The sequence below is a fragment of the bacterium SCSIO 12844 genome, assembly GCA_024397935.1.
GTDB lineage: Bacteria > Pseudomonadota > Gammaproteobacteria > Francisellales > Francisellaceae > M0027.
In genome coordinates, this window is record CP073743.1 from 173015 (window position 1) to 230685 (window position 57671).

Sequence of the window (57671 nt, forward strand, 5' to 3'; positions counted from 1 at the left end):
TAAAGGCTTAACAGTTGGTATTGAAGTGATTAATCAAATGCTTGAGATTTATTGGCCTAAACTCTATCCACCATTAAGGCGTATTAATGGCCGATGGTCAGCCTTTGTTTGGTTACAAGAACAGTTAACCGACTATTTGGAAAACCTAAAAACACAAAAAGCACAACAAGAAGTTCAACCACTATTAGATGGTTTCACTAAGTTTGATAAATTACTTGCCTCCATTAGTGATGATGCACCTAACTTTTTACCCTTTATTAAACAATTTGAGCAAATTATTGCACCTGAACAAGAGAAGGTAGAAGTTGTTGAAGCTACCAATGGTATCAATGGTAATGATACAGCTGATGCGGTGACCGAGTCATCATTAAGTATCATTAATACTCAAGCAATTACAAATTTAGAAGATGCAAAAGTACAGTTTAAAAATATGCTTGAAGCAATAGAAGGTGTTGCTGAATATTTCTATAGTCCAAATCAAGAAAATTCTAAGTATATTTATTATCGTTTATCGCGTTTAGCACTCTGGCAAGGTATTGAGCATTTGCCAGAGTATGATGAGCAATATAAAACGAAAGTACCGCCACCAGATAAAGAGCAATTAAAGCAATTACAGTTACTACAGGATGCATCTAACGATCAAGGTGTCATTCGTATTGCTGAAGAATGGGTGAAAGATAATCCGTATTGGTTTGATCTTCATTTTAGTATATATCAATCAATGATCAATTTAGGCAATCTTGAACTTGAAGCATCTGAGATTAAATCAGCTTGTATGATGATGATTAGTCGCTTTCCTAAGTTATTAGATTTAACATTCTCTAATGGTCTTTCAATGATTAGTGAAGATATGAAGCATAGCTTTAGCTTTGCGGTTGACGAAAGTAGTGATACACAAAAAGTTACTGATGGTGCGCAATTAAGTGAAGAAGAAGCTCAATTATTAGAAGCATTAGTTAATCTTAAAAAACAAAATAAAGCAAAGCGATTGGAGAGTTTAGCAAAGCTTATGCCTTATTTATCATCAGATATCAATCAGTCATTAAAAATTCAATTAATCATTACGATGGTTGATCAATTAATGAAGCTTAAAAAAACTACTATGTTAAAAAGTTATGTTAAATTATTAGAAGATAAATATAATTATTTTCATTTAGATCAATGGGATAAAAAACAAGCAGCTCAGGTGCTAATTGCAATCATTGATGCAAAAAAAATGTTAAAAGAAGATATGACAGAGGCATTAATGCAATTAGCGCAAATTGATTTGGATGCGGCGATTAGCATTAAGGAAGATTAGCTAAAAATGTATGATTTATAAGACTTCTAACCCCGCTTACCAAAAATTGCCTGACCAATACGTAGTATTGTGCTGCCTTCACTAACAGCACTTTCAAGATCATAACTTGTACCCATAGATAGTGTATCCATGGTGATATGATGTGTTTTATTTAGTTTATGTAGTAGTTGGTGCATTTGAGCAAAGTTATGTTGTTGTTCATTTATATCATCCGTGAGCTTTGGCATGCACATTAAACCTCTTAATATAAGAGATGATTGTGCTTTAATATACTCAATACAAGCATTGATTTCATCTATTTGACTTAAATAAAAGCCTGCTTTATTGGCTTCATTATTAATATTAATTTCAAAGCAAATATTTAAAGGAGGTAGATGATTAGGGCGTTGTTCACTTAAGCGTTTAAGAATTTTTATACGATCAACGGTGTGTACCCAGCTAAAATATTCTGCAATTAGTTTTGTTTTATTCGATTGAATATGACCAATATAATGCCAGCTGATATTTGGATCTAAGGCTTTGATTTTAGGTATCGCTTCTTGTAGGTAATTTTCACCAAAAGCAGTTAAACCTAGTTTATATGCTTGCTCAATTGTTGCAATGGATTGTGTTTTAGTAACGGCTAAGAGTGTGATATCACTTTTAGAACGTTTGGCATTCTCAGCTGCTTGTTGAATGGTTTGTTTAACCTTATTTAGGCGTGCTAATAGGTTAGTTTGTTGTACATCGTTCATGCTATAGTAGTTTATTTAACGGACTTGTTAATTGATATTATATGATGGATATTACCGAAATCCTAAAGTTATGTGTATCAAAAAATGCATCTGATTTACATATTGCAGCTAGAAAACCTGTGATGGTGCGTATAGATGGACTATTGCTGCCTTTAGAGGGAATAATGCCTTTTGATAGTCAGGCGATCTTTAAATTAATAACACCTTTATTATCGGATAAAGCGATAAGTACATTAAAGATGCAATTAGAATATGATGATTCAATCACACTTGAAAATATTGGGCGATTTAGGCTACACCTATATTATCAATTAGATGGTTTAAGTTGTGCATTTCGTATTATCCCGGAGAAAATACCAACACTAGATGAACTTCAAGTACCGAAAGTTATTCGTCAATTATTAGAGAAAACAAGTGGCTTAATATTAGTTACAGGTGCAACAGGTTCTGGAAAAAGTACCACTTTAGCTGCCATGATTAACTGGTTAAATCAAAATCACCAAGGACATATTATTACCATTGAAGACCCAATTGAATTTATTCACAAGCCAAATAATTGCTTAATTAATCAGCGCCAAGTTAAAGTGCATACAGAGAATTTTAGTTGTGCATTAAAAGCAAGTTTACGCCAAGATCCTGATTATATTTTAATTGGTGAGTTACGCGATTTAGAGAGCATTCGTTTAGCATTAACGGCAGCTGAGACAGGACATCTAGTATTAGCAACAATGCATACTCACTCGGCTGCAAAAACGATTGATCGTTTGATTCATGTATTTGATTCTAGTGAGCAGGCAATGATTCGTATGATGTTATCTGAATCATTAGAAGCAGTGATTGCACAGAAGTTAGTTAAGCAAGTGACATCAGGATTAGTCGCTGCCTTTGAAGTTTTAGTTGCAACACATGCAATTAAAAACTTAATTCGAGAAAATAAAATACCACAGATGTATTCAGCAATGCAAATGGGTAGACAAGATGGTATGCAGACAATGCAGCAAAGCTTAGATGCGTTATATAAGGCTGGTTCTATTAGTGAGATAAAATTCAACCGATCGTATATGTGAGGCAATTGTTAATTTTTAAAATATATTCTGCTTTAAACTTGCAAAAGTAGCTAATTTTTATGATAATGCTAAAAGCCTGGTCCCCCCGCAATGATAAGTTGTGAATCCCGTCAGGTCCGGAAGGAAGCAGCGGTAACGACTGATGCATGTGCCGGGGTGTGGCTGGGCGCTAATTTTTCTTGCCTTTTATTGATAACTTATAGGAAGTACGCAATATTGTGATGTCATATCAGGTACTTGCACGCAAATATAGGCCAACACAATTTGATGAAATAGTTGGTCAAGATACTGTGCTTAAAAGTCTTCTACATGCATTAAAATCAAATCGTCTGCATCATGCTTATTTATTTAGTGGTACTCGTGGTGTTGGTAAAACATCTCTAGCTCGTCTTTTGGCTAAATGCTTAAACTGTGAAAAAGGTGTTACCGATCAACCGTGTGGTCAATGTCATCAATGTTTGAGTATTGCTGGTGGCAATATGGTTGATTTAATTGAAATTGATGCTGCTAGTAGAACGAAAGTAGAAGATACGCGTGAACTATTAGATCAGGTGCAGTATATGCCGACACAGGCACGCTTTAAAGTTTATCTGATTGATGAAGTGCATATGCTATCAACTCATAGTTTTAATGCCTTATTAAAAACGCTAGAAGAGCCACCTGAGCATGTGAAGTTTTTATTAGCAACGACTGATCCACAAAAGCTACCGGTTACGATTTTATCACGTTGTTTGCAATATCACTTACAACCAATTAAAAAAAAGCAATTAGTTAATCAGTTGCAAACAATTTTAGATAAAGAAGCTGTGAGCTTTGAAAAAGAAGCGCTTGATTACTTAGCACAAGCTGCATCTGGTAGTTTACGTGATGCACTAAGCCTACTAGATCAAGCAATTAATTTTGGTCAAGGCTGTATTACAAGTGATGATGTTATAAACATGTTAGGTGTTGTTGATCATCGTATTGCTTTTGATTTAGCTAAAGCAGTGATTGCAAAAGATACTAATACTGCTTTGGCATTAACTCAACGTATTGTTGATCAAGGTAAACACGTTTCACGTATTTTAGATACTTTAGCTGAGCTTTGGTATGCAGTGAGTATTTATCAATTAACAGAAACGGTATTATTTGATGTTTTTAGCGCTGAGAAATTAAAAGAATTAGCACAAAAAATTACTCCAGAGTTATTGCAGCTTTATTACCAAACCACATTAAAAGCAAAACCAGAATTAGTCTTAGTGCCTGAAGCTAAAATGGCACTTGATATGGCATTGATGCGTATGATTTCATTTGATCTAAGTGTTAAGCAGTCATCGGTTGATACTCAACAATCGCAAGATACGGTTAGAGAAAATAGAGCGCTTCAAGTAGCGCCACTAAAGGTTTTACAAACGAGCAAACCAAATAAGCTATTGCAAAGAGATACTGATACGCAACAGCCAGAGAACGATAATAACTGGTATCAGTTAGCAACTGAGTTAAAGTTAAAAGGAATGGCAAAGCAAGTTGCTTTAAATAGTCAATGTATTAAAGTGAAAGGTAATACCTATTATTTAGATTCTAAGGTTTATTCAGTTACTGATAATCTAAAAACTAAGTTAAAAACACAGCTAAGTCAACTTTTAAAGCGTGAGGTTGATATTGTGTTTATAAAAGAAGATAGTTCAATGTCTTTGGATAATGCAAGTAGTAGTAAAAGTGAAACAGTTATTCATGATCAAGAAAAAACGCTTGCTGAAAAAAAAAATTTAACCCCTTTTGAAATTGACCAAGAAAAGCAACAAGCATTATTAACAAAGAGCTATCAACATTTAAAAGATGATGAACTAGTTCATGCCATTGAATCAGAGTTTAATGCATCTTTTGATCCTGCTTATATTAAAATTAATCATTCACATTAAGATTATATTGGATACCGATACCAAAATTAACACCATTTTGTAATGGTCCTAATGGATTAACTTTGGTTGATAGTTTCTCAATTGCAGGTAGCGATGAAATTGTTTTAAAAATAACTAAATCATTGAGTAAAATTAATTTAGCTTGAAAATCCCAGCCAGTGGTATAAGTAATCCGTTTAAAATTAAATACATCTAAAAAAGCATTACCAACACGTTTTGAATTTAGTTGTTCTATATCAATATAATAACCAACACAGTCATTTTCTTGTTTTAAACAATTTGCAACTTCAAGTGGTAGATTATTAAAAGTCATTAAAGGATCAAATTCTTTGTGTACATCAAGAAAATTGACAACTCTAATATTATTTGCTTTATAAGGTGAAAAACCAAGTGCTTCTAAATCTTTAGTGGTAGTCTTATAGGGTGTAATTTGATTATAAGCTGTTTGTAATTGATCAAAATTTTGCCATTTTGAAATCGTGACATCTTTGGTACGTGGTAATAAAGAACTACATGCGCTAGTTGTAATAATAACAATAAAACCCATTAAGCATGCTAGTAACTTGGTCACCATAAAATAAGTACCTCCTTATTTTAAGTATATCAAGCATTTGTGTTTTTGCTTTTAAATTTAAATTTAGAGTTTTTTATTTTCTTATATGAAATAGTAATTCAATATCAGGTTCATGTTTTAAACGTTCAAATATTTTTTCAGTAATTAACGCTTTTAAGTGTTCATAGTCGGTAGGAAAACAATAGTAATGTACCCATACTGAAATGCCAGAGTGCTTTTCTTCAAAAATTAGTTGAGCATCAACATAGACTTTTAAATCAATCGTTTGAGCAAGTAGTTTACTGCGCATCTTAATATAGTCTGAGGTATAGCGTGTATCGTTTTGATAATATTGATCTAAAATCTCTTGAGTTTCAGTTATTAAAAATTCTTTAATGCGATTAATATTATTATTGGGGTTAAATAACCATTGTTGAGTATATTCAATTACATTGCGTTTGCGAGAATAATTCAAGACAGGTAAAGTCATCACTAAGCCATTAGGAATTTTAATCACTTTACCACTGGCTCTCGTTGTTGAGCCTTTTGAGGCTTCATAGAGTTTAAAAAATAATGGACCTAATTCTGCGACAAATCCACGATATTCACCAATTTGAATATAATCACCTTCAATAAATAAGCTACGCCAATTAATGATTAATGAGCCAATTGCATTCATGATTAATTCTTTATTGGTAATGACAAGTGCTGCTGAGACTAAGCTTAAGATAGCTAAGAAAGATACAAAGCCATTAACCCAGATTTTGGCTAATAAAATAATTGCAATAATCACTAATGTATATAATACACGTACGCGTTTGCGTTTATGGCGTTTGGAATCAACAACTGGACGAATTAATAGCACATGAATCATAAAGTAAATCAAGACTAAAACAATAATGAGAATTACTGTTGCTAGAATATTACTGTAAAATTCATTCGCTAAAATTGTCTCTAACATGATAATTACATTTGAGTATATTTAAAGGTTGTTTTTATCTAAGCATAGAATATTTTTACTATCTGATCTATAGTTTAATCAGATTAATCACTGAAAATAAGTTGAATAAATGTTACAAAATAATCAAATAAACACAATAGATAAACATTTATCAAATCAAGTGCATACACGTGCGACTTTATGTCAATATGATAAAGAACAAATCGAGCGTGTTAATTTAGCATTAAATTTAGATGCAATCAAAATGCAACTCAATCAAAGAGAAAATAATTGGATTCATGTGACAGGCTTAAATAATACACAATTTATTAATGCCTTATGTTATGGTTTGGGTGTTCATTCATTAGTTGCAGAAGATATCATCAATACAAAGCAGCGTGTTAAAGCAGAAAGCTATGATGGTTATTTATTTGTTGTATTAAGAGCAATCAAACGCTCATCTAAACAAAGTCAAATACAATATAAGCAAATAAGCTTTATTTTAATGCCAAAATTACTCATTAGTTTTACTAGTGAACCCTTAATGTTATTTGACTCCATCAATGAGAGAATGAAAAAAATACATTCAAAAATAAGGGCTTTAAATGTTGATTACTTACTTTATGCTATGATGGATACTTTGGTTGATGACTATATGATAATGACTGAAAAAAAAGGTGACATACTCGATAGATTAGAATCGAAAATGATTAAAGACCCAACAAAAACATCGCTAGAAAGTATTTATAAATTTCGTCGAGAGTTACTTTATTTACGTCGTCATATGCAGGCATTTCGTGATTTGGTGGGCATGCTATATAATGAGCGTCCTCAATATGAGGTTGCTGATCCTTATGCTAGTGAGTCAGTAATTTCGCAAGCGTTAATTACCTATCTACAAGATTTATATGATCATACCTTTAGAACTTTAGAAGCAGTTGATATATATAGAGATATCACAAGGGAAATGCTTGAGCTTTATATGAATAGTATGAATCATAAAATGAATCAAAGAATTAATATTTTAACCATTTTCTCAACGATATTTATTCCATTGACCTTTATTACTGGCATCTTTGGCATGAACTTTAGAGTTATACCGGGACTCAATAGTTCATTTGGTTTTTTTGTTACTGTTGGTGTTATGTTTATGATAAGTATAGTGTTATTAGTGATTTTTAAATTAAGAAAGTGGTTTTAGCTTGCCTTTAGTAATGCGTTTTTGACTAATATCTTCAATTAATTGATAAGCTTCTTCAATTGACTTAACTGGGTAGGTAACCCGTTTTGCTGTCTTTCTGTGTTTACTACCATAGTAGCAAGTCACAACTAAATCACCAAAGATATCTCGTCCAATATGAGCTTCATAGTATTGATCATTATTTTCCCAACGATAGGTTTTTTCACTAATCATAGAGCTTATAAGTCATTTAAATTATTTTTGATAACAAAAAGTATAACAATAAAAATAAAATTTAGATTGATACAGGTAATTTATTTTTTATTTATTAATGATGATTTATTACAAACCAAAACTATTTTAAATAGGTATTATTTCAAATAATAAATAAAATTATTTTATTGAGAACAGTGATCAGTTTAGAGTAATAGTATAGTAGGGAGTTAAAATGGGTAGAGAAAAATATGATCAGATTCAACAGAGTATTCAGGTGAACTATCAATCAATATATAAGCAATATAGAACATCTGATGTTTTAGTTAAAAATATTGAAGGTTTAGATTTTGATGATGTGATCTGCCTTTTAGAAGAAGTTCGAGATACTCCGGAGTTAAAATCACAGTCATTAGCTTTATCCAGACGTAGTGATTTATTTGATAAACTAGTTATTATGCAAGGAGAGGGAATTAATGACCCTTGGGCGCTTAGACTGCATACTTATAATGTGATGAAAGCTTCTGAAAAAGAAGGTTATATGATTAGTAACTTAGGTCATGAAATCAGAGATGATGAAAATCACATTCATGAGCATTCTTGGCAGCTTGCTTCAAAATTTTTAAAAGGTGGTTTTAGAAATCATAATTATATTGCAGAAAAGAAAGGTACAGGTCAGTTGTATAGTAGGTATAATTTGGTACCAACAGCTGGTGATGGCGCAACTAAGAAAAAACCTATGCGATTGGCTCAAAAAGAAGGAGTGCGTATTATTCATGAAGTTTCAGATGAAGTTTATCAACAAGATGATTTAGTTCATTATCCAATTGAAGTACCACATAAAGTGGATGTTAGTATTGCACCTTTCGTTGGGATATCAATGACATTAGCACACACTTCAGAGCGTATTAATACAAACTCTATTTTCTATGAAAAAGCCTCTGAAGAAGCTGTTTTAGAAACAATTGCAGTCAGTGCTTATCAATATTCTGATGATGAGCATACAGAAGCTTTAAATGAAGCGATTACTCGATTGAAATTAATCAAATTATGTGACCAATTAGCAAGTGCTGGCTTTAGGCGATTTAATCGTTTTATAGATCCATTAACTAAAGAAGAAGCGCCTAATAATGTTTTAGAAACTGAGTTATTACCAACGATTGCTATGGTTGCAATACAGGGAGATTTATTTCAAGAGACTTCATTTTTCTGTGAAGAAGATAGTATTAATGGATCTAAGTGTGATAGTAAAGTACTAATTAAATTAATTGAACAAGGTATTAAAGAGATTGCACATGAACCGTTATTAACATCATTTGAGAAACCTTATCGTAAAATCACCTGTCCGTTGGCAAATCTTATTATTAAATCTCAGTTTGAACTTATTGATGGAATCTATGTAGATAGCTTAGACAAAATCAAACTAGATGCGCAAGCAGTGATTAAAAAAAGACAATATGAAAAACCCATTCATGTACTAAAAAGTGATCATTTCTTTCCATGGCAACAGATGGATCAAGAAGCTAGTAAAGAAAGTAATCATGGATGCTCATTTACGGGATGTTAATTTTAAAGTTGAATGGTTTGTATGATCGCTTTTTTTAATTGTGCAAATGAAAGTTCATTGACGCTAAAATTTTGAGTATCAAGAAAGAAAATATCTTCAACTTTTTGATCAAGTGTATTAATTTTGGCATGTGTAATATAGAGATTAAATTGATCGAATACGCTAACGATTTCTGCAAGTATACCTGGATAATCGATTGTATGAATTTCAACGCTTAATTGTGTATCATTCATTACTTGGATATTAATCTTAGGTGTACTTTTTAGAATATAACGTTTTGGTAGGCGTTTTCTAAATTTAATTGGCGTAGTGTTTTTATGATAGTCATCTAACATAGTTTTAAATTGATCAATAGTTTTAGATAGTGTAAATTCATCATCTAATGATGCCAAGTCACTTTGGTGGTTTATAACATACTGACTGAATGTTGCGCCGGTTGATGATGTATAAATACGCGCATCTAAAATACTTAAGCTTAAGCGTGTTGCAATCGAAGCAACGGGCCCAAAAACATAATACTCATTTTTAGCATAAGTGATAATTTCAGCTTGTTTAATTCTTGGATTAAATCGTCCAAAAAGATATAAACCATCTGTATTAAGATAGGGTAAAATACAATCTAAGTGCCATTGGATACTCGATGGTGCGAAATGAATTAGATAACGCTTGCCCCATAAATTTAGATAATTGTTTAAAGCTTCTAATGGGTATTTATTTTTTAGGCGATTGATTTTACCAATGGCAATTTTTTTCTTATTTGAATGGTCTGCTTGAATACTGATTAAGTCATCAAATGGCTGGCCAAGATAAAGGTTGGTTGTATGATATAATGTTGTTAATAAACTAAAGCGCCAATGATTCCATAATTTGATATTGGTGCTACGAATATCACAAATGGTTAATAGATAAAGATAATCTAAGGTTGTTTTATCTTTAATAGTGGTTGCAAATGACTTAATAACACTTAAATCACTGATATCTTTTTTTTGCGCAACATGTGACATAATCAGATGTGATTTAACTAAAAAACAAATTAACTGTATATCATCATTTGATAAATTTAGATACTGATTTTCTTCAGTTAAATAAGCATTAACCTTATCAGCTGCGATAACTTCATGCTTACCACCTAAACCTTTGCCTAAATCATGAAAAAAGGCACTAAGAAGTAAGATTTCAGGTCTAATATTGTCAGCTATTGTTTGTATATCTGGCATCATATTGTGATATTTTCCAGCGATTAAGTCTTTGGTTTGTGTGACAATTTTAATCGAGTGTACATCAACGCTAAAGCTATGGAAAAAGTCAAACTGTTGAAGTCCTATGGTATGTTTAAAAAGAGGCATATACTCAGCTAAGCGACCTGATTGGTGAAGAAATATTAAATGCTTTATAATGGTTTTAGGGTATTGGAATAACGATAAAAAAAGATTGCGTAATTTGGGTTTGTTGGGTTGGCCGACTGATTTTGCATTTAACGTTTCAGCAAGTGTATAAATTGACAGTGGTAAATCATCGGTTGAACCTGATATTGCGTGCTGTTGTAATAGTGTTAATAATACCTCATCTGTTTGATCGGTAGTTGGTATTTTTATTTTTGCTACTTTTATCGTCTGTTGGTTTGTTACTTTATCAAGCTTTAAAATAAATAACTTAAAATAAAATAAAATCGTTAATACAGCTTGATAATAAGGTTGCATTAATTGATAAATTGAATCATATTTAAATGCTTTATAAAGGGCTTCTTGATGATTGAAATATAATTTGTTTTCATTTTTTTGAGCAATTAGATGAAGCCCAAAGCGTAATTTAGCCAGTATTTGATGCGCATATGCCAGTCGATCTAACTGTGCTTTATTAAATAATTTTTGATCTAAATCAAAATAGTCACTCAGCCACTGAATTTTATGTAGTGTTCTTAAATTGCCGGCGTCAATTTTTAAATTGGGTTCTAAATTTTGTGTTGTTTTAGTTTGTTTATCAAGCTCATCTTGATAAAGGTGTTGCAGAAACTGTTTATGTTCAATGGGGTGTTGATTTAGCAATTTTTGAAGTAAGTTAAATAATTGTTTGTTGCCATAGAGTAGTCGACAATCAAGTAGGCTTGTAAAAAAGGTAGAATCTGTTTGTAAGTCATTTTTAATTTCATCTATATTACGATAACTAATATTAATTCTTATTGGCATTTGCCAAAGATATATTAAGCGTTTAGCAAGCGCGGCTTTATCTTGATCATTACAACAAATAACAAGTAAATCAAGGTCAGAAAATGGATAAAGTTCTGTTCTACCATAGCCACCTAACGCAATTAATGCAATATCTTTTTGTTGTATTGTATCTATGCTTTGGCTTAGTTTTTCTGTGATCATATGATCAATTTTTTGACAATAGTGCGCCATTAAATCAGTTAATTGATCTGGGGTTTGAAAGAATGTATCATTTAATGTTTCAATTAGACTGAGATATTTGTCTTTGATTAATTGTAAGGTCATATAAATCACATAATTGATGTAATCGAGATATTTAATAGTAGTGCACTATTATGCCAGAATAGTACGATAATGGAAGCAAAGGCTAAAAAAGGACCAAAAGCGATACGATCACTCGATTTAGTTTTAGGGCGATGATTTTTAGTTGTAATCATCAGGCTTAATCTTATGATACTAATTGTAATTAACGCACTAATGCTTGCAATTAATAATACCGGTAGAAGCGCATTAATGCCTAACCAAGCACCGATGGCACTTAAACATTTTAAATCGCCAAAACCAAGCCCATCGGTATGTCTTAGTAGTTTATATATAATATAGACAAACCATAAGATTAGATAACCAATTACAGCACCCCAAAGGGCTATTGTTAGAGAGGTGAAATAAGAGAAGCTATTAATGGTTAACCCAAGCCATAATAAAGGTAATGTAATGCTATCAGGTAATAATTGAGTACGTATATCGATAACGGCTAACGTAATTAATGAAAATACAAAGATTAAAGTAAAAAATGTCATTAATGTTAGGTTAAATTGCATTACAATAAGCACAAACATAATTGCACTAACTAACTCTGTGGCTGGGTATATCCATGAAATTTTATTATGGCAGTAACCACATTGACCCTTTAACCAAAGAAAGCTAATAATTGGGATATTATGATAAAAACGGATGGTTTGATGACAATAAGGGCAGTGAGAGCGTAATCCAAATAAGTTAAACGGTGTATTGGTATTTGCATTAGTATGTGTTTGTTCATCAACTCCTAAATAATTAAGACAGTTTTTTTGCCAATTGGCTTGTAGTTTTAACGGTAAGCGATAAGCAATTACATTGATAAAGCTGCCAAGGGATAAACCAATAATAAAGCTTAAAATCAATATGATTGTCATTTAACTATTGTTTTCCTATTAATACGACTTTTTTTAAATCATAACCTGTTGTTGGGCTAATTGCGTTAAATGTTATACAATTTTTCTATTAATTAAGCATAATTTATATCTATATTTTTGAGAAATTTAGTTAAAACTTCAGCAATTCCCGCTATTAATGACACGGGTTGCAAATAAAGACTTTTAGACCGATCATATATTTATTTTTCGTAACCTAGTTATTTTACAATGAACAATCAATTTAAAAAACATCTATCTATACCAGGTTTATTACACACATTAAGAAATAGCTTTGCAAAAGCTACTGATAGGAAGTCATCCAGCATTTACTCACTTGTTGATTGTTTGATGTGTGGCATGGCAGTATTTGGAATGAAGTATCCTTCATTACTTAAATTTGATAAAGATATGCGATCAGAGGGCAGTTTGGTTAAAAATAATATTAGCTCATTATATAAAGTTGAAAAAGTGCCATGTGATACATATTTACGTGAACGTTTAGATGAAATTGATTATCTTCAATTACGTCAGTCATTTAATGCATTACTAAGCAATCTACAAAGAGGTAAAGTTCTAGAGCAATATTGTTTTTATAATGATTATTATTTGATTTCCAGTGACGGCACAGGGATGTTTTCATCACATGAAGTGCATTGTGATAATTGCTGTGTAAAACATCACCGTAATGGAACAAAAACTTATTATCATCAAATGTTGTGTGCTTCGATTGTACATCCTGATATAAAGCAAGTGATTCCATTAGCGCCTGAGCCAATTATTAAAAGTGATGGAACAAAGAAAAATGATTGTGAGCGAAATGCAGCCAAACGTTTAATTAAACGTCTTCGCCAAGAACACCCGCACTTAGCAATGATTTTTGTTGAAGATGCCTTATATGCCAATGGCCCTCATATTGATGACCTAAACAAACATAATATTCATTATATTCTAGGAGTAAAACCAAGTGATCATACCTGGCTTTTTGACTGGGTTAAAGCAAGTAAATCCGAGTTTTTGTCGATGTCACTAGAGGGTGTTAAACATGAATTTGAGTGGGTTAATCAAGCTGAATTAAATGAAACTAGAAGTGATATTAAGGTTAACTTTTTGTCTTATAAACAGACAAATAAAAAAGGTAAAGTACAGCATTTTACTTGGGTGACAGACCTTGATCTTAATTCAAACAATGTATTTAAAATAATGACAGGAGCACGTGCACGCTGGAAAATTGAAAATGAGACATTTAATACATTAAAAAATCAAGGGTATAATTTTGAACACAATTTTGGTCATGGAGCAAACAACTTATGTACAGTATTTGGCTTTTTGATGCTATTGGCATTTTTGGTAGATCAAATTCAAGAACTATGCTGTCCATTATTTAAGTCGGCATTAAAAAAATTAGAGACAAGAAGTCGTTTATGGGACAGAATAAGAAGTGCTTTTTTTATAGCACAGATTAATAGTTGGGAAGCGCTATATTTACACCTATCAGGAAAAGTTAAAGCCCAATTGATCATCGACACTGGTTAATTATATTTTGCCATGAACATCGTGTTTTTAACTATACCCGGTTATTTATTAATGAGACATAAAAATCTAATATACGGTGCATATGCTGTAGCGGTAAGTATTGTCAATGAGAATGCTAATGGAATTAATAATTAAATGAAAAATTAAGCGGGAATAGCTGTTAAAACTTAAGTTATTGTTTGCATTATGAACTTCTGTGTTATACTTAGTGGTTGAAAGAGAAGTTAGTAATGGCCATGACTTTGACGAAGCATCTGACAAATCTAAGTTTAACTTCATTATCTCTAGTGTCTCTTTCAGTGAAATGTTACTTATTGTAGAGGAAAAAAACGTGCAAAATACGAAAGTCTATGTAGGAAATTTATCTTACAACCTATCGGAAGCGGATTTACATGAAGCCTTTGGCAACTGTGGTGAAATCCAAGAAGTTAAACTAATTACAGATCGTCAAACTGGTCGTTCAAAAGGATTTGCATTTATTACTTTTGAAAATGAAGAAGCAGTTCAAGATGCATTGGAACTTAATGGTACTGAGCTTGATAAACGTAGAGTCAATGTAAGTATCGCCAAGCCTCAAAATAGAACTGGTGGCGGTGGCGGTTCAACTCGTCGTAGTTTCGGTAATAATAACCGTGGCGGCTACCAGCAATATTAATATGATAGATCAAGCTATCTTTAATTTTAATGGTTAAAGATAGCTTTCTTCTAAGCTTATTTTTCTAATAATCATTAATTTTTTATCTCAAAGATTAAATTTTTAACTTTTTTTGATTAAATCAATGCTTGCGCATGATTTAAGCTTTAGTTTACAATTCATTTGCATTTATTTAAGTATTGAAATTGATTAAATAGGTAATCATTAAAAATGTTTAATACAACAGAAGAGTTAATCAGCGCTATTGCCAATGGTGAAATGGTAATTTTACTCGATGACGAAAACCGTGAGAATGAAGGTGATTTTGTCATGGCAGCTGAGAAAGTTACCCCAGAAGCAATTAATTTTATGGCGCGTTTTGGTCGAGGTTTAGTCTGTATGCCCATGACAGAAGCACAATGTAAAAAGTTGAATTTGCCGTTGATGGTACCTGGGAATAATCAGAGTCGCTTTGGCACAAATTTCACCTTATCAATTGAAGCTCGCCAAGGTGTAACAACCGGTATTTCAGCTTATGACCGTGCGCATACCATTTTAACAGCCATTGGTGATAATGTGGTTGCCGATGATTTGGTTAAGCCTGGGCATATTTTTCCAATTATGGCACAAACAGGTGGTGTATTAACGCGAGCAGGTCATACTGAAGCAAGTTGTGACTTGGCCCGTTTAGCTGGATTAAAGCCAGCTTCGGTATTAGTTGAAATACTAAATGATGACGGTACGATGGCAAGAGGCGATGACTTATTTAAAGTTGCAGCTAAACATCAGTTAAAAATTGGCACCATTGCTGATTTGATCCGTTATCGTATTGAGCATGAAAAAACAGTAGAGCCTGTTTCTATTATGCCTATTGAGACAGCTTATGGTGCATTTCAAATGCATAGTTATTTAGATAAAGTTGATAATCGTATTCATTTTGCATTAACAAAAGGTAATCTCTTACAAGCTGAAAAAGTTACAGTGAGAGTACATTATCAAGATATGTTTGCAGATTTAATTCGTGTTAATCATTTGCCACAAAGCTGGCGTTTTGACAAAGCATTAGAAAAAATTGCTCAATCAGATGCAGGTGTTATGGTCTTATTATCAGGAAATGAGCACTCAAGTGAAATATTTAATCGTCTCGAAACATTAGCAAATGACAAAACGATAAAAGATCATGAAGTTGAAACACATGATGAAGCTTTTAAGATGATTGGCACAGGCGCAAGGATCCTTAAAGATCTAGGTGTTAAGCAGATGCGTCTTTTAAGTTCACCTCGACGCTATAATGCATTAAGTGGTTTTGATCTAGAAGTTGTTGAGTATATTGATGAATTATCATAATGAAATAAAGAGTAAATTTAAGAAGGGTTTTAAAATGTCTTATCGAGTAGTTGAAGGTAACTATATATATAATGGTGAACGTATTGGTATCGTTGCATCAAGATTTAATAGCTTAGTTGTTGAAAGCCTAATTAAAGGTGCCATTGATGCATTAGTTCGCCATGGTGTTAGTGCTGAGAATATTGACGTTATTTATGTCCCTGGTGCTTATGAGCTGCCATTGGCTACACAAAGAATGGCAAATAAAAATCGCTATGGTGGTATTATCGCTTTAGGTGCAGTCATTCGAGGTGGCACGGTCCACTTTGATTATGTTGCTGGCGAGTGTGCTAAAGGGTTGGCACAAGTATCTTTAAACCATGATATAGCAGTTTCATTTGGTGTACTTACAACAGATACGATTGAGCAAGCTGTCGAGCGTGCTGGTACAAAAGCAGGCAATAAAGGTGCTGATGCAGCACTTGCATTATTAGAAAGTATGAATGTACTTGCTGAAATTGAGGCTTTATAAATCATGTCACTTAAAATAAAACTAAGAAAGCGTGCTCGATTTCATGCCATTCAAGCACTTTATCAACGTGAGATGGCGGGTACTGATTATATCGAATTACGTGTACAATTTTATGAAGATAATTTACAACGCCACCCAGTCGATTGGGAATTTTTTCATGATTTAATCAATGGTGTTGAACAACATCAATTAGCACTAGATGATATGATTCGCCCACTTGTGGCAAGGGAATTCGAGACAGTTAATCCAGTTGAATTAGCGATCTTACGTTTAGGTGCTTATGAATTATGCCATCGCTTGGAGATTCCATTTCAGGTAATCGTTAATGAATATGTAGAGCATGCAAAAGATTTAGGTGCAACCGATGGTCATCGCTTTGTCAATGGCCTTTTAGATCGCCTATCTCATCAAGTTAGAGCTGAAGCATCCTAAAAGATTTAGCTTTATATCATTAACTCGTTATTTATCATCTATACTTACATTACTTAAGTGACAGAATTAAATGATTGATTAAGCATATGTAATGATGAAAATGCGCTATATAAACTATTTTTTCATAGTCATTAGTATTTGTTTTATTTATCTTATGATGTTTAATATTACACTTGCCAATGATGTGAATGAAAAAACTAAAGCCTCTAACCCACAGCCTGTGATTATTGGTATTTATATTACTGATATTTTTGGCGGTGATATTTCAAATAAAAGCGTTGATATTGCTTTTTGGTTATGGGTTATATACAAAGATAAAACATTAAGCCCATTAGAGCATATCGATATTGTTAATGCTGAAAGTATTAAACGCTTAAGTTATGAGGTAACACGATTAGATGATGGTTATTATTGGGCTGGTGGTAAATATCATGCCAAATTACATCAAAACTGGGACTTTAGAAGCTATCCATTAGACAGTCAAGGCATTACATTTGTATTTGAAGATACTCGTTATAGTTCTGATGAGCTTATTTATGTTATTGATAATGCTGATAGTGATGTTGATTTACAAGTGTCATTAGATGGCTGGAAAGTATTAAATAGTTATTGGAAATTAAATAATTATCACTATAAATCCAATTTTGGTGTTATCAATGAAGATCGTACGCATGATACAACATATTCACGAGCTATTTATAAAATTGAATTAGAAAGAGAAGGCGTACGTAAACTAATACAAGTTTTTGGTGTTGCCTATTTGGCTTGTTTTTTAGCCTTTTGTATTTATTTTTTACCGTTAAATGAATTGCGTGGGCGCTTAGGCTTAATTACCGGTGCGATTTTTGCATTAGTTGGAAATAAATTACTAACAGACAGTTATCTACCGCAGGCAACAGGACTTACTTTAGTTGATCTTGTGCAATTGACTTCGATGGTTTTCTTATGTTTTACGATATTGATGACGGTCATTATTTACTATTTTCACAAGCATCAGCGTATTAGACTTGCAAGATGGGTTAATAGTATTTGTATTATTTTAGCAATTATTGCCGTACCTGGCTCGCAGGTATTTTTATTGCTATCGCACTATCATCATTGATCATTAAATAATCTTTTCTTATGTTTTATTATTAAATATTTAAGAATTATTGTTTCAATTAATCGTTATATTTCATTGCTATTCATTATGTATGATTTTTTTTTAAAAGTAAGATTTTAGTTGGTAATTAATCAGTTTATTATATGAAATAAGAAAATTAAATGGATGTTTTTTGATTAAATATGTTACAGATTATTCATTTAATGTAATTGACAGAGCCTTTAATCATCCTTAATTTTAGTCTTGCGATGGATTTGAAAAAACGATAAGGAATATCGATATGTTTGAGAATGTTGTTACTATAATATCTTCATTTGTTAAAGCCTCTCAGCAAAGAAAAGAAGCTGAGATTGCTTTTAAAATAAAAATTGATGAGTTGGCTAGAAATGCACTGGAAGAATATAAAAAAAATTCTAGCTCAGGTAGTTATGAAGCATGTAAAAAAAATGTTAATACTATTCTTAAAGATCTTTCAGATTCAAAAATAACGCCATTAGAAGCAATTAAGTTATTGTGTAAGCAGGGTCATTTTAATGATGGTACAACCTATATATCAAGTAAGGCTTCATTTAATACCAATTTTTATTATAATCTAGCATTATGGTGTGCAGAAAACTATCCTCATGACTCTGATACAAGTGTTCAGTTAGTAGATAATAAAAATGATTTTATTGCATTAAGCAAAGACCACTATATAGATTTTATGTTAAATACGTTAGAAAGTAGCGCTGTTCAAATTAATGCTAATCGCATTAGGGGAAAGCAAGTGCTTAGTCCCGAGATTATGGCAAATGCAATTGCTATACTCCATCATACGAATCCAGTTAAATTTTACAGCTTATTACAAGAAGCAAAAGCTGATGCACTTGCTGAATTTAAGGGTTCATATATTTCGGATACACTATTTTCTTATATATCACAGAATTATAATAATAGGTGTGAAAATGTAAAAAAAATTGCAGTTGAAGTACCAAAAGATGCAGAGGAAGCAAGTAGACTATCACAAAAAGCTTTATTTAGTTTATGTTATGAAGGTGGTTGGAGTTCTGGATCATATAATACTTCATTTCTTTTTCATCTGTGTAAAAAAGTATCTAAGGAAGTTGGATTGTCATGTGTTACAAAAATAGGTGATTCTAGTTTGAGAGATCTAGTCACAACGCATAATCAGACAATTTGTGGTCATGCTGAGGTTATGGTTGGCAGTCCAGATGTCGTAGAGTTAGAAAAGGGTGATAGTGTTGTATTAGGCCATGTATTTTTTGGTGAATTGGATCAGCAAAGTCAACATAAACAAAAACACCCACCAATTGTAATGCATACAAAAGAAGAGCTTTTAAAACAACGTGAATTAGATGCTTCTAACTCAAGCTTAAGTCGAAGCGGGACTTTTTAACTACCACTTAATCTTTTGATGTGATTTGCGATTAAAAATATCTCGATGCTTTTCAACTTCTTTTTTTTGAGAGCTAGAACGTCTTGGATGATCTTTATCAAACTTATGGATAAATTGATCAAGTTCGCTAACATAGTCCCTTTGTTTCTTATTATCACCAAAATTAATAAGTTTACTGATTAATCCCATTTTCTTAATCTCTTTTTATTTAAGTTGAAACTTTATATAAATGCTGTTTCAGATTATACTCCACAAAGAGAGTAAAATCACGACTCTAATAATAAAAGGATACGATATTAATGAAATTTAAAGCCACCGGCAAAGTGCTTGGTGTATTATTAATGTTTTATAGCTTGACTTTGCTATCACCGATTATGGTTGATTATATTTATAAAGAAAATAATGCCAGAGCCTTTATTTTAGGTTTTGCCATTACGTTTATTGTTGGCTTAGTTTTATGGCTTTTAACGTATAAATCAAAAAAAGAGTTAAGCCCAAAAGATGGTTTTATTGTCGTGTTTTTGATTTGGTTAGTATTAGGCTTATTTGGTGCAATTCCTTATATGTTATCAAAAGGCTTACATTTAACATTAAGCGATGCTGTGTTTGAGTCAATGTCGGGTATTACAACGACAGGTGCAACGTTAATTAATCACTTAGATGGCTTACCAAAAAGTATTTTGTATTATCGCCAACAAGCACAGTTTTTTGGTGGTATGGGTATTATCGTTTTAGCCGTTGCAATTTTGCCTTTAATTGGCGTTGGCGGTATGCAGCTTTATCGTGCTGAGATTAGCGGGCCATGGAAAGAGAATAAATTAACCCCAAGAATTATGGAGACAGCCAAAGCGTTGTGGGTTATTTATGTTGTATTAACAATCGCGTGTATTTTAAGTTATTATCTTGCTGGTATGAGCTTTTTTGATGCAATTTGTTATGCATTTTCAACCGTTGGTACAGGTGGTTTTGCCCCGCATGATAGTTCAATGGCTTATTTTAGTGATAAGCCACAAATTTATTTTATTGCGATGTTTTTTATGTTTGTTGGTGCTACAAGCTTTGCCTTACATTTTATTGTCGTTAGCCGTCGTAAAATTAAATACTATTGGCAAGATGTTGAATTTAGATTTTATGTTTATTATGTGCTATTTCTGGCTTTAATTGTCAGTCTAACATTAATTTTAAAACAATTTTATACGAGCTCACCAAAAGCTGTATTAGAGAGTTTTTTCCAAGTTGTTTCATTTGCTAGTAATACTGGCCTTACCTCAAATAGTGATTATGCATCATGGCCTGTATTTATACCAATTCTGTTAATGATTATTGGTTTAATTGGTGGTTGTGCAGGGTCAACCTCTGGTGGAATTAAGCTGATTAGAATGGTATTAATCAAGCAGCAGTTAATTCGTGAGATGAAGCGCTTGGTTCACCCTCAAGGTGTTTTTCCAATTAAGTTTGGTCAAAAGGCGATGTCTGAAGGAGCGATTAATAGTGTTTGGGCATTTATTGCCGGTTATTTTGCTATTATGACCGTTCTATGGCTTGTGCTTATGGCACTATCGATTGAGCCAATGGATGCACTAGCAGCCATTGCTGCCTGTATTTCAAATACAGGTGCCGGTATTGCAAGTATTAGCTCTAATTATGCTGATCTACCAGCAATGGCACACTGGGTATTGGCCATTGCCATGCTTGTTGGACGTTTGGAAGTTTTCACAGTATTAGTTTTATTAATGCCAACATTTTGGCGGCGTTAGTTTTTATTTAATATTGGAAATGTTTTAGGAACTCATCATTTTTACCAATTTTACTCATTGCTTCAATACCCAAATCAAGATGCAGATCAGTGTATTTATGATTGGCTTTATGATCAGAGCGACTTGTTTTAACACCTTCAGGTGTCATTGGTAAATCAGAAACAAGTAATAAAGCACCTCTTGGTATGCGATTGACATGGCCAACAACAAAAAGCGTTGCTGTTTCCATGTCAATACCAATAACAGATAATTTTTTGAGGTAATCTTTAAATTTATTATCCCATTCCCATACCCGCCGATTGGTTGTATAAATAACGCCTGTACGATATTCTAACTTTCGGTGATAAAGCTGTTCTGAAATAAACTTATGTAATTTAAATGAAGGCAGCGCTGGTACTTCTGGTAGCATATAATCATTACTCGTACCATCACCACGCACAGCAGCAATTGGTAGGATAAAGTGGCCAATTTCAGTTGATTTCTTAATGCCGCCACACTTACCTAATAAAAGGACAGCTTTTGGGTGAACAGCAGTTAATAAATCTAAAATAGTTGCTGTATTTGGTGAACCCATACCAAAGTTAATCATGGTAACACCATCTTTATTAGTCGTTGCCTGCATCGGTAAATTATCACCATAGATTTTAGAGTTAAAGCGTTCTGAAAATTGATTTAAATAAGATCTAAAATTGGTTAATAGGATGTAGTCACCAAACTGTTTTAGTGGCATGCCAGTATAGCGAGGTAGCCAGTCATTGGCAATTTGTAATTTGGTTTTCATTTGACAAATCCTTGTTTTAATAGTTGTGATTAATGAAAAGCCTTTAACTTTAAGTATACTATAAATTATCTTCTGGCAAGAAATCTTTGCTTATCTAAAGCGTTTTATGTGATAATTCCAAGCAGCTTAAAGATAGAATTTTATCTAAAAATAATGGAGAGTCATTTTGATTAGTATCAAGCGAATCATTTGTATTTGTATCACGCTTAGTTTTATTATCTTACCGTTGAAAAATGCCAGTGCGTTAATTTTTGGTGGTGGCCCTTATATAGATGTTAACGGTGGCTATGCTTTCTCTGATAGTTTAACGGTTCAAGATGCAGTTAATCAAAAAGATAATGGCTATGGTTTTAACATTAATGCTGGCTGGATGATTATTCCATTAGTTGGTATTGAAGCAGGCTTTACCCATTATCCAGATGTAAAATATCGTTATAACGGTAATGACCAAAGTGCATCACTTTATGGCTATGATTTAGCAGTTAAAGGTCAAGCACCATTAGCATTTGGGTTTTCTTTGATTGGTAAAGTAGGGATTGGACGCTTGAATCAGTCTAGCTTTGACTTTACAGGTAATAGCATTGCAAGCCAAAAGGGAAATAATTTATTTTGGGCTGTTGGTTTAAAATATGAGTTAGTTTATGGTTTTTATTCACAATTGATGTACCAAGTTAATCAAGGTAGTAGTAATATCCCAACCAGCTCCATGTTAACTTTAGGAATTGGCTATCAACTATAAAGCATCATTTCAATATTTATTTTAAGAATACGGATTAAAATAAGGCAAAATTTATATGAATATATTAGTAACCGGCTGTTGTGGATTTATTGGTTTTCACTTGACTAAAAAGCGACTTCAACAGGGTGACCATGTTGTGGGACTAGATAATTTAAATGATTATTATGATGTGTCATTAAAGCAAGCACGCTTTGATATTTTGCAACAATATGAAAATTTTAGTTTTGAAAAGATTAATGTAGAAGATCGTGATGCAATGGCTGATTTGTTTAATCGTTATGATTTTAATCGAGTTTGTCATTTAGCAGCACAGGCAGGTGTTCGTTATTCAATTGAAAATCCAATGAGCTATATCGATTCAAACGTTAATGGCTTTATTACGATTTTAGAAGGTTGTCGTCATAAGAAAATTGAACACTTGGTTTATGCTTCAACCAGTTCAGTTTATGGTGCAAATACTAATCAACCATTTACTGAGAAAAAAGGTGTTGACCATCCACTTGCTTTATATGCAGCAACTAAGCGTGCTAATGAATTAATGGCACATAGCTATGCAAGTTTATATCAATTACCATCAACTGGGTTACGCTTTTTTACGGTCTATGGGCCATGGGGGCGTCCTGATATGGCATTATTTTTATTTACTAAAAATATTTTAGAAGATAAACCCATTGATGTGTTTAATTATGGTAAAATGGTCAGAGATTTTACGTATGTTGATGATATAGTTGAGGGTGTCTCTCGTGCGATTGATCAAGTAGCGACAGCTGATACAAGTTGGGATAGTGATCATCCAAATCCTGCCACAAGCTATGCTCCTTATCGCATTTATAATATTGGCAATAATAAGCCAACTAAGCTTATGGATTATATTAATGCAGTTGAAGTGGCATTAGATAAAAAAGCCCAATTAAACTTAATGCCAATGCAAGATGGTGATGTGCCGTCAACTTGTGCAGATGTAAGTCTATTAGAAGCAAATTTAGCTTATCGACCTCAGATGGGTGTTCAAGAAGGTGTTAGGCGATTTGTTAACTGGTATCGTGAATTTTATCAAGTATAAGCATATGATGCTGAAGCAGTAACGACAGTAGGACAAAATATGACAGAGACAATAGATAAGTTATCCATTTATTCTGTAAAGCAATTATTAAATGATAAAGATTTAGTTGGTCATACAGTGACAGTTAGAGGTTGGGTAAGAACAAGACGCGACTCAAAAGCAGGTATTTCATTTGTTAGTGTCCATGATGGTTCATGCTTTGACCCAATTCAAGCGGTTGTATCGAACACATTAGAAAATTATACGACAGATGTTTTAAAATTAACTAAAGACTGTGCAGTTGAGGTTACGGGTGAATTAATTCAGTCACAAGGTGGTGGTCAAGCTGTCGAGATTCAAGCTGATAGAGTGAAAGTATATGGTTGGATCGATAATCCTGAGACTTATCCAGTTTCACCCAAACGTCATACGGTTGAACATTTGCGTCAAAATGCGCATTTACGTGTACGTACAAATTTAATTGGCGCTGTTGCCAGAATGCGTCATACCTTAGCGCAAGCTGTACACCGATTCTTAGCAGAAGAAGGTTTTTATTGGGTGAATACACCGATTATTACAACCAATGACTGTGAAGGCGCAGGTGAGATGTTTCGCATCTCAACATTAGATTTAGAAAATTTACCACATAATGACCAACAAAAAATTGATTATAGTGAAGATTTTTTTGGTCGTGAAGTAAGTTTAACTGTCTCTGGACAGCTAAATGTAGAAAGTTATTGCCTTGGTTTATCTAAAGTCTATACCTTTGGGCCAACATTTAGAGCAGAAAATTCAAATACCTCACGTCACTTGGCTGAGTTTTGGATGATTGAGCCTGAAGTTGCTTTTGCCAATTTAGATGATATAGCGAACTTATCTGAAAAAATGCTTAAATATGTCATTCGTTGTGCATTAGAAGAGCGTTCAGATGATCTGAAATTTTTTAATCAATGGGTAGATAAAGGATTAATTGAGCGTTTAGAATCAGTCGTTAACCAAGACTTCGTTAAAATGGAATATACACAAGCGATAGAGATATTAAAAGAGTCATCTGAGGCATTTGAATACCCTGTTAGTTGGGGTTTGGATTTACAATCTGAGCATGAACGTTATTTATGTGAAAAATATGCAAAGTCACCGGTTATTTTAATGAATTATCCAAAAGATATTAAAGCATTTTACATGCGGGTGAATGAAGATAATAAAACGGTTGCTGCAATGGATGTATTAGTGCCTGGTATAGGTGAACTCATTGGTGGCAGTCAGCGTGAAGAGCGATTAATAGAACTTGATCAGCGTTTAGATGAGATGCAAATTGAAAAGGATGCACTTTGGTGGTACCGTGATTTAAGACGCTATGGTACTGTACCACACAGTGGATTTGGCCTTGGTTTTGAGCGTTTATTAAGTTATATCACATCGGTTAATAATATCCGTGATGTTATACCATTTCCTAGAACGCCAGGTAATGCAGAATTTTAATGATTAAATGTTAAAACAAAATCAAATTATCAAATTATCAAATGGGAGAAATAGAATGAATCGAGTCAAAGTCGTTGTTACTGGAGCTGCTGGTAATATTGGTTATGCCTTATTATTTAGAATTGCATCAGGTCAAATGTTTGGTAGTGATACTGAAGTAGATTTAAGTTTATTAGAGATAGAGCCAGCTATGGGTGCATTAAAAGGTGTTACCATGGAGCTTGAAGACTGTGCTTTTCCGTTATTAAAAAGTATCCAGTGTTCATTTGATGCAAAAGAAGCCGTTAAAGATGCCAATTGGGTATTATTAGTTGGTGCAGTTCCTCGTAAAGCTGGGATGGAACGATCTGATCTTCTACAGGTTAATGGTGGTATCTTCAAACCAATGGGGCAAGCAATTAATGAGTATGCAGCAAGTGATGTTCGTATCTTAGCCGTTGGTAATCCATGTAATACCAATGCATTAATTACAATGGCGAATGCGCCGGATGTGCCAAGAAATCGTTTCTTTGCTATGACAGCATTAGATGAAAATCGTGCCAAAGCACAGTTAGCACAAAAAGCCAATGTTGATGTAACAAGCGTTACTGAAATGGTTATTTGGGGTAATCACTCAGCTACTCAATATCCAGATTTTTATAATGCAAAAATCAATGGTCAAAGTGCAGATAGCGTCATTAATGATGAAGCTTGGCTTAAAGATGTCTTTATTGAGACTGTTCAAAAGCGAGGCGCAGCCATTATTCAAGCACGTGGTGCATCTTCAGCCGCATCGGCAGCATCAGCTGTGGTTAATACAGTTTATAACTTGATTTTTGATACTAAAGCGAATGATACTTTTTCAGTTGCACTTTGTTCAGACGGGCAATATGGTGTAGATAAAGGGTTAATTTTCTCAATGCCATGTCGTACTGTTAATGGTGTTTTAGAAGTTGCTAGTGGCTTTAATCAAAATGCCTTTGGTCAAGAAAAGGTTAATATTACTTTAGAAGAATTAAGACAAGAGCGTGATGCAGTCAAAGCATTAGGCTTAATCTAAGTAAATATTTTACAAATAAAATTATAATATCTATTGTTAAAAATACTTTTACACATCTAAGCTTAACGTAATATCAAAGGAATTAAAAATGTTAAACAAGGAGTGTGAAAATGATTAAAAAACTATTCTTATTAAGTGCTGTTTCTAGCACTGTATTACTATCTGGTTGTGCATCTTATTTACCGATGGGACAAATTTATACTGGGGTTCATGGCGCACCAGTGTCAGGACAAATCAATCCAAATGTAGCACCAGCTAAAGAAGGTAAGGCATGTTCAATTTCTATTCTTGGCTTAGTAGCAGTCGGTGACATGACCGTTGATAGCGCTGCTAAAGAAGGTGGTATTAGCCAAGTTGCATCAGTTGGCTATACATCACAGAATATTCTCGGTGTTTATGGTAAATATTGCACCATTGTTCATGGTTCATAATAATTTAGTAATCATTAACTGGACTTGAGTCATCATCACTGCCACTATTTTTTATAATCCACGGGCATGCAGGATCATTTGATTGGCCATGTAGACAAACAAATGTCAGTTTTTGATTATATTTTACATAGCCAATAGAGCTAGGGCACTGAATCTCACCATTATTAATTGAACAACGATTGGTAGTTGAAGTAAAGTAAACAGCATATTTACCATTACTTAGATTGACTTCTTGAGCGTCAGTTATGCAGTTTTTCTTGATAAGATCACCTGCTATAGTCTCAGCATAGGGATCACCAAGCCCATAAGATGAAAGGCCGGTTATAATCGATGGGTCAATGCCAATGGTGACATTAATATTAAAATCACTACCGCTGTTATACTCTGTATTTAAACAATTAGAATCATTACAAGTGGCACTTAGCATGCTCATTCCATGTTGACTATCGCCAGATTGTGTTGACATTTCAGTATGCCAACCATGCTGCCAGCTGCCATCATGATTCCATTTAATAATCATTGAATGATTACAAGATCCAGTTGTAGCTATTTTAAGCTGAAATCTTTTATTTTTATTATAACAGTGTAATCCTGAATTTTTATCGGCAAAAGCGAAAGATTTTGTCTGATTAGGATCAATGGTAAAAGAATGCATGCCACTATCTGCGCCACTATTAATACAATTATCATAATCATGGGAAATCGTAATACTCTGCTTAAGGTAATTGGTTATATACATTGTATAATTAGATTGGGCATAAAGTGTATTGATAAACAATAAACTAAACATGGTACATAATATAGCTTTAATTATTTTAGTCATTTTTTGCAACCTATATATTTTTTAGTTTTAATTTGTTATTGCTAAATTAGATAATATAGACAAGTTTAATAATCAGATATTATCTTGGTCTGTATTTAACAGAATAATGGCATAAAGCACAATCTATCAAAATTTGATAGATAGCAATCAAAGTTGCAATTTATATCTGATTATTTTTTATTGATTTTAGTTATATGTTATTATAGAATTGCCAATTAAGATAAGGGGTCACTATGATAAATGAACTACTTAAACCAACTGAAATGTATGCATTTATATTAAATGAAGTCAATGAGTTATTAATCAAGTATAACTTGCGCTTAAGTCATATCAATATGCGCTCTGGAGAATATAGTGTGCCTTTTGGTGATCGTATATCCAAACAGTTGGAAATACAGCATAATAATAGAGTAATGTGTGTTAGAGATTACTTTGACAATAAGATTGTATTTGTATTTGAACTTTTAGATGAACAATATAATATATCATTAAGTAGAAATTTTACCTATATATCAAATATGATTATGGTGATCATTGACTATATTTTGGGTCGATATAGTAGTAGTTTTAAAAAAATGGATCAATATTTTGTTGATTTATCATCACTTAAGCCACGAATAAATGAAAGTAATTGTTTAGATGCAAATAGTATATGTGATCTTTTTAATCATTTACATGATGATGATTTAGCAATCTTACCAAAACAACAAAGCCAGGTCGCTTGGTTAACATATCTCGGGCATTCGATTCAACAAATTGCCAATGAAATGGATATTTCTGAACCAACAGTGATTTGTTATTTAAATATAATTAAGAAAAAGCTAAAGACACATTCAAAAAAAGGTATTATTAATTGGATTAGAAAGCGACCCTTTATATTAGGTGATGAATATGCTCAGCAATTTAATGGATTTATTGCAAGCTAATTATGCTGTGACTTCTTCTTACAGATTAATAACGTGTGTCCAGGCCCAATTGCATCTTCATCATAATCAATATAAAGGCCAACTTTATGAATAATATTAATTAAATCTTTTGAATGATACATGCGACTATTGCCATTAGCTAAAGCGGTAAAATAAATTGAAGTACAATTTATTGCAAATGCTGCAGGTTCAAAAATTTGTCTATCCCAAAATAATTCTAATATGCCAAGCTTTGTATTTTCAGTCATAATTTCAACAATTTTTGTGAGGATTATTTTAATTTCTTCAAGTGAAAAACAGTCTAAAAATTGGCTCATCCAGATTAAGTCAAATGCGTAATTAAAAGGTAGTTTCACTTGTGGGCCTAGTAAGTTAACTGCAAAGCTTAAAAAACGTTTTTCAAATCCATGGCTTTTAATATTATTGTTGGCAACGACTAATTGTGCTTCTAAATCAGCAATTGTAACAATGACATCTTTATCATACTTAAGACATTCAATAGCCCATTTTCCGGTGTTTCCACCAACATCAAGTAAAGTCTTTGGTTTATTATTGGTTTTAAAGATCATTGGCAATAATGCTTTAAATGATTTATCAGAATAATAATGATCAAAATTAAACCAGCTCTTTTGTGCTTTTTCTGGCAATTTTGTTAATAATGGATAAATGCTAGATGCAGTTTCATCAAAAACTTTTAAGCCTTTAGCTTTCCCTGTTTTAATCGATTCAGTTAAGTGAAATAGGCCTTCATAACAAAGATATTGGTTAAAATCCAAATTCACTCGAACCATTTGATCAGATAATAACATCATACCAATTTTATCTAATATATAATGATTATTTTTTTCATCTAACCAAACAATATGCGCACTTAAAGCGGCATCTAATAATACACCCACACCATAATCACTTAATTTGAGTGATTTAGCAATTTCCTTAACTGATAAACCGACTTCACCTGCATCACTTAACTTTTGTAGAATACCAAGTTCAACTAATGCAATACTTACCTGGAATATCATCGGTGAAAATGCGATTTTTAACGCTTCAAATTTAGCTTTATAAGCAGAAATATCATGTGGTTGATTATAGTATTGATTTTTTGTATTGGTCATTGAAAGAGAAGCCTTTACTCGTTCGTTGGTATTTGATTAAATTCTGATTGGATATCTTTATTTAAATTTCTTACCCAACGGTTATAGTTATAATGGATCATATTACCATCAGCATCCAAATTTTTACTCGAAGCATAAATTAATGAGTATTGTTTAGTTGAATATGGAATATCAACTACTGCAACATGGCTGTGTGATGTATAAGTTGCTTGTAACTTATTTGAATTAACTTCTGTTACTACCCATTTGCGTTTCTCAGCACCTTGAGTAATTGCTTGTTTAACTTGGGCCATACTTAATTCAACAGGTATATTCTGCTGGTTGTAGTTGGTTATTGGTTGTATGCGTGAGCAGGCAGTTAATAAGATGCCAGCAATTAAAATAATACTTAACTGAAAGACTTTTTGTTTGAATAGTCCTTGCATGATCATGAATCCTTCTCGATTTAAAGCGATTAGTAGGCCATAGAATAAAACAAAATTTAATCTACGTCTCTAGTTTCGTATTTATTTATTGCTATTTTTCGAAAATCTGCTGTAATAGCGATGCATAAGCTTAAGGAATAAGTTGTATATTTAATGCTAAATTAGTTTGCGTTTTTTGATAAGTTTAAATAGTAGTTGTGTTATATGTTTAAAAGTAAGTTACAAGTTGTTGATAGTCTTTTGCTTATGCCTGATGACTTGCATCAGCATCAAACAATTATTCCAGCACAATATAGAAGACGCTTAAGCCATGTTAGTAAATTAGCTTTAACTGCGGCATTGATGATAACGGATAAAAATATAAATCAAACGATTGAAACAATCGATTATATTGCCTTTGGTTCTCAACATGGTGAATTAGATAATACGGTCAATGTACTAAACTCAATTAGCGATCAAGAAACACTAAGCCCAATGAAATTTTCTTTAGCTGTACATAATGCTACAGCTGGTTTATATACAATTATTAAAAAATTAAATAGGCCAGTGACTTCAATTGCAGCAGGGGTAGATACATTTTTGATGACTGTCTTAGATGCAATGAGTTTTTTAAATCAACATAAAAATAAAACTGCCTTAGTTGTTATCTTTGACCAACGATTAGCAGAATGTTATCAAAACTTAAATATAGCTTATGATTGTGCATATGCTATGACATTACTACTTAAATATTCAGAGAGAGATGAAGCAAATTTAGGAGTGGATATAGCTTCATGTGAAATTGCTCAAAACGATATGAATGCAAACAAAGTAGATGTAGTGCCTGCAATAGAATTTTTTAAGTGGTATCGTAGTGGTTTGGTTAGTCAAGTGTTAGAGCAGTATAGTTTAACTCAAAAGTTTATATGGCAGTTGTGTGTCTAATGAAATATATAAATTATATTTGGCGTTTATTTGCAACTGCATTTGCATTTGGTGTATTTGGTATCGGTGCATTAGTTTTAGCATATTTAACGATCCCTTTGATTATTATATGCTCGCCTAAAAATAAAAGAAAATATAAAGTCCAACATGCAATTTCAGTTAATTTTCGTTTATTTGTTTTATTAATGCAAACACTAGGATTAGCAAAATTTAGTTTTGAAAGTAAAGAGAAATTATTATCAGATCAATCAACATTATTCATTGCCAATCATCCATCATTAATTGATTATGTTGTCATTACATCTGAATTAAGTAGTTGTGATAATATTGTTAAATCAGAGCTTTGGAATAATTTTTTTGTCAAACGAGTTATTCAGGCAGCAGGTTATATCGCGAATGAACAAAATGAAGATACTTTTAATAATTTGCGTTTGAGCTTGGCTTATGGCAATAACGTATTATTATTTCCTGAAGGTACTCGTAGTGTTGTCAATCAGCCAATTCAGTTAAAGCGAGGCGCCGCCCAAATTGCGATTCGCTTAGATGTGCCAATTCGTTTAATTTATATTACCTGTCAACCAAGAACACTAACAAAAGAGCTTAAGTGGTACCAAATTCCGGATAGATGTGTAAACTTTAAAGTAGTTGTTGGTGAAAAAATTAACCCACAAACATTTTTAAATGATGCTAATCAGCTGCCGTCATTAGCAGCACGGCGCTTAACAAGGTATTTAGAAGAAAAATTAACAGAAGGTAGTTTAAGCAATGAGTGAATTTGAAGATGAAATTAAACAGATGGTTATTGATGTATTAAACCTTGAAGATTTAACACCTGAGGATATTCAAGCAGATCAACCATTATTTGGTGATGATGATAATGGTTTGGGTCTTGATTCTATCGATGCTTTAGAATTAGGTGTTGCCATTAAAAAACGCTATAATATAACGATAGATTCAGATAATGAAGCAACGAAAAAGCACTTTGAAAATATACATAATTTAGCTGTGTTTATTTTAAATAATAAAGCGGAAGTAAAATAATGATTTATACTCAAGAGCAGATTTTTAACGAACTAAAAAAAATGTTTGAAAAGCTCTTTGAAATAGAGCCAGAAGATGTAACATTAGAATCACGTTTATATGAAGATTTAGACTTAGATTCAATTGATGCAGTAGATTTAATTGTTCAATTGCAAGAAGTAACAAAAAGAAAGTTTAACCCTGAAGAATTCAAATCAGTTAGAACGGTTGCAGATGTAGTTAGTGTAATTGAGCAGGTTTTATCAGAAGATGCTTAAGAATCAAAATAAATGAAACAATTAATCCGATTGATTATAGGCTTATTATTAATAGCTTATCCTTTTATTATTTATTTTGGCTTAAGCTTATTTACATTGCGTTATTTAATTATCATTCTTGGATTTATTTTTGTATTAAGATTATTTTTAATGAATTGGCTTAATCAAAAAGCACAATTTACATTATCTAGTATGATGATTATTCTTATGGTTGTTAGTGGCTTAATGCTATGTTTATTTGCTTTGATTTTTGATAGTCATTACTGGATTTTATTATATCCATTTTTTGTTAATGTTTTATTATTTTTGATTTTTTTGTATTCTTTTATTTTTCCACCGACGATGATTGAACGTTTTGCCTCTGTCATTGATAAACAGCCATTTCCAAAAGAAGCGATTACTTATATGCGCAAGGTAACTTTAGTATGGATGGTCTTTTTCATTATCAATGGTTTGATAGCGATAGTTACAGCACTATTTACCTCAATGAAAATTTGGACATTATATAATGGCCTGATAGCTTATATTTTAATTGGCTTAATTTTTATTGTTGAATATATGATTCGTTTAAACGTAAAACGAAAGTTAAGCTAAGTGAAATTTTAATGGCTCGAGATAAAACATGTAATTTAATGACGCTATTAAAAACAATGTATCTTAAGCAGCGTAATTTATTTATCGTCGATGATCAATTGATTCAAGCCAATGAGTTTTTAACAGCGGTTATGATAAGAAAAGAGCAATTACTTACTCAAAAGCAAGTGTATTGGGCGATTTGCTCTCAAGAGTCATTATATTTTGTCATTGATTTATTTAGTGTGTTATTGGCTAAGAAAATACCAGTACTATTACCGAATGCTCTAACTGGTACGCTGTCAGATTTAAGTGAGCATTATGATGGTATCTTAAGTGATAAGGATCATGAACAAAGTGCAGATAATCAACAATTAATTCTAAACGATAAAAAACTGAATATCGATCAGTTAACATTAGATGCTAAACAGACGATGATTTTATTTACCTCAGGTTCAAGTGGTAAGCCTAAAAAAATTATACGTACATTGGCTAATATGAATGAAGAGTTAAATGCGATTGAAAAAGCATTCGGTTGTCTTGTTATTGATTGTGTTTTTTATAGCAGTGTTTTACCACAACATTTGTATGGATTAACATTTTATATTCTATGGCCTTTGATAACAGGTCGCTTAATTGCAACAAAGCGAATTAATTATCCAGAGCAGCTAGATCCTTACCTTGATAAAAAAACTGTTTTTATCTCATCACCTGGCTTATTATCTAGGATGACGGCATCAGTTAATCTATTAGAGAAGTTAGTTATATTATCTTCAGGGGGGGCTTTAGCTTATCCAGATGCCCAAATGATTAAAAAATTAATGGGTATTGATGTTATTGAGATTTTTGGCAGTAGTGAAACAGGGGCAATTGCTTATCGATGCCAATTAAAAAATCCTCTATGGCAAGTATTTAAAGATGTTAAAATTAGTCAAGATCAACAAGGTGCTTTACTTGTTGAGTCGCCATTTTTTATGCAGTATAAAAATGATGCCTTTGTTATGAATGATCAGGTTAAACTAGTTGATCAGAATTATTTTCAACTATTAGGTAGGTTAGATAGAATTGTTAAAGTTGAAAGTAAACGTCTGTCTTTAGATGCAATGGAGCAAAAGCTTAAGTTATCTGAGTTAGTGGCAGATTGTTATTGTTTGATTTTAGAGTCATATAGACAATTTACTGCTGTTGTAATTGTCTTATCTAACGTAGGTAAATTAAAATTAGAAGCGAATGGCAAACGTGCTATTAATGATCAGCTAAAACAATATTTGAGTAATTATTTTGATGCAGTTTTAATTCCAAAAAAATTTCGTTATGTTAAAAAGATACCAATTAACAGTCAAAGTAAGATATTGCTAAATGAAATTAAGCAGTTATTTGATTGATGAAAAAAGGCATTTATATGGATGATAAAAACAAAGCACTTGATATGAAAGTGCTAAAAAAGTTTGAGCTTATAGTTTGTCAAACTCAAAAATCGGACTATGTATTAATAGATTTTTATATACCTGAGAACCTGGTATATTTTAAAGGACATTTTGACAGTTGCCCAATTTTACCTGGTGTTGCGCAACTAGATTTAGCAATCCATTATGCATGTGAGTATTTTGGTTTGCAACGAGCAGATATATCAGCAGTTGATGCGATGAAATTTATGAAAGTGATTAAACCTAAAACGCATATCACACTTGAATTAATGATTAAAAATGAGATGCTCATCTTTAAATATTTAAAAGATAATGTGGCTTATTCATCAGGCAAAATCCGGCTTCAGAGGGATTTATGAGCTATAAGCTTTGCATAGTGGTTCCAAATTATAATCACAGTAATCGTTTGATGAGTTTATTTGATGCATTAAGCCAATATAATTTGCCTTGCATTTTAGTTGATGATGGTAGTAATTTCATAACTAAAAAAATCATTCAGCAAGTATTACAAAGGCATCATTTTATTGAGCTAGTTACCTTGGCTGATAATTCTGGTAAGGGTGTTGCTGTGTGTGTAGGATTTAAACGTGCATTTGAACGAGGGTTTTCTCATGCATTGCAAATTGATGCTGATTATCAGCATAATGTAGAGGATATTAGATCCTTTATAAATTTAAGTAACCAACATCCAAATACTTTAATCTCAGGTTATCCTATTTATGATCAAAGTGCGCCTAAAAGTAGAGTCTATGGTAGAAAAATAACGAACTTTTGGGTAGCAATAGAGACATTAAGTTTAGATATTGTTGAAAGTATGTGTGGCTTTCGTATCTACCCATTAAAAGAGACGATGGTCTTATTATCAAATATTACATTACCTCAAAGAATGGCATTTGATATTGCGGTTATTGTAAGACTTTATTGGCAAGATGTGCCAGTTAAATTTATCCCAACAAAGGTGATTTACCCTACAGATGGTAGTTCACATTTTAAAGTTTTAAAAGATAATATCAAAATTTCATTAACGCATAGCCGGTTATTTTTTGCTATGCTCATACGATTACCGAAATTATTATTAAGGAAGTTCAAGTAGTGACTCCTCATTGGTCGCAGATTAAGGAAAAAGGCAGTTTTTTTGGGTTGAAAATACTGCTTTTTTCTTATCGTTTGTTAGGGTTTTATCTAACTTATACTTTAATGCTACCTGTCATGGTTTACTATTATGCATTGGCAAAAAATGCAAGAGATGCTTCTGGCAAATATTTAGCCTATTTAACAGCAAATAATCAACGTAGACTCAGCTGCTTTAAACATTTTTTAAGTTTTGGAGGGCATTTAATTGATAAATTTGCTGTCTGGTCAGGTAAAATCAAAGTTGATCAAGTGGATTTTGCAAATGCAAATGTCTTTTTAGAGCAGCTAAAAGCTAAAAAAGGTGGCATCATATTAACGGCACACTTAGGTAATATTGAAATTGCAAGAGCATTAAGTGGTATTGCATCCGGTGCTAAAATTAATGCATTGGTATTTAGCCAACATGCGTTGAAATTTAACCAAGTGCTACAGTCAATTAATACAGCTTTTGATCTTAATTTAATTCACTTACAATCAACAGATATTAAATTAGCAATTGAGTTAAAAGAAAAAATAGATCAAGGCGAATTTATTGTCATTGCTGCAGATCGAACCTCCATTAGTGATGCAACTCGTTCAGTTGAGGCTTGTTTTTTAGATCATAAAGCTTACTTTCCAGAAGGTGCGTTTATTTTGGCACATTTATTAAAAGCGCCTACCTATATGATGCTTTGTTTGAAAAAGCCCAATCGAAATTTTGAAATTATTTATGAAAAGTTCGCCGAAACAGTCGACTTATCACGAAAAAATAGAGCAGACAATTTAAAAATTTATGCGCAAAAGTATAGTGACTTTCTGATGAAATACTGTGATAAATATCCTTATCAGTGGTTTAATTTTTATGATTTTTGGGCAAAACCTAAGCGTAAGTAAAAGGTAAGGTGTTATGATAAATAAATCTAAGCGTAATGCAGTACTTTCTGAAACAACAGAATTAGAAGTTCCTTTTTTTGATGTTGATTCTATGCGTATTGTTTGGCATGGTAATTATATTAAATATTTTGAGATTGCACGCTGTCGTCTTTTGGATAAATTGGGATATAATTATGTTGATATGGAAAATGAAGGCTTAATTTGGCCTGTGATTGATATTAGAGTGAAGTATATAAAGCCGATTTACTTTAAGCAGGTCATTTTGATTGATGCATTTATTGTTGAATATGAAAATAGATTAAAAATTCAGTATATTATTTATGATAAACAAACAGGTGATAAATTGACGAAAGCCTATAGTATCCAAATCGCTGTCAATGGTGACACTTCAGAGATGTATTATCAATCACCACAGCATATTATTGATAAATTTACTCAGTTAAAAGGATCGGCTTAATGAAGCATGTATATGTTATTTTAAATTATTTTGTATCAAAACTATATTTGATTATGATGGGCTTATGTTTGTTACTAAATATAGGCTATTCAACAGATATTAATCATTTAAGTGAAAATGAATTAAAAGTATTTAATACAGTAAAAACAACATTGGCGAATCAAAAGAAAGTCACTGGTGATTTTAAACAGATACGTAAAATTGCTTTATTATCAAAGCCTTTAATATCAAGCGGCCAGTTTGAGTTATCGAAAACCAACGGCCTTAAGTGGTATCAGCTAAAACCTTTTCAATCAACATTAATCGTAACTGATACTAGAATTAGCCAAACGATTGCGGATAATCCACCGACAGTTATTGATAAGAAAGATCAACCAATCGTTTTTGCATTTACGCATATTTTTCTGTCATTATTTCAAGGAGATATTGAATTAGTTAAATCTTACTTTAAAATTGATTTTCAAGGTAAAAGTGATAATTGGCAAGTTAAGTTAGTACCGATTGCTTCACCACTGGATAAGGCGATAGAAAGTATTACTGTTACAGGCGGCAACTATGTATCATTTATTGAGGTCAATCAGCCTCAAGGAGACCAGATGAAAATTTATTTCTCAAATATTAAAGAAAAGTAGCTTGATGATGAAGTATGCGAAATTGCGTTTTTTTTTATGGTTGCTTCTCAGTGTTATTTTGTGCACTTCATTTGCAGTGACGTTGATTATTAGAGGTTTTCCAGTTAATGCCAATATATTGGATTTATTACCAGAGACTGATCAATCACCCATTGTTAAAAAGGCAACTGAGCACTTATCAGCAACACTTGGCGATCAAATTATTTTCTTAGTTGGTAATAAAGATCAAAAAGCAGCTTATCAAGCGGCTGATCAATTGACAAAGCTGCTTGCTAAAGAGCAATTATTTGCAAAGATTAACAATGAAATTACAGCCGATACACAAAAAGCGTGGGGTAGTTTATTTTACCCACATAGATTATCTCTTTTATCGACTACAGATTATAAACTATTGGCTAATAACCAAGTTAAAAAAATTCAAACCAGTGCATTAGCCAAGCTATATAGCCCCATTGGGATTACATCAACTGGTTTACTTGAAAATGACCCTTATTTTCTATTTCAGAATTACTTAACTCAATTGGTAAGACCAACGTCAAATTTAAATTTATATAATGATCATTTGATGGCTTATTATCAAGGTAAGTGGTATAGCTTTCTTACAGCTAAATTAAAGGAAAGTGGCTTTTCACTTACCTTTCAAGATAAGGTAATTGAACAAATTGATCAAGCACAAGATGAAATTATCAAGCAATACCCAAATACGGAGATATTAAAAACAGGTACTTTATTTTATGCCAAAGCCGGTGCACAAGAGGCACAACATGATATTTCTGTAATTGGACTTGGCTCAATCATTGGTGTTATTTTACTTGTATTAATTACCTTTCGTTCTTTATCACCTTTGTTTTATACTTTATTTTCAGCGGCTATTGGCTTTATCAGTGCCTTTATGGTGACGTATTGGGTATTTGGCTCAGTATATTTATTTACCTTGGTTTTTGGCGCAAGCTTGATTGGTATTTCAGTTGATTATGCATTTTTTTATTATGCAGAATGGTTATTAGGTGGTAAAAACTGGAAGGTTTTAGAGGGGTTAAAGCGAATCTTGCCTGGTATTACTTTGGGATTAATTAATATTATTTTAGCTTATTTAATTATTTCACTAGCACCTTTTCCTGGGCTTAGGCAGTTAGCTTTATTTGCAATTGTTGGGCTATTTATGGCTTATTTAACGGTTGTCTGTGCATTTCCATTAATGTTAAAAGCAAAGAAAAAAACTTATACGCCTTGGATATTGAAAGTATCTAATCTTTATTTACGCCTATGGCAAAAAATACCACTAAGTATTATTTATTTAGTTTTTATCCTTATCATTATCATATCAGCTTTTGGTATTTATCAGCTTAAAGCTAATGATGATGTAAAAGCATTGGAGCATATGCCAAGTCAATTAGTCAAAAATGAACATAAGCTTAAAACGATTATTGGGAATCATACTGGATTAAGTTTTATCGTTGTTAGTGGCGTGACAAGATTTGAAGTGATTCAACGAGAAAAAAATATTACTAATGTCATAAAAGCACAATTTCCAGATATAAAAAAACCACTACTTGCCATTAGTCAATATATCCCAACCAAAGCACAGCAAGAGGCAAATTACCGTTTGGTTCAGAAAAAGTTAATGGGTAAAACATTAGTTAATTATTTAAAAAGTATTGGTATAGAGACAAAAAAAGCACAAGAAATTGCACATAAACTATCAAAAATGCCATTTGATCCATTAACGGTTAAAGATTGGCTTGAATCTCCAGCATCTGATCAATTGGAGTTTTTATGGCTAGGTAAAACAGATCACCTTCATGCATCAATGATGTTAATATCTGATCAAATCGGTTATAAAAAATTAGCAAATTTATTAAAAGTATATCCCTATGCTGAAGTAGTTAATCAAGCAAAAGATATCTCTAATGTATTTAAAACGTATCGTGAGCGCTTAAGTTGGTTATTAGGCTGTGTGTTTGTATTATTGTTTTTATTGTTATTTGCACGTTATGGTATTAAAAAGGCGATCAGTTATATTCTAGTGCCATTAGCCTCTGCAAGTTTAGGTTTAGCTGTTTTAGGCTTATTTAGTGTGCCATTAACCTTATTTAATATTTTGGCAATGATTTTGGTATTAGGGATTGCTGTTGATTATATTTTATTTTTTGCAGAAACACATGCAAGCTATCAAAGTACGATGCTTGCTGTGATGCTTTCGGCGATTACAACGGTATTGTCTTTTGGCCTTTTGGCTTTTAGTTCAACCCCTGTGGTACATTACTTTGGTTTAAGTGTTTTTGTCGGTATTGCTTGTGCGTTTTTATTATCACCTGTAGTGGTTGCATTAGCAAAACGAGAGTAAATTCATAAAAATGGTATAAATTCTGCTCAATAAATATTTATTCAACTTTTTTTATATGGTTTTATATTTACAAGAAAAAAATGAAACTAAAATAAGCACCATGCCAAATAATAGAAATCTGTATTTTATTCATAACGACATATTTAAGTATATCGTTGATGGTGATTATTACCTAGAAAGATCAAACTATCATGATAAACCTTATAAAATACATGTCAGTGTTGCAGAAGCATCTTTAGCTGAAGCTGCACGCATTATTTATGACTTATTAAAAGAAGCTAATTGCCCCATTTTAAAAATGAAAATCATCCAACCATTTAAACGTGATGAAAAATTTAATCTTAATTTGACAGATTTAAAACAATTTTCAAACGATTCAGATGAATATAATCAATCTATTGATTTTATGCAATCAATAGCAAGATATAAAGGTAAACATCAATTTACATTTTATTTTCAAGATGAAAATTATGATGAAGAAGCTGTAGTTAATTTCTTCTTAAAATTAGAAGAAAGATTTAAAATGGCAGGGATATTATCTGGTGAGAAAATAACATATCCTGATAAAAAATTATCTACTTTTATTAGTGGTCGTTGGGATAAAAACTCTAAAAATCAATACGTGCATCCATTGGATTTTTTAACTATTAATGTAGAAGAGCAAGATTATATGCTTAATAGTCAAGAGGAATGCACATTATTTGAACATATCAAAAACAAAGCAAGTTTAATGAAAGCTACAGCAAAAGAATCTACTGATAGCATATATTTATTTAATCAAATAACGTCAGATAAAAAATATCAGCCTTTAGATAAAACCATATCTTTTGACTAAGAAAAAAGTAGTAATTTTTGGCCATGTTGTTCAGTTAGTTTAATGTCTATTTCAAAGGCTTCTGATAATTTTTTGTTGCTGGCTAATGTTTCAGTCTTACCTTCGAGTATCAAGTTACCTTCTTTTAGAACAAAGCAATAATCACTAATTTGAAATGCATGGTTTAAGTCATGAACAACCCAAAGAATGGTTTTATGGTGTATTTGGTTTAATGTTTTAATTAGTTTTAATAATTGAATCTGATGTTTAATATCCAGATAGGTAGCAGGCTCATCGAGGACAATTAAAGGTGCTTCTTGTGATAACACCATAGCTAACCAAGCACGTTGCTGTAGACCGCCGGATAAACGACTGACATATTGATCCTTATACTCTGACATTTCAGTGACATCTAAGGCCCAATTAATAATCTTGTGATCATGTTGATTGAGTCGTTGCATAATACCTTGATGGGGGAAGCGCCCAGCTTTAAGTAAATCAAACACGCTAAATTGATCAGGAATCATAGAGCGTTGAGGTAAAAAAGCGATTTTTTTGGCAATTTCATTACGCTTGTATTGACTTAATGGTTGATTCTGCAGATACACTTCACCAGAAGTTGGATGATTTAAGCCAACAAGTAGTTTAAGTAAGGTACTTTTGCCAGAGCCATTAGGACCAATTAAGGCTGAGATTTTACCATTTGGAATCGCTATATTAATCTTATCTAAGATTAGCTTATCCTTTTTTTGATAGGATAATTGTTGTGTTTTTAATATAGAATCAGTTGTTTGCATGGCATATCCTAATCATTTTCTAAATAGATCATATCAGGGTGTGGGTGTGATAGAAAGTCATGATGAGAGATATTCCAGGCATAAGCACCTGCATGTGAAAATACAATAATATCTCCAACATGGAGTGTTTCAATTTCTGCATCATATGCTAATACATCTTTAGGTGTACATAATTGACCTACGATACTGATAGATTGATCATTGATTTGAGGTCGTTGATATTGATGATGCCATTGTGAGATATGCACTATTTCAAAAGGGTGACTATGACCTTGTGCGTACGGTGTTCTAAAATGATGAGTGCCACCACGACAAATCGCAAAATATTGATGATGTGTTTTTTTTATATCAATGACTTCAATTGCATAAAAACCACAATAAACGCTTAAGCTTCTACCACATTCAAACCGTAATTTAAGATTTTCAGCTTTTTTAGTTTGTAGCATTTCTTTTAAGCGATGAAAAAATAATTGCCAATCAAATCTGTGTGTTTTATCTAAATAGTTAACACCAATACCACCACCAACATTTAAATAGTGCAAATCAAGCTGAAATTGTTGATTTAAACGAAAGAGATAGTCAATATAATGATCAATTAAATCAACATGGTTAAGTTCATCAGTTTGAAATGAAATTAAATGAAAGTGTAGTCCTTTAAATGCAATTAATTGATGTGCTTTTAAGAAAGCTAGACATTTTTTTAGCTCACCTTCATCCATACCGAAAGGCGTTGCTTTGCCTCCCATTGTTAGCCTTGTTTGTTTTAAATTTTTAAATTCAATATTCAATCGTAAAAGCACATTGATTGGTTTATTTTTCTTAAGTGCAATATGACTGAGGCGTAATAACTCAAAGTAGCTTTCAACATGAATAAATTCAACATCATAATCAAGGCAGGCAGCTAATTCATCCTCTGTTTTTCCAGGACCCCCAAAAATAATATTTGCTTGTGGAAATTGCGCCTTTATTGATTTAAGCTCGCCTAATGATGCAACTTCAAAGCCGTGGCAGGTTTTATTTAATGTTGATAATAATTTTTTATCTGAATTTGCTTTAACTGCATAAAACATCTCACATTGACGAGGTAGTTGATCAGTAATCGATTTTGTATGTTGATACAGTGCTTCTAAATCATATAAATAAGCACAAAGTGGTTGTTCTGTGGTTATCTTTAATTGTTTAATTGCTTGAATTATCTTTTTCATTGGCTTACCTAATTATTATTTATACTTTTAAAAATGGATTATCAAAATTAACATATTGAGCATTTTTATCTGCAGTTTTCAAAAAGCGTGTTCTTAAATTTGCTTTATAAGGTAAATATGGATTGATTAGTAATTGCTGTATTTTTTCAGATAAATAACGATTATTTTTATTTGATGCTTGATAGTGCTTTAGAATATCTTTTAATGCTCTGTAAAGTTGGCATTCTAATTGATATGAATGATTACTTAAATAATGAATTGCACTAGCTAGATTATTAATGATTAGACAATAGATTAATCGATTCCAAGATTGTTTTTCTGTATAAAATAAAGCGTCTTTGCCATTTTGGGATAAATAGCTAAATTGATTTTTGTCCCAAAACTGTTGAGACAATTTACTCCCTTCTAAATCTCTAATATAAATTGCATTTGGTAGATTTTTATCATCAAGCTTAATTAGGATATTTTGTAAATGAGGTTCAAATACAACACCATGTTTGAAATAATAATCAAAACAAAATTCAATGAGATATTTAGCATAGTTATTAAACCATAAAAGTGTATTATGCTGATAATTTTGATTACTCATAGATTTGATTAAGTTAACAATAGATGCAGCTTGATTTTCACGATATGAAAAAAGTGACAGTGCTAAATAAGTTGATTGATAATCTTGTTGGTTAATATTATCGCGAATAATAAGACCAAAGTATTCTTGGATTTGATGTTTCATTTCCAGATCAGTGTCGATATCAACTGTAAATGCTTGTGGTTCACCAAGTATAATAGCATGATGGTTTTGATGCTTGATCTTATTTAAAATTTTATTAATTTCAATGGCGTTTTCAAGTTCGTAGAAGGCATTTTTTCTTAAGCAGTTAGTCAGTCTTATATGTAAAGAGAATTTGTAAAAATAGTGCTCTTGTGGGCTAAATAAGGTTCTGACAGATGAAGTAGGATAGAAATAATCACCTAAACTGCCAATAGGTTGAATATTATGTTGTTTTAAAATACTCATCATATGTGAATTATTAAGAATTTGTTCTGCTTGATAGGGATGCAATGGATATAAAATAGCGTCATCAGTTTCTTTGATTGCATTTGGTAAATTTAAATTAGTTGATGATTGGTAAGTTTTTAGAGCATTTTTTGGTACTTTAAAATAAGTGAGTTTAAATTTAGCAGAAACTTCAGGAGAAATTGCATTTAATTCTTTCAAACTAACACCAAATCTTGCTTTTGGTGCTGGATGAAATTCATGGCCAAATAATAATCCCTGCTCGGATTGAAGAAAGGTATTTTTTGATGGATTTAATTGCTTATATTGGATGAAGAAATTAATATTTCGGATACTATTTTTCGCTTGTTCGATTAATTCAAAATTCAGCAAAGTATGATGTTTAGATGCTAAATCAGCATTAATTAAATAAATTAAATCATCAAAAGTTAAAGTTTTTTGACTTGTTTTGATAGAGGGCATTGAAATAAAAATAAAGTAGTTGGCAATAGAAGGTCTTTTAATTTCAATTTCTAGTTGTTGATTAAAAATAACTAAGTTTAAGAAATATTTATTTTCTTTTTCAATAATCTGGTAATTATCATTACTTAGTGTCACTTCACGGATATAGCAGTTTAAAAGTGTGCTAGTGGCAAACTTGATTGTGCAATCAAACTCAATTAGTTCATTATTGAATGTAGCATGTTTAGGAGGTTCGTTCATTGTATTAGAGTGATTCATATTGCTTTCCTCTGATTTGAAATGCTTAAATCATTGAATTGGTAGATAATAAGAAATATTGCAAAGATAAAAAGTACTAAACTACTTAATAAAAATGGGCCACTAATACCAAAAAGACTAAAACAAATGCCAGCAAATATACCAGCTAAGACGCCACCATATTTGTTAAAGCTATCTAGCCAGCCAAAGATGTAACCTTCTTTTTGAGTGAGCTTAATACTGGCAATCATTTTATTAAGGCTAATATAACTGATTGTCATAAAAACCCCCATCAGTAGTCGAAGTATAAAAAATAAGCCACTACTTGAGATGAAAGCTTGAAAGGTAATGCTTAATGCAAGTAATAATAGTGATAAGATAAAAATGGTTACTTGGTTGGAATAATTGCTAATTTTGTGTTGAAGCATAAAAATAATGACAAGAAAAACAGCATGGGGTAAACCAAATAATAATCCTGAAATAAGTGAAAATTGGATATGAAAATGTTGTTGTGTTAATAAAATAAAATAGGGAAAGCTTGCAACAAGACCAAAGCTTAATATTAGATTAGCAATTAATAAAAAAGTATAGGGTAGGGTTTTGATTACATTTGTCTTTAACTCTATATCATTTGACTGTTTATGATGATCAATTGTTTTAATTGATAAGTTTGTATCATTTTCAATGGCAATTAAAACCCAAATAGCAGATATAAATGTTGCGATAGATAAAAGTAGGTAAATGCTAAAAACACTAAAATAATGAATTAACAAACCAATAATTATTGGCGCAATAAGAAATGATGCGCGTGCAGATACTTGAGTTAAATTAAGTAATTTACTTAATTGATTGCCTCGATTGGTTTTTGCAAGATAGGCATTAGCTGCAGCAAGTGTACCACCTAGTAAACCTTGTAAAGACAATGAAATAATAAAAAGGATTAAATGATCATGAGATAATGAGGCGAGTAAAAAGCTTAATGATAAGCCTATTTGCGCTCTTAAAATAGCAGATTTTTTATTAATTTTATCAGCTAATTTTCCCCAAAATGGGCTAATCAGTGCAGTTAATAAGGTTGGCAGTACATATAATAAACCAACTAATAGTGATGGCTTCATATCAAATCCATCAGTTAAAATAACACTAAAAAATGGCGCAATACCAAGTGTTGATGAAGCTGCAATAAAGTGACAGAATAATACAGCAGTTACTGATCGGTAACTTAGTTTATGACTCATATTTCATCCTTAAAAAGTTAGGTGCACTCTTGCCATAAAATTTATTAATATCTGAAGCTTGAGTAGTTGATTTTGGCAAAAAGGTACCTGAAGTATAAAGATATTTAATATCTAAATAATCTTCATTAAACAAAGTGTCATAGAGTATTTTTGTATTGATGCCTTGTTTATCTAACTGTGTTATTGTTTCATTTAACAACTCTGTTAATAACCGATAAGCATTTTTTCTAATCATTAACTTTTTATCGATTAAAGCTTCTAAAACACAGGCAATATTTAACTGCAAAATAATTGTGCTAAACATTTGAATTAATGCTGTTTCATCTGCTTGAATAATACGTTTATCTTGGATTTTGTCGATGAATGCTTTAGTACTTGGTAATTGATTAAGTAATGATTTTGAATTAATTCTAGCAGAATCATTATCTTTTAATAAAAGAGATAGTTTTTTATCTTTAGGGTTGATGATTAATTGTGAATTTTGCTGATTTGCTTCTAGCGCAATACCATAGTTTAATACTAAATTTAGGTGTACCACAAGATTCAGCTTAATATAGTGAGTTAGTAATAATTTTAAATCGCCGTTAAAATGCTCTTTGGCTAATTTTTCAATAACAAGTTGTTGGTTTTCTTGTGCTGTTAATGCGGCAATTGGAACGATAATTTGTTTATTAGTTTCATTTGGGTAGCGACGAATAATATAGGCAAGTGTTGGATTCTCATTAATATGGCCACCGCAACTTTCATCGGTAAGTTGAACTTTTGAATCAAGATGAGTATCAAGCTTAAGAATATGATTTAAAAGTGATTGAATTTGATGGCCATCATTTATAGTTGATGCTTTAATGGTGCGAATATTTTTAGCACTTAATGTACGGATATTTAATGGCAATTTAATATGCGTTTGCGCTAAATTTTTGACAATTACTGTACGTATAGATAATGTTGGCATTACAGTGAGATAGCTCTTCTTTGCGATGATAAAGGGAATATCTTCTTGATTAAGATTTTTAGTAATCTCATGATACATTTTTGGATGATAGGGTATGAAAAAATGGCTATTATCGAATGATTTATCTAGTTTAAGGTCTCGCGCATTTGGCCAGATATCAGGTAGTTGGCCTTGGTTTGAAAGGTGATGCTTTTCAATTGCTACCCATTGAAGTTTAAATTCAGCTTGATTTTCAATTGAATATTTCAGTAATTCATCATTTATAAAGCCTAACTTAGCACGGGCTGTTGGATAAAGTGGGTGGTCTAAAAATGAAGCAAGAAAATCATAATAATATAAATTTCTATCAGCATATTTAAATGTTTTAGATAGATGTTTTTGGCAAATAATATGTTGTAATACGGCCTGTTTATACTCATCAATCGTTAATTTTAATACATTACTAGTTTCAGTGTTTTTAAGTGAGAAGTTATTAAAAATAAGTTGAATTAGTTTAATGATGTTTGAAGATGGTTTTAGTTGGTTATCTGATGTGACAATAAACCATTGTGCAGAAATAATTTTAATTGTTTGTAAGAATTCTGCTTTAGTAACTTCAAAAATAAAAGACTGTTCATTGAGGTTAATTTGAATATACTTATTTTTAATTGGTAAGTTAAATTCAGCTAATTTTATACGATCTAGTAGCTTATACTGGAATAATTTTTCACGTATCATTGTATTTAAAATGCGCAAAATAATATATTTTCTTTCGTTGCGCCATAATGATAAATTAATTTTCATAACTAATTAATTTCCCAAATTAAATTTTTCTTTAAATGGTTGAGTTTTTCAAACAATAAGTCATCTGAATGACCATAGACTCGAATGGCGCTTAGATAGTCTTTATTCGAATGAGTTAAGTGAACTTGCGTATTTAATTGTTTGAAATGATCAACTGAATAATTAATATAATGATGTTGATATGAGTCTGCTTTAGGCAATTGAGTTAATATACCCTCGTTGATAGCTGGAAAATATTCGATACAAGCATAATTATATTGAAGTTTTAATATTGGTAGTGCTTTACCTAAGTAAAGCGCTATCAATGCTTTAAAGTAATTACTGTATAGTTCATTAAGCAAAAATTCCTTATAATCACCAACTGAACGATAGTTAATTTCAATAATTTCAACTTGGTTATTTACAATAGAGAACTCTGTATGACAAGCACCAAATTTGATATTAAGTTGAGATAGTATGTTAATCAGTTGCTTAATAATTGCTTGATCAAAGTGGCTTATCCAGTTAGCGCCTAACTCTATAAAGTAAGGTGGTTGTGTAATATTGGTTTTAAAGCCACCTAATAGATGAATGTTTTTACCATCTCCAATTGTTTCAATACTATAGATATCACCTTCAATAAAAGCTTCAAGTAAAATGCAAGTTTTAGCATTAGTCTGCCAAATGTTTTTGCAATATGTATTTAATTGATCAATATCTTGAATTTTTTCAACATCAATACTGGCAACACCAAACGTTGGCTTAGCAATACAAGGAAATGGAATTTGACTTATAACTTTTTTAAGTTCTGTTTCATTTGATACTTGTTGATACCAAAGTTGAGAAAGTTGTTTATCTTTGAGTGTTTGACGCATCATACTTTTATTTTTAACAATTAGCGTACTTTGAAATGATTTACCAGGTAACTGGTAGAATTCAGCAACAATTGCAGTTGATGTTTGTAAATGGTCACTATTACTAAATATGGCAATTGGTTTGAGGTGGTGTTGATGAATTTTAGTAATAATATCCATTGGATTAAAAACATCAGCTTTGATTAAATCAATGGCATTAGGGTATTTTTCAATCAGTTGAAGATGTTCGTCATAGCAGTCGGTGATGATTGTCACATTAAAACCAGATTGAATAATTTCAGGTAAAAAACCATCATTAATTGCTACGGTTTTAACATGTGTTATGATGATAAAAGATAACGCCATGATCTAAATTCCTTAAAATTAAAAAGTTAACATACCACTTAGTGTTACCGTTCGACCTGGTGCAGGTGTAATACCACCGCTGACATCAACATTTCTAAAATAGTATTGTTCATTAAAAATATTGTGTAATGCTAGAGAGATTTGTAATTGTTCATCATCTGAGAAGTGGTAATTTTTGACAATAGCTGCATTCCAAACCCAATAAGCAGGAATTGGTCCTTGTGAACCATCTGCAGTTTCAGGGTCAGTATTTTGTGGGTCGCTAAATGCAGAGCTATAATAATAGCCGCTAATATTAAAATTCCAATTATGATAATGATAATTTCCAACAAAGCTAAACTGATTTTTAGAGGTATAAGGTAGTCTGTTACCTGCATTTTCTCCCTCAAGAATAGTTGCATCTAAAATTGTATAGCCGAGTGTCAAGTCAAGATTTTTAATAAAGTAAGGTGTTAATTTCAATTGGCTTTCGATACCTTGTTGACGTGATTTACCAACATTAATTAATTCATCTGATTCATTTTTTTCAATCTTATTTTCAAAATCTGTTCTAAAAAAGGTAATTGTTGTCGCAATACTTTGGTTGATTTGCCAACGTGATCCTGTCTCGTAATTATTAGCAAGTTCCGCAGTTAAATCACTACCATTACTATTGGCAACTTGTGTCATTTGCGGTGGTAGCAAAGAACGTTGTGCATTAGCAAATAAATAAAGCGCTTTAGTTGCTTGATAGCCGATGGTAATGCCTGGTAACAAGTTATTATTAACATTGGTTTTACTTGAGTTTGTACTTTGTGTTGATGACAAATTATTAACAAAATTTTGCTCAACAGATTCATAGCGTACACCTGGTGTTATCTGTAATTTATCACTATCAAAGTAAAATGTATCGCTGATATAAAAAGCAAATGCATTAGTCGTTGAGTTCCAGTCGCGTTTTGTAGTGCTATCATTAGTAGCTATATCTTGGCTATAGACAGGGTAATGAATATACTCTCTTAAATAACGTGCACCGATAATAAATTTTTGTTTGGTTAGAAAGTAAGTCGTAAAAGTATAGCTAGGTTCACTTGCAAAGAATTGATAAACTCGTGGTGACTGATCAATTGAAGTTGGCGGTGTACCAACATTAACAGGTGACTGAAAAGTAAAGTTACGATGATTAAGTATGTAATAGTTCATCCAGTTAAATTGGTCACCGCTATCGAAATAATGACTGTATTTAATCGATGAGCGGTAAGCTTCTGATGTGTACTTATTATTTGGTGTAACCGATTGACGCCAATTATCATTATATTCTTCAGGCGTTAATGCTCCAGGTAACTCAGCATCAGCATGGTAATATTGAAGCTCAGTTTTAAACTCATCTTTAATGGTTAACCAATAGTCCATATCATATAAAAAATTATCAATTTTGGTATATGAATGTTCTCGATCACCATTACCGCGGGTGACATTAGCTTGTAATTGCGCTCCAAAATTATCTGTAAAATAACCACCAGTTCTTAGATAAGTCGTTGGTAATAGTTTGCCTGTAGGTGCTGAAGTAATTGATTGTTTAACTTGCGTTGTATATTTTTGTGGAATTGGTTTAGTAATGATATTTAAAACGCCACCCACATTGTTCGGTCCATATTGAACAGCAGCACCACCGCGAACTACATCAATACGATCAATCATATCAATGGTAACGGGAAATAAAGAAAGCCCAGTTGAGCTATAAGGGCCTAAAGCCAATGGTACGCCATTAAGTAGAGCTTGTAAGTCAACGCTTCTAAGTGGGTTTAAACCACGAACAGAAATATTAGGTAACACACCTGTGCCAGCTGTTTCATCTTCAATTCTAACACTGGGTATTTGTTGTAGGACATCTTGTATATCAGTTGCGCCAGAATTAACAATTTGTTTATTGGTAATAACAGAGCGTGATCCAGGGTAAGTTTTGACATCTTCTTCAGTGCCGTTACCTAACCAGCTACCTTCAACAACAAGTGCATCCTGATTTTGGTTGGTATTATTTTTATCTGAATCTTTTACTGTGCTATCAGCAAAGTTAATAGATGGCATGACTAAAACAGAACTTGCAATAATTGATAGTGGTAATTTTTTTTGATTGAAATATCTTAGTTTTGGTTTGTTAAGGCAATTCCTTATTTGCATCTTTCAAAAAGCTCCCCGAGTGATGAAATGCTACAAATAATAATGATTATCATTTGCATATTGTATTTTAAAGACCCGTAGTATAGCAAAAAAGGATCAAAATGCAATTGAAAATTATTCTCAAATAGGTAGAATGGTCAGCATATCACAAAGCTAGGAAATTGATCAATGCAAATTGTAGATAACAATTTTTTAATGCAACTGTATGATAGAGTTGGTTCAGTTGGATGTATTTTGATTTTATTAGGTGTATTTGCTATATCTTTGTTAATTGTTAAAATTTGGCAATTTACAAAGTTTGGTGTATGGAAACAATTTTTAATCAATCATACAATTTCAGAGAATATTAAAACATCTGATTATACTGATGCTATTGAGCAGTTGAAAAATGTTAAAAATCCGATAGCCAATGTAATGATTAGTCTTGTGAGACTTAAATTCATTGAAAAAAGAACGCAATTAGAAGTTAATACAGAAATAGAGCGCTTAGGTAAAAAATACCTTAATCAGTTAGAACAATACTTAAGACCTTTAGAAGTTTTAGCACACCTTTCTCCTTTAGTCGGTTTATTAGGTACAGTGCTAGGTATTATTATGGCTTTTTCAGCCATTAAATCAGCAAGCTTTGTAGACCCTGCTTTACTATCTGCAGGAATTTCACATGCATTGATTACAACTGCTTTAGGTTTAAGTGTGGCAATTCCTTCTCAAATTGGTTTTCATTATTTAGATAGTGTGGTTGAAAAGTTTAGGGCTTCTCTATCAGATAATGTTGCAAAATTTATTCAACAACCTATAGCCTCTTAAGTTTTTATCTGATGGATTTTGAACGAAAAAAACGATTAAAAGCAATTAGTCTTGTGCCAATGATTGATGTTTTATTGTGTCTTTTAATCTTTTTTATGTTAAGCACCCAATTTATTCACTGGGGAAGTATCCAATTACTGACCGAAGAAAATCATAAAAATAATACTCAGATAAAAAGTCAGTTAGATAAAAAAACAATTTATTTAAGCTTATTAAATAATCAACAAGTTCAGTTTTTAAATCAAAAAGTTAGTTTAAGTAATATCAGTCAAAGCGTAAAAACTAAATACCATAATTTAGAAAATTTAATTGTTGAAGTTAAGGTGGCAAGCAAAGCTAATTTACAATCTACAGTTGATTTAGTTATGAGCTTAAAAGCAATTGGTTTAAAGAATATTAAGCTTGAGAATGACCATGTTTGAATCAAAAAAAGACAAATCGCGTGAAGTAGAGACGGTATTTTCATTAATTAACATTATTTTTCTATTAATTGTTTTTTTCCTAGTTGCAGGACATATTAATAGTAATCAGTGGCATGTAAAACCACCATTGGTTGATAAGACAAATGACATTAATAAACAAACTTGCACACTTTATATAAAAACGGATGGTATTTTTTATCAAACAAAGAAAGTAGCTTTGACAAAAAAGGAGATAAATCAGATTAACCAATCATGCAAAGGGCAAATTATTTTAGCAGCCGAAGCTAATTTAAGTGCGACTAAAATGATTATAGCACTTAATCGACTTAAGTCATCATTTAAGCAAATTGAAGTTTTAGTTTCGAGCCATATCTGATGGATATTCAACTACGTCATATAGGTATCATATATTTTCTGTGTATGCTTATAGCGTCTTTATCTCTATTTATTTGGGCATGCCAAACACTAAATCAAAAGCCAATTGGTGGTGTATTAGGTGAAGAATATAATGTTAAATTAAGTTTAATTACCTCACCTGAGGCAGTAAAGATAAATACAAATACATTAAACAAAGTAGTTCAACCGCTTGTAAAAAAACAATCTTCTATTAAAGAGAAAACACAACTCAAACATCATGATAATGATAAAGTCAATAAAATAGATAAAGTGACGAAAGTTAAAGACGACATTAGTCAAAAGGCAGTAGATCATACCGTTAAAAAGCTAATATCTGCCCAAGCTATTTATGATAAAAAAGTATCAAAAATACAAACAGCTCAAATGACTAAGGGTGCTAAAGAGGCAGGTTTAAATGGAACAAGCCATATTACACCAAGCTATATTCAGCAGGTATTAATCCATTTACAAAAGTATCGCTATTATCCACCTCTGGCGCAAAGACGTCATTTAACTGGTAGTGCAAAAATGAATTTAGTATTAGATTGTCAAGGGCAATTAATCTCGTATCACATCATTCATTCAACCAGTGTGGATTTATTGGATACTGCAGCGATAAAAATGATTAAAGATGCTCAACCTTACCCAATACCTAAAGACTGTAAAGCAGATTTTAATATTGATGTACCCATTATTTTTAAACTTAATCACTAGGAATATTAAATGATCAAACGATTAAAACGATATATATTACTTTTACTTATAATGAATATAATAGCTTCAGCTATCTATGCTGAGACATCAAAAGTGCGCGTTATTACCTTAGAGCATCGTTATACCGAGATGGTATTAAGTTTAGGGCTAAAGCCTGTGGGTGTTGCAGATATAAAAAGCTATCAGTTATTTGATGGTATTGATAGTGCTCAATTGGATGGTGTTACTGATGTTGGCAGACGAGCTGCCCCGAGTTTACAAGTAATAACATTACTCAAACCGAGTTTAATTTTAGGGGCTAAATTACGCAATCAGTCTACTTATCCAGTTTTATCATCCATAGCACCAACAATATTATTTGATTATATTCAAATGCCAAATAATAAAACAAATGCATTAGATGAAATGATTTTGGAGTTTAACCAAGTAGCTTATGCAACACATACTCAAGCTCAAGCAACACAAATTTTGCAACAATATCATGCAATATTAAAGCAAGCTAAAGAGAAAGTTAAAGCATTAAAATCACATGGTCAATTGAAAACTGATCGTGTAGCCATTGCTCAATTTTTACCGGGAAGCCCTAAAATCAGATTATTTAGTGCAGATTCAGTAGCCATTGAAGCTTTGAGAGAAGTTGGTCTTAAACCAGCTTGGCCAATAAAAGGTGGTGATGCAAATTTAGGTTATTTAACGGTCAGTATTCAGAGATTATCAAATTTAGGATTATTGAATTTTTTCTATTTTAATGAGCGATCTGATGACTCACAATTAGTTAAAACAATTCAAAGTCCTGTGTGGCAAAGCTTTCCTTTTGTAAAAGCAAAATTAACCTATCGAATGAAAACAGATACTTGGCCTTGGGGTGGTCCTTTAGCAGTAGCTGACTTTGTTCAACAAATTGTCAATGACTTAGAACTAAGAAGTATAAATAGTTAATGAGCTTGAAAGAAATAAATATGAAGCGTAATGATTATTTGATAAGACCTATATTAGTGGTTAGTTTATTTTTACTATTACTATGTATTATGGCAAGTTATTATCTCGCTTTTGAATCCGAGCATTCGATAACGCAAGTACTAGCAGAACTGGCTACTTTTGATGTAAAAGATAATGTCATTTTATGGTATATGAGTTTACCAAGGCTATTTGCAGGTATATTAGCAGGTATGGCTCTAGCTTTAGCTGGTGCATTATTTCAAGAAGCCAGCCGTAATTTATTAGCTTCACCAAATTTATTAGGTGTTAGTTCTGGCACACATCTTGCATTAGTAATTGGCTTAATTTGGTTTCCTGCTTTTAGTAGTAGTCACTTAATATTATTTGCTTTTGTAGGTGGTATGATAACGGTAACTTGTGTTTTTCTTATTACAAGAAAAGACCCTCAGCCAGTTAGAATTATTTTTTCTGGTGTTGCCATTTCATTAGCACTAAGTGCATTAGCCGCTATTTTGAGTTTGTTTTTTGAACAAAATGTTGGTGGTCTTTTTTTATGGGGTGCAGGAGATGTTGAGCAGCAAGGGTGGGCTAATATTAGCCATACTTGGGCTTGGATTATTATACCTTCAGTTTTTATTATCTTATTTAATCGCTATATAGCGATTTATGCTTTAGGAGATGATCAAGCAAGCGCCTTAGGTATTCCTGTGACATCAATACGTTGGTTGATGATTATCATTGGTGTTATCTTAACAGCAAGCGCTGTTATTTTAGTTGGTCCGGTTAGTTTTATTGGTCTTTTTATTCCAAATATTTTACGTGTTCTAAAAGTTAAATTAAATGCATTTTTCTTTATCATAACAGCGATGTTAGGCGCAGTAATTTTACCATTAGCTGATTTAATTCATTTAAGTATTAGCCATTATTATTTATATAATATTCCAGTAGGTGTATTAACGGCAGCTTTAGGTGCTCCAATACTATTAGTTGCATTATCAAAATTAGGTCACCTAACTTTTAGTCAGAATGAAAGTATTAAACTTATCAGACTTAAAGTAGTCATTAAAGCACGATATTTAATTATATTATTGATTTTTTGCAGTATTTTAAGTTTGATTTATAGTAGTGGTATTTATATTTCAATTAAGTCTATTGTTACTTATGATTTGTTTAAACCAGGCCTTAATCACTTTTTATTATTTAATTTAAGACTACCAAGAATTTGTTTGGCTATTCTAGCAGGTGGTGCATTAGCAGTCAGCGGATTATTTTTTCAAGGCATTATACGAAATGTATTAGCCTCACCGGAAGTATTAGGTATTAGCCAAGGATCAACTTCTTTAGCCTTATTTTTATTATTATTTGTACCACAAGCTAGTTGGTGGAGTATTCAATTAGCAGCGATAATAGGTGGTTTGGCAGCATTTTTAGTTGTTATACTCGTTGCCAGAAAAATGGGATTTAGACCTTTACAGTTAGCAATGATTGGAATTTCACTTGGTGCTTTGTATGCTGCATTAAACACAAGTTTATTAGCATTTGCCGGTATGCGTGTTTCAGAGACAATTCGATGGTTATCAGGTAGTCTATATGGTGCTGATTGGTCATCAGTGAATCATTTATTATATATAGTTATATTGATTTTACCGATTTGTTATTTAGTTGCGCCTTGGATTGATCAATTAGCATTGGGTGAAGAAAAGGCCAAAAGTTTAGGTTTAAATCTATCAAAGGCTAAGTTTATTTTATTGTTATTGGCAACTATTTTAAGTGCTTCTGTAGTTGCAAGTATAGGTATGTTAGGATTTATTGGGTTAATGGCACCACATTTAGCAAGAATAATGGGTTATAAGTCAACAAGAAATCAAGTTATTATCAGTTTTTTAATTGGTGCAATTCTAACTTTAGTAGCTGATCTTTTAGGCTCAATTATTTTTTCACCTAACGAAATTCCAGCAGGTTTAGTTGCATCTGTTATAGGCACGATTTATTTATTATTTTTATTAAACCAACAAGCAAAAGAATAATGCGATATTAAAAATGAAAAATAACGGAAGCATTTTATCAAAAAATACATTAGACTGGGGGTGGATGATTATGAATTTAATCAGGAGAGTTACGGATGCTCGAAGGTCATATTATCAAAATCACTCAGGCAATAGAAGCCCAAGCTATTGATGAGATGTTTGAATACTTCTTACAAGTTGGCTTAATTATCTCTAATGATCAATTGCGAAAATATCAGCAGCAAAAAGATATAGATACTAAGGTTTTAAGTTTAGATCAAATTATTAAATATTATTCATCTAAAATAGCATATAAATATCAAAAAATATCAAAAAACTATCCACTGTATATCGCAGCATTTTATGAGCAAATTAGTGAACGTTATCGCCTGGCAGTCGAATCTGAAAATAGTTTTTATGTTAAAACCTTATTTGCACCGCTTAAAATTGGCTTAATGTTATACCAACGCATTCATAATATAGAGTTATCTGAAAGTTTATATAGAGATGAAAAATTTAATGTATTAACACAAGAAATTAATCAATTAATTAATAAAAAACTGCAATTTAATGATGCTTTAAATCATTCAGGCTTAAATCCTATTGCTTGTGAGTATCATCATTGTGATGCTAATCAATTGAAAAATTTTTCTTCATTAGTAGAACAAGTAGAAGTCATGTCAGAGAATTTACAAAAACAGTTAACCAGTATGGGTCAATGTGAATTATTACAAATGATTTATCGTTATAAAAATTTATTATATCCACTTTTTTCTTATCATTGTATTTCAGCTGAAACTGAAGATGACAAGTTTGGTGTATCGGCAAGTATTACAAGTTTAAATCAATGGTTTCAAAGTGCATTTTCAGACTATAAGCAATTTCAATGGTTATACTTTCCACATTTACCTTTTTATCAGGTTCATGGTGCAACTAAATTATTTAATCAATCCAATAAAACAATTAGTAATTCATTAGCATTATCTTAATAATTATTTTAAAATTGAATTTTATTGAAGTTATGATATATTGTTATGCTAATTAAATACCAATCATGCATTATGTTAATTGGAGAATATTTTTAATGCCACTGCCATTTTATAAAAAGCCTTACCTTTTCTTATTTAGTTTTTATCTGGGGTTACAGATTATCATATGCTATGTCTACGGTGGTTGGTTAATTGTTAATATACATGATCTTGATGGCTATGTTGGCTCTGCGAAAGTTTTTTTTATCACAACTGATATTAGTATCTTATTTTCAGGCTTAGTATCACTCGCATCTTTAGCAGTTTTACAGTTAAGGCTTGCTGCAAAAATTTTATTGTTTATTAACATGGTTATTTATATTGCTATGATGATTTATGATTTTATCAATCCACCACCATCGATTAGTGAACTTTTATTGTATATGAGTTCTTCTTTTATCGTAATCTTAGCTTATGTTGTTTATGAAGTATTAATTCAAAGAATCTATGTAAATGAAGATAATGAATGAGACTTAT

General features: G+C 31.9%; 59 protein-coding genes and 1 other RNA gene (2 of these 60 running past the window's edge). 41 read left to right on the forward strand and 19 right to left on the reverse strand.

The window, feature by feature from the left end; genetic code table 11:
* A protein-coding gene (locus KFE69_00775) for a type VI secretion system domain-containing protein (GenBank protein ID UTW42713.1) crosses the window boundary here: on the forward strand, positions 1–1300 show its 3' portion. It extends 254 nt beyond the left edge of the window; only the last 1300 of its 1554 coding nucleotides appear in the window; its start codon lies beyond the left edge, outside the window; the stop codon is at positions 1298–1300.
* Between the two features lie 26 nt (positions 1301–1326).
* On the opposite strand, the gene KFE69_00780 is transcribed toward KFE69_00775, so the two are convergent.
* Positions 1327–2034 (reverse strand): YggS family pyridoxal phosphate-dependent enzyme, encoded by a 708-nt coding sequence (locus KFE69_00780; protein ID UTW42714.1) that lies wholly within the window; start codon positions 2032–2034, stop codon positions 1327–1329.
* Positions 2035–2078: 44 nt separating this feature from the next.
* Between KFE69_00780 and KFE69_00785 the strand changes: the two genes are divergently transcribed.
* The 3 genes from KFE69_00785 (at position 2079) to dnaX (ending at position 5002) form a co-directional block, all read left to right on the forward strand.
* On the forward strand, positions 2079–3101 hold the full coding sequence (locus KFE69_00785) for a type IV pilus twitching motility protein PilT (GenBank protein ID UTW42715.1): 1023 nt from the start codon (positions 2079–2081) through the stop codon (positions 3099–3101).
* 74 nt (positions 3102–3175) lie between these two features.
* An RNA gene (gene ffs, locus KFE69_00790) (signal recognition particle sRNA small type) lies at positions 3176–3272 on the forward strand.
* A gap of 47 nt (positions 3273–3319) precedes the next feature.
* Complete coding sequence (dnaX, locus tag KFE69_00795) at positions 3320–5002, forward strand: DNA polymerase III subunit gamma/tau (protein UTW42716.1); 1683 nt, start codon at positions 3320–3322, stop codon at positions 5000–5002.
* On the opposite strand, the gene KFE69_00800 is transcribed toward dnaX, so the two are convergent.
* The gene (locus tag KFE69_00800; protein UTW42717.1) at positions 4986–5576 is read right to left on the reverse strand and encodes a hypothetical protein; all 591 of its coding nucleotides are present in this window, start codon (positions 5574–5576) and stop codon (positions 4986–4988) included. The genes dnaX and KFE69_00800 overlap by 17 nt on opposite strands.
* A 73-nt stretch (positions 5577–5649) precedes the next feature.
* Positions 5650–6516, reverse strand: coding sequence for a mechanosensitive ion channel (locus KFE69_00805; protein UTW42718.1), 867 nt, complete (start codon positions 6514–6516; stop codon positions 5650–5652).
* Between the two features lie 109 nt (positions 6517–6625).
* On the opposite strand from KFE69_00805, the gene corA reads away from it, so the two are divergent.
* Positions 6626–7696: a magnesium/cobalt transporter CorA gene (gene corA / locus KFE69_00810; GenBank protein ID UTW42719.1), complete on the forward strand. Its 1071-nt coding sequence runs from the start codon at positions 6626–6628 to the stop codon at positions 7694–7696.
* On the opposite strand, the gene KFE69_00815 is transcribed toward corA, so the two are convergent.
* On the reverse strand, positions 7679–7909 hold the full coding sequence (locus KFE69_00815; GenBank protein UTW42720.1) for a hypothetical protein: 231 nt from the start codon (positions 7907–7909) through the stop codon (positions 7679–7681). The two genes, corA and KFE69_00815, sit on opposite strands and share 18 nt — an antisense overlap.
* A gap of 214 nt (positions 7910–8123) precedes the next feature.
* Between KFE69_00815 and KFE69_00820 the strand changes: the two genes are divergently transcribed.
* The gene (locus KFE69_00820; GenBank protein ID UTW42721.1) at positions 8124–9455 is read left to right on the forward strand and encodes a hypothetical protein; all 1332 of its coding nucleotides are present in this window, start codon (positions 8124–8126) and stop codon (positions 9453–9455) included.
* 2 nt (positions 9456–9457) lie between these two features.
* Here KFE69_00820 and KFE69_00825 read toward each other — a convergent pair whose 3' ends face one another.
* Together KFE69_00825 and KFE69_00830 are read right to left on the reverse strand one after the other, a co-directional pair.
* Positions 9458–11947, reverse strand: coding sequence for an HD domain-containing protein (locus KFE69_00825; GenBank protein UTW42722.1), 2490 nt, complete (start codon positions 11945–11947; stop codon positions 9458–9460).
* 5 nt (positions 11948–11952) lie between these two features.
* Complete coding sequence (locus KFE69_00830) at positions 11953–12837, reverse strand: prepilin peptidase (protein ID UTW42723.1); 885 nt, start codon at positions 12835–12837, stop codon at positions 11953–11955.
* A 228-nt stretch (positions 12838–13065) separates the two neighbouring features.
* On the opposite strand from KFE69_00830, the gene KFE69_00835 reads away from it, so the two are divergent.
* From KFE69_00835 to KFE69_00865, 7 genes are all read left to right on the forward strand, one after another.
* Positions 13066–14370 (forward strand): transposase, encoded by a 1305-nt coding sequence (locus tag KFE69_00835; GenBank protein UTW42724.1) that lies wholly within the window; start codon positions 13066–13068, stop codon positions 14368–14370.
* Positions 14371–14578: 208 nt separating this feature from the next.
* Positions 14579–15025 carry an RNA-binding protein gene (locus KFE69_00840; GenBank protein UTW42725.1) on the forward strand — a complete coding sequence of 149 codons (447 nt, stop codon included), beginning with the start codon at positions 14579–14581 and terminating at the stop codon, positions 15023–15025.
* A gap of 210 nt (positions 15026–15235) precedes the next feature.
* On the forward strand, positions 15236–16351 hold the full coding sequence (gene ribB, locus KFE69_00845; protein ID UTW42726.1) for a 3,4-dihydroxy-2-butanone-4-phosphate synthase: 1116 nt from the start codon (positions 15236–15238) through the stop codon (positions 16349–16351).
* A gap of 34 nt (positions 16352–16385) precedes the next feature.
* Positions 16386–16862 carry a 6,7-dimethyl-8-ribityllumazine synthase gene (ribE, locus tag KFE69_00850; protein UTW42727.1) on the forward strand — a complete coding sequence of 159 codons (477 nt, stop codon included), beginning with the start codon at positions 16386–16388 and terminating at the stop codon, positions 16860–16862.
* 3 nt (positions 16863–16865) lie between these two features.
* Complete coding sequence (gene nusB, locus KFE69_00855; GenBank protein UTW42728.1) at positions 16866–17294, forward strand: transcription antitermination factor NusB; 429 nt, start codon at positions 16866–16868, stop codon at positions 17292–17294.
* A gap of 94 nt (positions 17295–17388) precedes the next feature.
* Complete coding sequence (locus KFE69_00860) at positions 17389–18396, forward strand: hypothetical protein (GenBank protein ID UTW42729.1); 1008 nt, start codon at positions 17389–17391, stop codon at positions 18394–18396.
* Between the two features lie 280 nt (positions 18397–18676).
* Positions 18677–19792, forward strand: a complete 1116-nt coding sequence (locus tag KFE69_00865; GenBank protein ID UTW42730.1) for a hypothetical protein — start codon at positions 18677–18679, stop codon at positions 19790–19792.
* On the opposite strand, the gene KFE69_00870 is transcribed toward KFE69_00865, so the two are convergent.
* Positions 19793–19981, reverse strand: coding sequence for a hypothetical protein (locus KFE69_00870; GenBank protein ID UTW42731.1), 189 nt, complete (start codon positions 19979–19981; stop codon positions 19793–19795).
* Positions 19982–20133: 152 nt separating this feature from the next.
* Here KFE69_00870 and KFE69_00875 point away from each other — a divergent pair, with 152 nt between their 5' ends.
* Positions 20134–21549 (forward strand): TrkH family potassium uptake protein, encoded by a 1416-nt coding sequence (locus KFE69_00875; protein UTW43935.1) that lies wholly within the window; start codon positions 20134–20136, stop codon positions 21547–21549.
* Between the two features lie 7 nt (positions 21550–21556).
* Here the strand turns inward: KFE69_00875 and KFE69_00880 are convergent, their stop codons facing one another.
* The gene (locus KFE69_00880; GenBank protein UTW42732.1) at positions 21557–22330 is read right to left on the reverse strand and encodes an AMP nucleosidase; all 774 of its coding nucleotides are present in this window, start codon (positions 22328–22330) and stop codon (positions 21557–21559) included.
* Positions 22331–22496: 166 nt separating this feature from the next.
* Between KFE69_00880 and KFE69_00885 the strand changes: the two genes are divergently transcribed.
* The 5 genes from KFE69_00885 (at position 22497) to KFE69_00905 (ending at position 27063) form a co-directional block, all read left to right on the forward strand.
* Positions 22497–23069, forward strand: coding sequence for an outer membrane beta-barrel protein (locus tag KFE69_00885; protein UTW42733.1), 573 nt, complete (start codon positions 22497–22499; stop codon positions 23067–23069).
* A gap of 55 nt (positions 23070–23124) precedes the next feature.
* On the forward strand, positions 23125–24132 hold the full coding sequence (locus tag KFE69_00890; GenBank protein ID UTW42734.1) for an NAD-dependent epimerase: 1008 nt from the start codon (positions 23125–23127) through the stop codon (positions 24130–24132).
* 39 nt (positions 24133–24171) lie between these two features.
* Positions 24172–25593, forward strand: a complete 1422-nt coding sequence (gene asnS / locus KFE69_00895; protein UTW42735.1) for an asparagine--tRNA ligase — start codon at positions 24172–24174, stop codon at positions 25591–25593.
* Between the two features lie 55 nt (positions 25594–25648).
* Positions 25649–26632 (forward strand): malate dehydrogenase, encoded by a 984-nt coding sequence (locus tag KFE69_00900; protein ID UTW42736.1) that lies wholly within the window; start codon positions 25649–25651, stop codon positions 26630–26632.
* 110 nt (positions 26633–26742) lie between these two features.
* Positions 26743–27063 carry a TRL-like family protein gene (locus tag KFE69_00905; protein ID UTW42737.1) on the forward strand — a complete coding sequence of 107 codons (321 nt, stop codon included), beginning with the start codon at positions 26743–26745 and terminating at the stop codon, positions 27061–27063.
* Positions 27064–27067: 4 nt separating this feature from the next.
* On the opposite strand, the gene KFE69_00910 is transcribed toward KFE69_00905, so the two are convergent.
* A complete protein-coding gene (locus KFE69_00910) occupies positions 27068–27886 on the reverse strand; it encodes a hypothetical protein (GenBank protein ID UTW42738.1) in 819 nt (272 codons plus the stop codon).
* A 233-nt stretch (positions 27887–28119) separates the two neighbouring features.
* On the opposite strand from KFE69_00910, the gene KFE69_00915 reads away from it, so the two are divergent.
* Complete coding sequence (locus KFE69_00915) at positions 28120–28812, forward strand: sigma-70 region 4 domain-containing protein (protein ID UTW42739.1); 693 nt, start codon at positions 28120–28122, stop codon at positions 28810–28812.
* Here the strand turns inward: KFE69_00915 and KFE69_00920 are convergent.
* Together KFE69_00920 and KFE69_00925 are read right to left on the reverse strand one after the other, a co-directional pair.
* Positions 28809–29927, reverse strand: a complete 1119-nt coding sequence (locus KFE69_00920; protein ID UTW42740.1) for an SAM-dependent methyltransferase — start codon at positions 29925–29927, stop codon at positions 28809–28811. The two genes, KFE69_00915 and KFE69_00920, sit on opposite strands and share 4 nt — an antisense overlap.
* Positions 29928–29941: 14 nt before the next feature.
* Positions 29942–30352 (reverse strand): hypothetical protein, encoded by a 411-nt coding sequence (locus tag KFE69_00925; GenBank protein ID UTW42741.1) that lies wholly within the window; start codon positions 30350–30352, stop codon positions 29942–29944.
* Between the two features lie 204 nt (positions 30353–30556).
* On the opposite strand from KFE69_00925, the gene KFE69_00930 reads away from it, so the two are divergent.
* The 13 genes from KFE69_00930 to KFE69_00990 are packed head-to-tail and all read left to right on the forward strand — an operon-like array spanning position 30557 to position 40852.
* Entirely contained in the window at positions 30557–31276 is a 720-nt protein-coding gene (locus tag KFE69_00930; GenBank protein ID UTW42742.1) for a beta-ketoacyl synthase chain length factor, read from the forward strand.
* Positions 31276–32049: a 1-acyl-sn-glycerol-3-phosphate acyltransferase gene (locus tag KFE69_00935; GenBank protein ID UTW42743.1), complete on the forward strand. Its 774-nt coding sequence runs from the start codon at positions 31276–31278 to the stop codon at positions 32047–32049. Before KFE69_00930 ends, KFE69_00935 begins: the two co-directional genes overlap by 1 nt.
* Complete coding sequence (locus KFE69_00940) at positions 32042–32317, forward strand: acyl carrier protein (GenBank protein UTW42744.1); 276 nt, start codon at positions 32042–32044, stop codon at positions 32315–32317. Before KFE69_00935 ends, KFE69_00940 begins: the two co-directional genes overlap by 8 nt.
* Entirely contained in the window at positions 32317–32574 is a 258-nt protein-coding gene (locus KFE69_00945) for an acyl carrier protein (protein ID UTW42745.1), read from the forward strand. The genes KFE69_00940 and KFE69_00945 overlap by 1 nt, the downstream gene beginning before the upstream one ends.
* Positions 32575–32586: 12 nt before the next feature.
* Positions 32587–33168: a hypothetical protein gene (locus tag KFE69_00950; GenBank protein ID UTW42746.1), complete on the forward strand. Its 582-nt coding sequence runs from the start codon at positions 32587–32589 to the stop codon at positions 33166–33168.
* A gap of 11 nt (positions 33169–33179) precedes the next feature.
* Entirely contained in the window at positions 33180–34532 is a 1353-nt protein-coding gene (locus tag KFE69_00955) for an acyl-CoA synthetase (protein UTW42747.1), read from the forward strand.
* On the forward strand, positions 34532–34933 hold the full coding sequence (locus KFE69_00960; GenBank protein UTW42748.1) for a hypothetical protein: 402 nt from the start codon (positions 34532–34534) through the stop codon (positions 34931–34933). The genes KFE69_00955 and KFE69_00960 overlap by 1 nt, the downstream gene beginning before the upstream one ends.
* The gene (locus tag KFE69_00965) at positions 34930–35667 is read left to right on the forward strand and encodes a glycosyltransferase family 2 protein (protein UTW42749.1); all 738 of its coding nucleotides are present in this window, start codon (positions 34930–34932) and stop codon (positions 35665–35667) included. Before KFE69_00960 ends, KFE69_00965 begins: the two co-directional genes overlap by 4 nt.
* A gap of 47 nt (positions 35668–35714) precedes the next feature.
* Positions 35715–36581 (forward strand): acyltransferase, encoded by an 867-nt coding sequence (locus KFE69_00970; protein ID UTW42750.1) that lies wholly within the window; start codon positions 35715–35717, stop codon positions 36579–36581.
* Between the two features lie 13 nt (positions 36582–36594).
* Entirely contained in the window at positions 36595–37038 is a 444-nt protein-coding gene (locus KFE69_00975; protein ID UTW42751.1) for an acyl-CoA thioesterase, read from the forward strand.
* Entirely contained in the window at positions 37038–37670 is a 633-nt protein-coding gene (locus KFE69_00980; protein ID UTW42752.1) for an outer membrane lipoprotein carrier protein LolA, read from the forward strand. Before KFE69_00975 ends, KFE69_00980 begins: the two co-directional genes overlap by 1 nt.
* Before the next feature lie 7 nt (positions 37671–37677).
* A complete protein-coding gene (locus KFE69_00985; protein ID UTW42753.1) occupies positions 37678–40017 on the forward strand; it encodes an MMPL family transporter in 2340 nt (779 codons plus the stop codon).
* A gap of 55 nt (positions 40018–40072) precedes the next feature.
* Positions 40073–40852 carry a hypothetical protein gene (locus KFE69_00990; protein ID UTW42754.1) on the forward strand — a complete coding sequence of 260 codons (780 nt, stop codon included), beginning with the start codon at positions 40073–40075 and terminating at the stop codon, positions 40850–40852.
* Here the strand turns inward: KFE69_00990 and KFE69_00995 are convergent.
* Genes KFE69_00995 through KFE69_01025 form a run of 7 tightly spaced genes read right to left on the reverse strand, consistent with a single transcriptional unit; the run spans position 40849 to position 50882 of the window.
* Positions 40849–41628 carry an ABC transporter ATP-binding protein gene (locus tag KFE69_00995; GenBank protein UTW42755.1) on the reverse strand — a complete coding sequence of 260 codons (780 nt, stop codon included), beginning with the start codon at positions 41626–41628 and terminating at the stop codon, positions 40849–40851. The two genes, KFE69_00990 and KFE69_00995, sit on opposite strands and share 4 nt — an antisense overlap.
* An 8-nt stretch (positions 41629–41636) precedes the next feature.
* On the reverse strand, positions 41637–42833 hold the full coding sequence (locus KFE69_01000) for a type III PLP-dependent enzyme (GenBank protein ID UTW42756.1): 1197 nt from the start codon (positions 42831–42833) through the stop codon (positions 41637–41639).
* 19 nt (positions 42834–42852) lie between these two features.
* Positions 42853–44571 carry a hypothetical protein gene (locus KFE69_01005; protein ID UTW42757.1) on the reverse strand — a complete coding sequence of 573 codons (1719 nt, stop codon included), beginning with the start codon at positions 44569–44571 and terminating at the stop codon, positions 42853–42855.
* A complete protein-coding gene (locus KFE69_01010) occupies positions 44568–45788 on the reverse strand; it encodes an MFS transporter (GenBank protein UTW42758.1) in 1221 nt (406 codons plus the stop codon). The genes KFE69_01005 and KFE69_01010 overlap by 4 nt, the downstream gene beginning before the upstream one ends.
* On the reverse strand, positions 45778–47523 hold the full coding sequence (locus KFE69_01015) for an IucA/IucC family siderophore biosynthesis protein (GenBank protein UTW42759.1): 1746 nt from the start codon (positions 47521–47523) through the stop codon (positions 45778–45780). Before KFE69_01015 ends, KFE69_01010 begins: the two co-directional genes overlap by 11 nt.
* 2 nt (positions 47524–47525) lie before the next feature.
* Positions 47526–48722, reverse strand: coding sequence for an ATP-grasp domain-containing protein (locus KFE69_01020; GenBank protein UTW42760.1), 1197 nt, complete (start codon positions 48720–48722; stop codon positions 47526–47528).
* A gap of 18 nt (positions 48723–48740) precedes the next feature.
* The gene (locus tag KFE69_01025) at positions 48741–50882 is read right to left on the reverse strand and encodes a TonB-dependent receptor (GenBank protein ID UTW42761.1); all 2142 of its coding nucleotides are present in this window, start codon (positions 50880–50882) and stop codon (positions 48741–48743) included.
* A gap of 168 nt (positions 50883–51050) precedes the next feature.
* Between KFE69_01025 and KFE69_01030 the strand changes: the two genes are divergently transcribed.
* From KFE69_01030 to KFE69_01065, 8 genes are all read left to right on the forward strand, one after another.
* Positions 51051–51689, forward strand: coding sequence for a MotA/TolQ/ExbB proton channel family protein (locus KFE69_01030; protein UTW42762.1), 639 nt, complete (start codon positions 51051–51053; stop codon positions 51687–51689).
* Positions 51690–51700: 11 nt separating this feature from the next.
* Entirely contained in the window at positions 51701–52111 is a 411-nt protein-coding gene (locus KFE69_01035; GenBank protein UTW42763.1) for a biopolymer transporter ExbD, read from the forward strand.
* On the forward strand, positions 52104–52487 hold the full coding sequence (locus tag KFE69_01040; GenBank protein UTW42764.1) for a biopolymer transporter ExbD: 384 nt from the start codon (positions 52104–52106) through the stop codon (positions 52485–52487). The genes KFE69_01035 and KFE69_01040 overlap by 8 nt, the downstream gene beginning before the upstream one ends.
* Entirely contained in the window at positions 52487–53221 is a 735-nt protein-coding gene (locus KFE69_01045) for an energy transducer TonB (GenBank protein ID UTW42765.1), read from the forward strand. Before KFE69_01040 ends, KFE69_01045 begins: the two co-directional genes overlap by 1 nt.
* A 9-nt stretch (positions 53222–53230) precedes the next feature.
* On the forward strand, positions 53231–54160 hold the full coding sequence (locus KFE69_01050) for an iron-siderophore ABC transporter substrate-binding protein (GenBank protein ID UTW42766.1): 930 nt from the start codon (positions 53231–53233) through the stop codon (positions 54158–54160).
* A 20-nt stretch (positions 54161–54180) separates the two neighbouring features.
* Entirely contained in the window at positions 54181–56187 is a 2007-nt protein-coding gene (locus KFE69_01055) for an iron ABC transporter permease (protein UTW42767.1), read from the forward strand.
* A gap of 95 nt (positions 56188–56282) precedes the next feature.
* Positions 56283–57155 (forward strand): hypothetical protein, encoded by an 873-nt coding sequence (locus KFE69_01060; protein UTW42768.1) that lies wholly within the window; start codon positions 56283–56285, stop codon positions 57153–57155.
* A 95-nt stretch (positions 57156–57250) separates the two neighbouring features.
* A complete protein-coding gene (locus tag KFE69_01065) occupies positions 57251–57664 on the forward strand; it encodes a hypothetical protein (GenBank protein UTW42769.1) in 414 nt (137 codons plus the stop codon).
* 3 nt (positions 57665–57667) lie between these two features.
* Here the strand turns inward: KFE69_01065 and KFE69_01070 are convergent, their stop codons facing one another.
* Positions 57668–57671: the 3' portion of a ChbG/HpnK family deacetylase gene (locus KFE69_01070; protein ID UTW42770.1), read on the reverse strand. The gene runs 854 nt beyond the window's last position; 4 of the gene's 858 nt are visible here — the last part of the coding sequence; the start codon falls outside the window, past its right edge; its stop codon occupies positions 57668–57670.

Bases quoted from the DNA above. Each gene is read 5' to 3' on its own strand.
- KFE69_00780 (UTW42714.1), bottom strand. From the start codon at position 2,034: ATGAACGATGTACAACAAACTAACCTATTAGCACGCCTAAATAAGGTT.
- KFE69_00995 (UTW42755.1), bottom strand. From the start codon at position 41,628: ATGCAAACAACTGATTCTATATTAAAAACACAACAATTATCCTATCAA.
- KFE69_00945 (UTW42745.1), top strand. From the start codon at position 32,317: ATGATTTATACTCAAGAGCAGATTTTTAACGAACTAAAAAAAATGTTT.
- KFE69_00980 (UTW42752.1), top strand. From the start codon at position 37,038: ATGAAGCATGTATATGTTATTTTAAATTATTTTGTATCAAAACTATAT.
- KFE69_01015 (UTW42759.1), bottom strand. From the start codon at position 47,523: ATGAAAATTAATTTATCATTATGGCGCAACGAAAGAAAATATATTATT.
- KFE69_00915 (UTW42739.1), top strand. From the start codon at position 28,120: ATGATAAATGAACTACTTAAACCAACTGAAATGTATGCATTTATATTA.
- KFE69_01050 (UTW42766.1), top strand. From the start codon at position 53,231: ATGATCAAACGATTAAAACGATATATATTACTTTTACTTATAATGAAT.
- KFE69_00920 (UTW42740.1), bottom strand. From the start codon at position 29,927: ATGACCAATACAAAAAATCAATACTATAATCAACCACATGATATTTCT.
- corA (UTW42719.1), top strand. From the start codon at position 6,626: ATGTTACAAAATAATCAAATAAACACAATAGATAAACATTTATCAAAT.
- asnS (UTW42735.1), top strand. From the start codon at position 24,172: ATGACAGAGACAATAGATAAGTTATCCATTTATTCTGTAAAGCAATTA.
- KFE69_00925 (UTW42741.1), bottom strand. From the start codon at position 30,352: ATGCAAGGACTATTCAAACAAAAAGTCTTTCAGTTAAGTATTATTTTA.
- KFE69_00975 (UTW42751.1), top strand. From the start codon at position 36,595: ATGATAAATAAATCTAAGCGTAATGCAGTACTTTCTGAAACAACAGAA.
- KFE69_00785 (UTW42715.1), top strand. From the start codon at position 2,079: ATGGATATTACCGAAATCCTAAAGTTATGTGTATCAAAAAATGCATCT.
- KFE69_00830 (UTW42723.1), bottom strand. From the start codon at position 12,837: ATGACAATCATATTGATTTTAAGCTTTATTATTGGTTTATCCCTTGGC.
- KFE69_00865 (UTW42730.1), top strand. From the start codon at position 18,677: ATGTTTGAGAATGTTGTTACTATAATATCTTCATTTGTTAAAGCCTCT.
- KFE69_01035 (UTW42763.1), top strand. From the start codon at position 51,701: ATGGATTTTGAACGAAAAAAACGATTAAAAGCAATTAGTCTTGTGCCA.
- KFE69_00815 (UTW42720.1), bottom strand. From the start codon at position 7,909: ATGATTAGTGAAAAAACCTATCGTTGGGAAAATAATGATCAATACTAT.
- KFE69_01020 (UTW42760.1), bottom strand. From the start codon at position 48,722: ATGGCGTTATCTTTTATCATCATAACACATGTTAAAACCGTAGCAATT.
- KFE69_00900 (UTW42736.1), top strand. From the start codon at position 25,649: ATGAATCGAGTCAAAGTCGTTGTTACTGGAGCTGCTGGTAATATTGGT.
- KFE69_00875 (UTW43935.1), top strand. From the start codon at position 20,134: ATGTTTTATAGCTTGACTTTGCTATCACCGATTATGGTTGATTATATT.
- ribE (UTW42727.1), top strand. From the start codon at position 16,386: ATGTCTTATCGAGTAGTTGAAGGTAACTATATATATAATGGTGAACGT.
- KFE69_00960 (UTW42748.1), top strand. From the start codon at position 34,532: ATGAAAAAAGGCATTTATATGGATGATAAAAACAAAGCACTTGATATG.
- KFE69_01060 (UTW42768.1), top strand. From the start codon at position 56,283: ATGCTCGAAGGTCATATTATCAAAATCACTCAGGCAATAGAAGCCCAA.
- KFE69_00985 (UTW42753.1), top strand. From the start codon at position 37,678: ATGAAGTATGCGAAATTGCGTTTTTTTTTATGGTTGCTTCTCAGTGTT.
- KFE69_01010 (UTW42758.1), bottom strand. From the start codon at position 45,788: ATGAGTCATAAACTAAGTTACCGATCAGTAACTGCTGTATTATTCTGT.
- KFE69_00820 (UTW42721.1), top strand. From the start codon at position 8,124: ATGGGTAGAGAAAAATATGATCAGATTCAACAGAGTATTCAGGTGAAC.
- KFE69_00965 (UTW42749.1), top strand. From the start codon at position 34,930: ATGAGCTATAAGCTTTGCATAGTGGTTCCAAATTATAATCACAGTAAT.
- KFE69_01040 (UTW42764.1), top strand. From the start codon at position 52,104: ATGTTTGAATCAAAAAAAGACAAATCGCGTGAAGTAGAGACGGTATTT.
- KFE69_00930 (UTW42742.1), top strand. From the start codon at position 30,557: ATGTTTAAAAGTAAGTTACAAGTTGTTGATAGTCTTTTGCTTATGCCT.
- KFE69_00805 (UTW42718.1), bottom strand. From the start codon at position 6,516: ATGTTAGAGACAATTTTAGCGAATGAATTTTACAGTAATATTCTAGCA.
- KFE69_00990 (UTW42754.1), top strand. From the start codon at position 40,073: ATGGTTTTATATTTACAAGAAAAAAATGAAACTAAAATAAGCACCATG.
- KFE69_01045 (UTW42765.1), top strand. From the start codon at position 52,487: ATGGATATTCAACTACGTCATATAGGTATCATATATTTTCTGTGTATG.
- KFE69_00860 (UTW42729.1), top strand. From the start codon at position 17,389: ATGAAAATGCGCTATATAAACTATTTTTTCATAGTCATTAGTATTTGT.
- KFE69_01000 (UTW42756.1), bottom strand. From the start codon at position 42,833: ATGAAAAAGATAATTCAAGCAATTAAACAATTAAAGATAACCACAGAA.
- KFE69_01065 (UTW42769.1), top strand. From the start codon at position 57,251: ATGCCACTGCCATTTTATAAAAAGCCTTACCTTTTCTTATTTAGTTTT.
- KFE69_00870 (UTW42731.1), bottom strand. From the start codon at position 19,981: ATGGGATTAATCAGTAAACTTATTAATTTTGGTGATAATAAGAAACAA.
- KFE69_00905 (UTW42737.1), top strand. From the start codon at position 26,743: ATGATTAAAAAACTATTCTTATTAAGTGCTGTTTCTAGCACTGTATTA.
- KFE69_00940 (UTW42744.1), top strand. From the start codon at position 32,042: ATGAGTGAATTTGAAGATGAAATTAAACAGATGGTTATTGATGTATTA.
- KFE69_00950 (UTW42746.1), top strand. From the start codon at position 32,587: ATGAAACAATTAATCCGATTGATTATAGGCTTATTATTAATAGCTTAT.
- KFE69_00800 (UTW42717.1), bottom strand. From the start codon at position 5,576: ATGGTGACCAAGTTACTAGCATGCTTAATGGGTTTTATTGTTATTATT.
- KFE69_00890 (UTW42734.1), top strand. From the start codon at position 23,125: ATGAATATATTAGTAACCGGCTGTTGTGGATTTATTGGTTTTCACTTG.
- KFE69_01030 (UTW42762.1), top strand. From the start codon at position 51,051: ATGCAAATTGTAGATAACAATTTTTTAATGCAACTGTATGATAGAGTT.
- ribB (UTW42726.1), top strand. From the start codon at position 15,236: ATGTTTAATACAACAGAAGAGTTAATCAGCGCTATTGCCAATGGTGAA.
- KFE69_00825 (UTW42722.1), bottom strand. From the start codon at position 11,947: ATGACCTTACAATTAATCAAAGACAAATATCTCAGTCTAATTGAAACA.
- nusB (UTW42728.1), top strand. From the start codon at position 16,866: ATGTCACTTAAAATAAAACTAAGAAAGCGTGCTCGATTTCATGCCATT.
- KFE69_00955 (UTW42747.1), top strand. From the start codon at position 33,180: ATGGCTCGAGATAAAACATGTAATTTAATGACGCTATTAAAAACAATG.
- KFE69_01025 (UTW42761.1), bottom strand. From the start codon at position 50,882: ATGCAAATAAGGAATTGCCTTAACAAACCAAAACTAAGATATTTCAAT.
- KFE69_00835 (UTW42724.1), top strand. From the start codon at position 13,066: ATGAACAATCAATTTAAAAAACATCTATCTATACCAGGTTTATTACAC.
- KFE69_00880 (UTW42732.1), bottom strand. From the start codon at position 22,330: ATGAAAACCAAATTACAAATTGCCAATGACTGGCTACCTCGCTATACT.
- KFE69_01005 (UTW42757.1), bottom strand. From the start codon at position 44,571: ATGAATCACTCTAATACAATGAACGAACCTCCTAAACATGCTACATTC.
- KFE69_00910 (UTW42738.1), bottom strand. From the start codon at position 27,886: ATGACTAAAATAATTAAAGCTATATTATGTACCATGTTTAGTTTATTG.
- KFE69_00935 (UTW42743.1), top strand. From the start codon at position 31,276: ATGAAATATATAAATTATATTTGGCGTTTATTTGCAACTGCATTTGCA.
- KFE69_01055 (UTW42767.1), top strand. From the start codon at position 54,181: ATGAAGCGTAATGATTATTTGATAAGACCTATATTAGTGGTTAGTTTA.